The 57,671-nt window shown below is 47.3% G+C and carries 54 protein-coding genes and 1 tRNA gene (1 of these 55 running past the window's edge); 18 read left to right on the forward strand and 37 right to left on the reverse strand.

Going from position 1 to position 57,671, the window contains the following annotated elements:
- Positions 1–391: 391 nt before the first annotated feature.
- The 3 genes from ACYVAD_RS23870 to ACYVAD_RS23880 all read left to right on the forward strand — a co-directional run bounded on the left by ACYVAD_RS23870 (position 392) and on the right by ACYVAD_RS23880 (position 5,835).
- Positions 392–1,618: a metallophosphoesterase family protein gene (locus tag ACYVAD_RS23870; protein ID WP_461142068.1), complete on the forward strand. Its 1,227-nt coding sequence runs from the start codon at positions 392–394 to the stop codon at positions 1,616–1,618.
- Entirely contained in the window at positions 1,615–4,704 is a 3,090-nt protein-coding gene (locus ACYVAD_RS23875) for an AAA family ATPase (protein ID WP_461142069.1), read from the forward strand. The genes ACYVAD_RS23870 and ACYVAD_RS23875 overlap by 4 nt, the downstream gene beginning before the upstream one ends.
- Before the next feature lie 108 nt (positions 4,705–4,812).
- Positions 4,813–5,835, forward strand: coding sequence for an alkaline phosphatase D family protein (locus tag ACYVAD_RS23880; RefSeq protein WP_461142070.1), 1,023 nt, complete (start codon positions 4,813–4,815; stop codon positions 5,833–5,835).
- A gap of 113 nt (positions 5,836–5,948) precedes the next feature.
- On the opposite strand, the gene ACYVAD_RS23885 is transcribed toward ACYVAD_RS23880, so the two are convergent.
- The 3 genes from ACYVAD_RS23885 to ACYVAD_RS23895 form a co-directional block, all read right to left on the reverse strand.
- Positions 5,949–6,764, reverse strand: a complete 816-nt coding sequence (locus tag ACYVAD_RS23885) for an enoyl-ACP reductase FabI (protein ID WP_461142071.1) — start codon at positions 6,762–6,764, stop codon at positions 5,949–5,951.
- 78 nt (positions 6,765–6,842) lie between these two features.
- A complete protein-coding gene (locus ACYVAD_RS23890; protein ID WP_461142072.1) occupies positions 6,843–7,880 on the reverse strand; it encodes an alpha/beta hydrolase in 1,038 nt (345 codons plus the stop codon).
- Positions 7,877–9,253, reverse strand: a complete 1,377-nt coding sequence (locus tag ACYVAD_RS23895) for a methyltransferase RsmF C-terminal domain-like protein (RefSeq protein ID WP_461142073.1) — start codon at positions 9,251–9,253, stop codon at positions 7,877–7,879. The genes ACYVAD_RS23890 and ACYVAD_RS23895 overlap by 4 nt, the downstream gene beginning before the upstream one ends.
- 47 nt (positions 9,254–9,300) lie before the next feature.
- Here ACYVAD_RS23895 and ACYVAD_RS23900 point away from each other — a divergent pair, with 47 nt between their 5' ends.
- Positions 9,301–9,819, forward strand: coding sequence for a KdsC family phosphatase (locus ACYVAD_RS23900; protein ID WP_461142074.1), 519 nt, complete (start codon positions 9,301–9,303; stop codon positions 9,817–9,819).
- A gap of 12 nt (positions 9,820–9,831) precedes the next feature.
- Positions 9,832–10,857, forward strand: coding sequence for an isoaspartyl peptidase/L-asparaginase family protein (locus ACYVAD_RS23905; RefSeq protein WP_461142075.1), 1,026 nt, complete (start codon positions 9,832–9,834; stop codon positions 10,855–10,857).
- A 17-nt stretch (positions 10,858–10,874) separates the two neighbouring features.
- Here ACYVAD_RS23905 and ACYVAD_RS23910 read toward each other — a convergent pair whose 3' ends face one another.
- Positions 10,875–11,543: an AlbA family DNA-binding domain-containing protein gene (locus tag ACYVAD_RS23910; protein ID WP_461142329.1), complete on the reverse strand. Its 669-nt coding sequence runs from the start codon at positions 11,541–11,543 to the stop codon at positions 10,875–10,877.
- A 173-nt stretch (positions 11,544–11,716) separates the two neighbouring features.
- On the opposite strand from ACYVAD_RS23910, the gene ACYVAD_RS23915 reads away from it, so the two are divergent.
- A complete protein-coding gene (locus ACYVAD_RS23915) occupies positions 11,717–12,193 on the forward strand; it encodes a sterol desaturase family protein (RefSeq protein ID WP_461142076.1) in 477 nt (158 codons plus the stop codon).
- A gap of 78 nt (positions 12,194–12,271) precedes the next feature.
- On the opposite strand, the gene ACYVAD_RS23920 is transcribed toward ACYVAD_RS23915, so the two are convergent.
- A complete protein-coding gene (locus ACYVAD_RS23920) occupies positions 12,272–12,493 on the reverse strand; it encodes a DUF2795 domain-containing protein (protein ID WP_009284883.1) in 222 nt (73 codons plus the stop codon).
- A gap of 253 nt (positions 12,494–12,746) precedes the next feature.
- On the opposite strand from ACYVAD_RS23920, the gene ACYVAD_RS23925 reads away from it, so the two are divergent.
- Positions 12,747–13,502, forward strand: coding sequence for a copper homeostasis protein CutC (locus tag ACYVAD_RS23925; RefSeq protein WP_461142077.1), 756 nt, complete (start codon positions 12,747–12,749; stop codon positions 13,500–13,502).
- Here ACYVAD_RS23925 and purU read toward each other — a convergent pair.
- On the reverse strand, positions 13,476–14,315 hold the full coding sequence (gene purU, locus ACYVAD_RS23930) for a formyltetrahydrofolate deformylase (protein WP_461142078.1): 840 nt from the start codon (positions 14,313–14,315) through the stop codon (positions 13,476–13,478). The genes ACYVAD_RS23925 and purU overlap by 27 nt on opposite strands.
- 413 nt (positions 14,316–14,728) lie before the next feature.
- On the opposite strand from purU, the gene ACYVAD_RS23935 reads away from it, so the two are divergent.
- Positions 14,729–16,549 (forward strand): glycosyltransferase family protein, encoded by a 1,821-nt coding sequence (locus tag ACYVAD_RS23935; RefSeq protein ID WP_461142079.1) that lies wholly within the window; start codon positions 14,729–14,731, stop codon positions 16,547–16,549.
- Positions 16,546–17,073: a molybdopterin adenylyltransferase gene (gene mog / locus ACYVAD_RS23940; protein ID WP_461142080.1), complete on the forward strand. Its 528-nt coding sequence runs from the start codon at positions 16,546–16,548 to the stop codon at positions 17,071–17,073. The genes ACYVAD_RS23935 and mog overlap by 4 nt, the downstream gene beginning before the upstream one ends.
- Here mog and ACYVAD_RS23945 read toward each other — a convergent pair.
- A complete protein-coding gene (locus tag ACYVAD_RS23945) occupies positions 17,070–18,263 on the reverse strand; it encodes an anhydro-N-acetylmuramic acid kinase (protein WP_461142081.1) in 1,194 nt (397 codons plus the stop codon). The genes mog and ACYVAD_RS23945 overlap by 4 nt on opposite strands.
- A 115-nt stretch (positions 18,264–18,378) precedes the next feature.
- On the opposite strand from ACYVAD_RS23945, the gene ACYVAD_RS23950 reads away from it, so the two are divergent.
- The 3 genes from ACYVAD_RS23950 (at position 18,379) to ACYVAD_RS23960 (ending at position 21,571) form a co-directional block, all read left to right on the forward strand.
- Positions 18,379–19,260, forward strand: coding sequence for a fructosamine kinase family protein (locus ACYVAD_RS23950; protein WP_461142082.1), 882 nt, complete (start codon positions 18,379–18,381; stop codon positions 19,258–19,260).
- A 31-nt stretch (positions 19,261–19,291) separates the two neighbouring features.
- Positions 19,292–20,692, forward strand: coding sequence for a DEAD/DEAH box helicase (locus ACYVAD_RS23955; RefSeq protein WP_461142083.1), 1,401 nt, complete (start codon positions 19,292–19,294; stop codon positions 20,690–20,692).
- A gap of 75 nt (positions 20,693–20,767) precedes the next feature.
- Positions 20,768–21,571, forward strand: coding sequence for a tetratricopeptide repeat protein (locus ACYVAD_RS23960; protein WP_461142084.1), 804 nt, complete (start codon positions 20,768–20,770; stop codon positions 21,569–21,571).
- A gap of 3 nt (positions 21,572–21,574) precedes the next feature.
- On the opposite strand, the gene ACYVAD_RS23965 is transcribed toward ACYVAD_RS23960, so the two are convergent.
- Positions 21,575–22,402 carry a toxin-antitoxin system YwqK family antitoxin gene (locus tag ACYVAD_RS23965; protein ID WP_461142085.1) on the reverse strand — a complete coding sequence of 276 codons (828 nt, stop codon included), beginning with the start codon at positions 22,400–22,402 and terminating at the stop codon, positions 21,575–21,577.
- Positions 22,403–22,689: 287 nt separating this feature from the next.
- Between ACYVAD_RS23965 and fcl the strand changes: the two genes are divergently transcribed.
- Positions 22,690–23,631: a GDP-L-fucose synthase gene (gene fcl / locus ACYVAD_RS23970; RefSeq protein WP_461142086.1), complete on the forward strand. Its 942-nt coding sequence runs from the start codon at positions 22,690–22,692 to the stop codon at positions 23,629–23,631.
- 57 nt (positions 23,632–23,688) lie between these two features.
- Here the strand turns inward: fcl and ACYVAD_RS23975 are convergent, their stop codons facing one another.
- On the reverse strand, positions 23,689–24,321 hold the full coding sequence (locus tag ACYVAD_RS23975; RefSeq protein ID WP_461142087.1) for an acetyltransferase: 633 nt from the start codon (positions 24,319–24,321) through the stop codon (positions 23,689–23,691).
- 111 nt (positions 24,322–24,432) lie between these two features.
- On the opposite strand from ACYVAD_RS23975, the gene ACYVAD_RS23980 reads away from it, so the two are divergent.
- A complete protein-coding gene (locus ACYVAD_RS23980) occupies positions 24,433–25,230 on the forward strand; it encodes a UDP-2,3-diacylglucosamine diphosphatase (protein ID WP_461142088.1) in 798 nt (265 codons plus the stop codon).
- A gap of 24 nt (positions 25,231–25,254) precedes the next feature.
- Positions 25,255–26,400 (forward strand): glycosyltransferase family protein, encoded by a 1,146-nt coding sequence (locus ACYVAD_RS23985; RefSeq protein WP_461142089.1) that lies wholly within the window; start codon positions 25,255–25,257, stop codon positions 26,398–26,400.
- Here ACYVAD_RS23985 and ACYVAD_RS23990 read toward each other — a convergent pair.
- The 27 genes from ACYVAD_RS23990 to ACYVAD_RS24120 form a co-directional block, all read right to left on the reverse strand.
- Complete coding sequence (locus ACYVAD_RS23990; RefSeq protein ID WP_461142090.1) at positions 26,389–27,288, reverse strand: Rossmann-fold NAD(P)-binding domain-containing protein; 900 nt, start codon at positions 27,286–27,288, stop codon at positions 26,389–26,391. The two genes, ACYVAD_RS23985 and ACYVAD_RS23990, sit on opposite strands and share 12 nt — an antisense overlap.
- Before the next feature lie 12 nt (positions 27,289–27,300).
- Positions 27,301–28,326, reverse strand: coding sequence for an outer membrane beta-barrel protein (locus ACYVAD_RS23995; RefSeq protein ID WP_461142091.1), 1,026 nt, complete (start codon positions 28,324–28,326; stop codon positions 27,301–27,303).
- Complete coding sequence (locus tag ACYVAD_RS24000) at positions 28,323–29,195, reverse strand: hypothetical protein (protein WP_461142092.1); 873 nt, start codon at positions 29,193–29,195, stop codon at positions 28,323–28,325. Before ACYVAD_RS24000 ends, ACYVAD_RS23995 begins: the two co-directional genes overlap by 4 nt.
- The gene (locus ACYVAD_RS24005) at positions 29,164–29,754 is read right to left on the reverse strand and encodes an RNA polymerase sigma factor (protein ID WP_461142093.1); all 591 of its coding nucleotides are present in this window, start codon (positions 29,752–29,754) and stop codon (positions 29,164–29,166) included. Before ACYVAD_RS24005 ends, ACYVAD_RS24000 begins: the two co-directional genes overlap by 32 nt.
- 122 nt (positions 29,755–29,876) lie before the next feature.
- Positions 29,877–30,254 carry a DUF983 domain-containing protein gene (locus ACYVAD_RS24010; RefSeq protein WP_461142094.1) on the reverse strand — a complete coding sequence of 126 codons (378 nt, stop codon included), beginning with the start codon at positions 30,252–30,254 and terminating at the stop codon, positions 29,877–29,879.
- A 230-nt stretch (positions 30,255–30,484) separates the two neighbouring features.
- A complete protein-coding gene (locus ACYVAD_RS24015) occupies positions 30,485–31,033 on the reverse strand; it encodes a DUF420 domain-containing protein (protein WP_461142095.1) in 549 nt (182 codons plus the stop codon).
- 4 nt (positions 31,034–31,037) lie between these two features.
- Positions 31,038–31,751, reverse strand: a complete 714-nt coding sequence (locus ACYVAD_RS24020) for an SCO family protein (RefSeq protein ID WP_461142096.1) — start codon at positions 31,749–31,751, stop codon at positions 31,038–31,040.
- 3 nt (positions 31,752–31,754) lie between these two features.
- Positions 31,755–32,087 carry a cytochrome C oxidase subunit IV family protein gene (locus ACYVAD_RS24025; RefSeq protein WP_461142097.1) on the reverse strand — a complete coding sequence of 111 codons (333 nt, stop codon included), beginning with the start codon at positions 32,085–32,087 and terminating at the stop codon, positions 31,755–31,757.
- 12 nt (positions 32,088–32,099) lie between these two features.
- Entirely contained in the window at positions 32,100–32,891 is a 792-nt protein-coding gene (locus tag ACYVAD_RS24030; protein WP_461142098.1) for a cytochrome c oxidase subunit 3, read from the reverse strand.
- Between the two features lie 15 nt (positions 32,892–32,906).
- Positions 32,907–33,500 (reverse strand): cytochrome c oxidase subunit 3, encoded by a 594-nt coding sequence (locus tag ACYVAD_RS24035; RefSeq protein ID WP_461142330.1) that lies wholly within the window; start codon positions 33,498–33,500, stop codon positions 32,907–32,909.
- 2 nt (positions 33,501–33,502) lie between these two features.
- Entirely contained in the window at positions 33,503–34,381 is an 879-nt protein-coding gene (gene cyoE, locus ACYVAD_RS24040) for a heme o synthase (protein WP_461142099.1), read from the reverse strand.
- A gap of 1 nt (position 34,382) precedes the next feature.
- Positions 34,383–35,399 carry a COX15/CtaA family protein gene (locus ACYVAD_RS24045; RefSeq protein WP_461142100.1) on the reverse strand — a complete coding sequence of 339 codons (1,017 nt, stop codon included), beginning with the start codon at positions 35,397–35,399 and terminating at the stop codon, positions 34,383–34,385.
- Complete coding sequence (locus ACYVAD_RS24050; RefSeq protein ID WP_461142101.1) at positions 35,374–37,257, reverse strand: cytochrome c oxidase subunit I; 1,884 nt, start codon at positions 37,255–37,257, stop codon at positions 35,374–35,376. Before ACYVAD_RS24050 ends, ACYVAD_RS24045 begins: the two co-directional genes overlap by 26 nt.
- Before the next feature lie 26 nt (positions 37,258–37,283).
- Positions 37,284–38,414 carry a cytochrome c oxidase subunit II gene (locus tag ACYVAD_RS24055; protein WP_461142102.1) on the reverse strand — a complete coding sequence of 377 codons (1,131 nt, stop codon included), beginning with the start codon at positions 38,412–38,414 and terminating at the stop codon, positions 37,284–37,286.
- A gap of 19 nt (positions 38,415–38,433) precedes the next feature.
- Entirely contained in the window at positions 38,434–39,744 is a 1,311-nt protein-coding gene (locus ACYVAD_RS24060) for a quinol:cytochrome C oxidoreductase (protein WP_461142103.1), read from the reverse strand.
- Between the two features lie 65 nt (positions 39,745–39,809).
- Entirely contained in the window at positions 39,810–40,415 is a 606-nt protein-coding gene (locus tag ACYVAD_RS24065) for a c-type cytochrome (RefSeq protein ID WP_461142104.1), read from the reverse strand.
- Positions 40,416–40,428: 13 nt separating this feature from the next.
- A complete protein-coding gene (locus ACYVAD_RS24070; protein ID WP_461142105.1) occupies positions 40,429–40,956 on the reverse strand; it encodes a DUF3341 domain-containing protein in 528 nt (175 codons plus the stop codon).
- Positions 40,957–41,018: 62 nt separating this feature from the next.
- Positions 41,019–42,449, reverse strand: a complete 1,431-nt coding sequence (nrfD, locus tag ACYVAD_RS24075) for an NrfD/PsrC family molybdoenzyme membrane anchor subunit (protein WP_461142106.1) — start codon at positions 42,447–42,449, stop codon at positions 41,019–41,021.
- Positions 42,450–42,539: 90 nt separating this feature from the next.
- Complete coding sequence (locus tag ACYVAD_RS24080; RefSeq protein ID WP_461142107.1) at positions 42,540–45,635, reverse strand: TAT-variant-translocated molybdopterin oxidoreductase; 3,096 nt, start codon at positions 45,633–45,635, stop codon at positions 42,540–42,542.
- A 35-nt stretch (positions 45,636–45,670) separates the two neighbouring features.
- On the reverse strand, positions 45,671–47,029 hold the full coding sequence (locus ACYVAD_RS24085) for a c-type cytochrome (protein WP_461142331.1): 1,359 nt from the start codon (positions 47,027–47,029) through the stop codon (positions 45,671–45,673).
- Between the two features lie 251 nt (positions 47,030–47,280).
- Positions 47,281–47,351 (reverse strand) — tRNA-Cys (locus ACYVAD_RS24090).
- A 173-nt stretch (positions 47,352–47,524) separates the two neighbouring features.
- On the reverse strand, positions 47,525–49,312 hold the full coding sequence (gene rpsA, locus ACYVAD_RS24095) for a 30S ribosomal protein S1 (RefSeq protein WP_461142108.1): 1,788 nt from the start codon (positions 49,310–49,312) through the stop codon (positions 47,525–47,527).
- Between the two features lie 236 nt (positions 49,313–49,548).
- Positions 49,549–50,064, reverse strand: a complete 516-nt coding sequence (locus ACYVAD_RS24100) for an HNH endonuclease (protein WP_461142332.1) — start codon at positions 50,062–50,064, stop codon at positions 49,549–49,551.
- Positions 50,065–50,136: 72 nt separating this feature from the next.
- Positions 50,137–50,598, reverse strand: coding sequence for an SsrA-binding protein SmpB (gene smpB / locus ACYVAD_RS24105; RefSeq protein WP_461142109.1), 462 nt, complete (start codon positions 50,596–50,598; stop codon positions 50,137–50,139).
- A gap of 173 nt (positions 50,599–50,771) precedes the next feature.
- On the reverse strand, positions 50,772–51,374 hold the full coding sequence (locus tag ACYVAD_RS24110) for an OmpH/Skp family outer membrane protein (RefSeq protein ID WP_461142110.1): 603 nt from the start codon (positions 51,372–51,374) through the stop codon (positions 50,772–50,774).
- A gap of 54 nt (positions 51,375–51,428) precedes the next feature.
- Positions 51,429–51,791 carry a hypothetical protein gene (locus tag ACYVAD_RS24115; RefSeq protein ID WP_461142111.1) on the reverse strand — a complete coding sequence of 121 codons (363 nt, stop codon included), beginning with the start codon at positions 51,789–51,791 and terminating at the stop codon, positions 51,429–51,431.
- A 12-nt stretch (positions 51,792–51,803) separates the two neighbouring features.
- Positions 51,804–54,245, reverse strand: a complete 2,442-nt coding sequence (locus ACYVAD_RS24120; protein ID WP_461142112.1) for a penicillin acylase family protein — start codon at positions 54,243–54,245, stop codon at positions 51,804–51,806.
- Between the two features lie 214 nt (positions 54,246–54,459).
- Between ACYVAD_RS24120 and ACYVAD_RS24125 the strand changes: the two genes are divergently transcribed.
- Together ACYVAD_RS24125 and ACYVAD_RS24130 are read left to right on the forward strand one after the other, a co-directional pair.
- Entirely contained in the window at positions 54,460–55,311 is an 852-nt protein-coding gene (locus ACYVAD_RS24125; RefSeq protein WP_461142333.1) for a glycerophosphodiester phosphodiesterase family protein, read from the forward strand.
- Positions 55,312–55,380: 69 nt separating this feature from the next.
- Complete coding sequence (locus ACYVAD_RS24130; RefSeq protein WP_461142113.1) at positions 55,381–56,907, forward strand: GH3 auxin-responsive promoter family protein; 1,527 nt, start codon at positions 55,381–55,383, stop codon at positions 56,905–56,907.
- On the opposite strand, the gene ACYVAD_RS24135 is transcribed toward ACYVAD_RS24130, so the two are convergent.
- Entirely contained in the window at positions 56,904–57,383 is a 480-nt protein-coding gene (locus ACYVAD_RS24135; protein ID WP_461142114.1) for a flavin reductase family protein, read from the reverse strand. The genes ACYVAD_RS24130 and ACYVAD_RS24135 overlap by 4 nt on opposite strands.
- Before the next feature lie 113 nt (positions 57,384–57,496).
- Here ACYVAD_RS24135 and ACYVAD_RS24140 point away from each other — a divergent pair, with 113 nt between their 5' ends.
- Positions 57,497–57,671, forward strand: partial view of a 4-hydroxy-3-methylbut-2-enyl diphosphate reductase gene (locus ACYVAD_RS24140; protein ID WP_461142115.1) — the 5' end (the start) only. 1,055 nt of this gene lie beyond the right edge of the window; the window shows 175 of its 1,230 coding nt (coding positions 1–175); the start codon lies at positions 57,497–57,499; the stop codon falls past the right edge of the window.

A 57,671-nucleotide genomic window follows, 5' to 3' on the forward strand; every position in this document is an offset into this window, starting at 1 on the left:
TTTGACTGATCCGGGGATCAGGCGAAAGTGGGGTCAACGGTTGTCAAAGTAAGTGATTGACGGCGAGCGGTTTAGCGCTGGTAGTCGATCACGTTTCCCTCATTTGGGACTGCAAAGGTAGGGGCAAAAGCCCCCCTTTGTCAAGGGCCCGCCAGAAAATAATTAACGAATGAGACAGCGTTCATCAGTAAGTCGCTGACAGACGCTCACTTAGCTTCAATAGTTTTTTAAAACTTTTTTGCGGGTTATTAGATGCGACCTCATTTTTGGCGGTAAAAGGTGTACTTCTTCCCTATAAGATCACTAAATTCACTAGCCTTCGTCGTTCATTGCGCCTGCGATAAAGTATATTGCATACTTCTTTTTGGAAGCACAGTGTTCCAACAACTTTATGAAGATACTTCACACAGCAGATTGGCACTTGGGTAAGCGACTCCTGGATTTTCAGCGATTGCAGGAGCAGCAGACGGTATTAGAGGAAATTGTTGCCATTGCCGATCATGAGCAGGTTGATTTAGTATTAATAGCAGGTGATTTGTTTGATACGTTCAATCCAGACCCAAAAGCCGAAGACTTATTATATAGTACTCTCAAGAATTTAACGGCGGGCGGTAGTCGGCCCGTGGTGGCAATTGCCGGTAATCACGATAATCCAGACCGCATCGAAGCCCAAGATCACTTTGGTCGTGAGTGTGGGATTATTTTTGCGGGTTTCCCAAAAACAGAGGTTCGTTCGTACGAACTAAGCTGCGAAGCCAAGTTACTTCGATCTGCGCCAGGCTTCATTGAATTGAAATTGCCTAAACAAGATGCACCGGTTCGTATTATTCTTACTCCCTACGCCAACGAATCCCGGATGCGATCCTATTTTGGCCAGACGAGTTTTGGTGATGAACTGCGGCAACAGCTCCAGCAGCACTGGGCCACGCTGGCGGACACGTTCATGGATGATAGAGGCATCAATCTGTTGACTGCGCATTTGTTCGTAATGAAACGAGGAGGGGAGCAGCCTGAGGAATCGGATGACGAGCGAAGCATATTACAGGTTGGTGGCGCATCGGTAGTGTATACAGATATGGTTCCTCCGCAGGTGCAGTACACGGCGCTGGGGCATTTGCACCGGTACCAGACGATTGCTGGTGGTCCCAGTCCTGTTGTCTACAGTAGTAGCCCCTTAGCGTATAGTTTTGCGGAAGCCGATCAGCAGAAATACGTCATTTTGGTGGATGCCAAACCGGGAGAAGCGGTTACGGTTACCCCAGTTGCCCTGAAAACAGGCAAACGATTGTTACGTCCTCGATTCAAAAAGGTGACCGAAGCGGTTGACTGGCTGAAGGAAAATCCAAATTGCTACGCTGAGATTACGTTGCAGACAACAACGTATCTGACCAGCGAAGAACGACGTGAACTGCAACAGGCCCATGAATCGCTGGTGACCATTATCCCCGATGTACGGGATGTTGACATTCCTGAACAGGAAGCGACGCAGGCTATCGATCTGACTCAAAGCATGGAGTCGCTGTTTGCCGACTATTTTAAAAGTAAGAACAAAGGACAGGAGCCCAACGATCGGCTTCAGCAGCTGTTCAAAGAGATTTTAGCAACCGAATCTGAATGATACCCATCAAGTTATCCATTCAAGGGCTTTATTCATACCAGGATAAACAGGAAATTGATTTTCAACAACTAATCCAGTCTAGTGTATTTGGTATTTTTGGCAAGGTAGGGAGCGGTAAAACATCGCTGCTGGAGGCCATAAGCTTTGCGTTGTACGGCGAAACCGAACGGCTGAATAGTCGTGATAATCGTCAGTATAATATGATGAATTTGAAGTCGAAGCAGTTGCTTATCGATTTTGAGTTTCAGGCGGGGCCCGAGCAAAACCTGTATAGATTCATCTACGAAGCGAAACGTCACGCCAAAAAGCATCATGAAGTAGGTCCTGGCGAACGTCGAATGTTCATTCATAAAGACGGCACCTGGATGCCAATTGGTAACGAAAAAGAAGACATTGCGCTTTTGTCAAAGGAAATCCTGGGGCTGGATTACGATAACTTCAAGCGAACAATCATTATTCCCCAAAACCAGTTTCGAGAGTTTCTGGAGCTTAGTCCCCGCGAGCGGACAGAGATGATGAATCGCCTGTTTAAGCTTGATCAGTACGATCTGGCGGGTCGGGTCGGGAAGTTGAGTAAGGCTACTGATGAACAGCTCTCTGAGTTACGTGGCTTACTAGCTCCCCTTGATGCAGTAACCCCGGAGGCAATAGAACTAGCCAACGATGATATTACCCGTATATCGGCGGCATTAACCCGGAAAGAAGACGAAATTAAGCAACTGCTTCCCGATGAGCTCCGCCTACTCGATAGCCAGAAGCGACGTAAAACGCTGGCTACAGTTCAACAGGAACTTGGTTTGCTGCTTACGCAGGCTCCCGTTTATCGCCAACTCGACAGCGATCTGGCTATCTACGAAACCTGTTTACTCCTGTTTCAAGCCAATCTAACCAATTTAGATAAACTACAGAATAAGCAATCTTCACTGGCAGACTCAGAACGTAAAGCAACTCAGCATCTTGGTACCATTTCGAAGCAACTGGCCAGCTTACAAGGATTGTACGATGCGGCAAAGCAGGCGTATGAGACACGTAATGAATTGCTACAAAAGATTGACGAACTGGATACAGTTCAGCAAATCAGAACCCTACAACAATCAATCAGTCAGCAGGAACGTAACCGTAACTTGCTTGCGATACAGCTTGAGAAACAGGCCAGCCAGCTTGACCGGCACAAAACAAACCGTGTTACCCAGCAGCACGTACTAGACAGCGCATTTGGTCAGACCTCGAATCTGGAGCGTCTGTACAAAGTAAAAAACTGGTTTACGGCTTACAAGCCTCTTAAGAAACAGGCGGACGATCTACAGACTGCCCTTGACAAATACGATCAGGCCGTTGACCAGATTAAACAACGTAAGGATACAGTGTTGGTCGGATTCCCGCCGGAATGGGCGGAGTTGACGCTGAAACATCTGCCTGATCAGATCGACGAGGCTTTGACTCAACTGAAAAAAATTCGGGAGGAGCGGGAAGTCAAACATCGACAGGTATTGGTTCAGGATGAACTTCGGAAATATGCCGACGCTCTACGAGAAGGAGAACCTTGTCCGCTTTGTGGTTCGGAACATCACCCGGCCCGTCACAGCAGCAATAGCGAAGTCGCTGATGTCGAACGAAGCCATACTGCTTTACAGAAAGTCGTCCAGCGAATTGACGATACGACAACGCTGCAACTAACAATTAAGGAGCTCACCACGCAGTTACGTGGTGAATTGACCAACAGCAAACGTCTAACTCAGGAACGCGGAGCGATTGTTCAGCAGATCACAGCGCACGAAGACGCGTTTATCTGGTCCGAATTCTCAATGGAGGAGGAAGGTAGCGTTACGCAGGCCATCAAGCAGGAAAGCGATAACCAGCAGAAAATTCAGGCTGCGCAAAAAGTGATTCGGGAACTGGATCAACTCATCAGCGAGGCCGAAGTAGAGCATGTTACGTTGGCCCAAAAAGTAGCTGACGCCGATAAGGCAATCTCGGGTCTGAATGGTCAGTTGAAAGGTGAGGTTGAATCGCTGGAACATTTTCGGCTTGACGAGGTAAACGGGTGGGGGCTGGATCAGATCGCTGATCTCCGCGAGTCGCTGGATCGGGTGTATAAGCAGACTAAGCTCGATTTTGACGAGGCTGATACCCGGAAAGGGAATGCCGAAAAGGAATTAGCAGGCACTAAGGCGCAGCTTTACGAACTGGCCAACCAACTAACCGACATTGCGCACGAAATCCAGACGTTAGAAACTACGATCAACAAGAATCTCTCAGATCAGGGACTGGCTCTAGAACAGGTAGAGCGAATTCTGCGGTCTTCGTTGAACGTAGCACAAGAAAAACAGCGAATTCAAGAATACAACGACAAACGAGGTAGTTTGCAGCAACAGGTTGAAACGCTCGAAATCGAACTGGCCAAACAGCCATTCGATCCGGCTGCGTTAGACGCCATTCAGCGTCAGTTGGCAGACCTACAAGCGCAGAAAGATGCGTTCAATAAAGAGCATGGCCGGGCAACAACCATACTGACTACGCTTGAAACACAGTGGCAACAGAAACAGGCCCATCAGAATCGCTATGACGAGCTTGATCTTCGGCGGCAGGATCTAAAGAAAATGGATGAGTTATTTCGGGCTCAGGGTTTTGTCAACTACGTATCGTCGGTTTACCTCAAAAACCTCTGCGAATCAGCCAACGAGCGCTTTTTCAAGCTGACTAACAATCAACTAAAGCTGGAGCTGGATGATAAGAACAGCTTTCAGGTGCGTGACTACCTCAACGGGGGTGAAATACGTAGCGTCAAAACGCTGTCGGGTGGGCAAACGTTTCAGGCTGCGCTGTCACTCGCGCTGGCGCTATCAGACAATATCCAGCACCTGACCAAGGCCAAACAGAATCTGTTTTTCCTTGACGAAGGATTCGGTACGTTGGACAAAGACGCGCTCCAGACTGTGTTCAAAACCTTGAAAGCGTTACGTTCCGAGAACCGGGTAGTAGGTATTATATCGCACGTTGACGAACTCCAGCAGGAAGTTGATACGTTCATTCGGGCCGAAGCCACCGAAAACGGCAGCCGGATTGTTCGAAGCTGGGAAGAATAACTTCTCAATGCTTTTTCAGGGCCGGTCGCATTATTAACAAACCGTGAACTGGGCTCCGCATCGGACTGGCTTCCTTACTTTTACGTGGTAGATAATTCAGGAAATCTAATGAAAACTATTACTACGTTAGGCTTGATCTGCTGTCTTGCAGTGGCTGGATGCCGTACGGAAAAGTCAGCGTTCACGACAGCTGTATCGCAAAAGCCAGTTACCACACTGGCATTCGGCTCCTGTAGTCGGCAAAGTCGGCCTCAGCCACTGTGGGATGACATTGTCGCGCAGAAGCCGGATGTCTGGATTTGGCTTGGCGATAATATTTATGGCGATTCGGAGAATATGGATACGTTGCGGGCCAAGTATGCTATACAGAAATCTAACCCGGCTTATCAGCAATTGCGTCAATCGTCGTCGATTGTGGGTATCTGGGACGACCATGATTATGGCGTTAATGATGGAGGGAAAGAGTACCCGAAACGCCGGGAAAGCCAGCAACTCATGCTCGATTTTTTGGACGAGCCCGCCAACAGCCCATTACGTAAACAGAAAGGAGCATACTCCGCACATACGTATGGCCCGAAGGGGCAACGAGTGAAGGTGATCTTATTGGACGCCCGGTACTTTCGCGATCCGCTGAAAAAAGATGGTAAAGTGAACATACCAGATCCAAGCGGAAAAATTCTGGGCGAAGCACAATGGAAATGGCTAGCGAACGAGCTAACCAACTCCGACGCTGACGTTCATATCATCGGAAGCGGCATTCAAATCCTGCCCGAAGAGCACGTCTACGAAAAGTGGGTGAACTTCCCTACCGAGCGGAAACGACTTCTAGACTTACTAGGTAAGACGAAACCCAAAGGAACATTTTTGATCAGTGGCGACCGGCATATGGCGGAAGTTTCCCGCGTGAGCGTGCCGGGACTGGGCTATGATCTATACGATATTACGAGTAGTGGCCTAACGCACGTCTCGGAGCCACATGAAGAAGCCAATCGGCATCGTGTAGGACCAATAGTGTCCAAATTGAATTACGGTCTCGTAACAATCGACTGGAACGCGAAGCCCGTGACTGCAACCATCCGTATCAACGGCGATAATAGAGAAACCTACCTGACGCAGGAGATCAAGTTTTAGGAAAGGAGGAAGGGAGGAAAGGAGAAGGGGAACATGAATAACGTGGGTTACCGATGGCCCCTTTGTTCATTACTCCTTTTCTCCTTTCCTCCCTTCCTGCTTTCCTCCTTTTTCTATTCCTTATTAACCATCTGCATAATCTCTTCCGAAACGCCGGTCATAGAGAAACCGCCGTCGTGGAACAGATTCTGCATAGTCACCATACGAGTCAGGTCAGAGAATAACGTAACGACGTAGTCAGCGCACTGATCCGCCGAAGCATTGCCCAGGGGAGCCATTTTGTCGGCGTAGTCGTAGAATTTATCAAACCCACCGATGCCACCGCCGGCCGTCGTTGGCGTTGGCGATTGCGACACCGTATTGACCCGCACTTTACGGTATTTACCGTAGTGGTAGCCAAAGCTCCGGGCAATCGATTCCAGAACGGCCTTAGCATCGGCCATATCGGTATAGAATGGAAACGTCCGTTGAGCAGCCATATAGGTCAGCGCGACCACGGAGCCCCACTCATTGATGGCATCCAGCTTGTAGGCGGTCTGCATCATTTTGTGGAACGAAAGCGCCGAGATGTCAATACTTTGCTTGAACCAGTCGTAGTTCAGGTCGCTGTACGGCTTTCCTTTACGAATGTTTGGACTCATACCGATGCTGTGCAGCACGAAGTCAACTTTCCCGCCCAGAATCTCAGTCGACTGAGTAAACAGCTTTTCGAGATCATCTACTGACGTAGCATCGGCTGGAATAATTTCGGCGTTGCAGTGCTGAGCCAGTTCTTTGATCGCTCCCATTCGCATGGCGATTGGTGCGTTAGTCAGCGTAAACGTTGCGCCTTCTTCCTTTGCCTTCAACGCGACTTTCCAGGCGATTGATTTTTCGTCCAAGGCACCCGAAATGATGCCGTGCTTTCCATTTAATAATCCGTATGTCATTCTAAATTAGTTTCGGTCAGTTACTTAGTCTGCTAATAGTTCTGCGGCTCTTATCGCCAACGGTGGGCCAAAGTTAAATTATTTTTTGGGGAGCATAGCCTTTATGGGTGCGGAGTCCGTTTGTAGTGGCATCATCAGCACTTGTTCCATAAACGCCTTCGTTGCCTGATAAACCCCATTTACATCTCCTGATGTCAGGCGCGACGCAATAACATGCTCCCCTGCTTTTGGGAAAGCAACTTTCCGTTTCTGATCTACTGCCGTACCAAGTTGGTCGTACATAGCCAGCATGGCCGGCACAGAAACGACTTTATCCTGATTCGCTTCATCTTTGTAATAGTACCCCAGAAAAACCGGTTGCTTTACTTTCCGAAACTGTTCGGGTGTCATGAACCGCTCCAGCATGGTTTGCAGGGTTATCAACCCGTTTGTGTGGTACGTTTGTAGCCAGTAGCGGGCACGCTCGGGCTTATGCCAGGTAACGGTAACGTGCTCCCCGCCGAAAATCTGGCTCATGAGCTGTTTGCCCCAGGGTTTTGTTACCAGTTGAAGCGCTGAATTGGCCGTAGCAATGCAGGGCGAGTACAAAATCAGACCGTGAATTTCAGGATGATGGGCCGCAAGATAAAGCGACAGCATTCCCCCAGCCGATGTCCCAATGACAACAACTTTTTCGCCCAGCGCCTTACCGATAGTCAGCGCCCGTTCGGCAGAAGCTGCGTACGTAGTGGGCGTCATGTCTTCCAGAGCGTCGGGTGAATTGACGCCATGCCCGGCGGTGCGAGCCAGGTACAAGTTACAGCCAAATGCTTTGGCCAATTGCTTATGTACGGGATCTCCCTCGGCCCAGCTGGCCGTAAAACCGGGCAGGTAAATCAAACTATAGGGCGTTTTTACTTTCTTCGAGCTATCGGCCCAGATGATACGCGCTTCGTTGTCTGGTCGCAGCTTGGCGTTACGTTCTGACTTGGTAATACTTTGCTCTAGTTTAACTAGATCAGGGTCTACCGTAATCGTTTCCTCGTTGATCTGCTCATACTCAGCCGTCGGCCCGGCTAGGTAGCCAACAACTAGAACGGCCAGGATTAGACCAGTAATCAGCAGTATTCGCTTCATACGTATTCTTTAATATCCATCCGAATACGCCAGTCTTTAGGCAGGTAATTATTTACCCGATTGCCCACCCCTTTTACCCAGCCCAGGTTCTGGTCTTCGTACTGCGCCAGTAGCCAGCCTTTCACCGGCTCATCGAAAACCAGATTTTCCTTCTTGAAAAAGCGCAGCGCATTTTCTTTGGTCAATGCGACGGCAGGTAGCTCTTTACTTATAGCGGTACTCAGCGCCAGTGTATGCGATGGAATAAAATCGGTTCCTTTAAACTGTCCCATCTCCAGCCCAAAACCTTTGTTTCGGATAGCGCTATCCAAAAACAGGAACTGCTTTTCTAGTGCTTTGGGCAACGCCATTACGTCACCATTGGGCTTTTCCCAGTACGAAAACTCGTTTGGGTGCTTCAGCCATTTCATAGCGGACGCCGTTTCGCGGGGGCGCAATGCCCGGATGCTGCGAAACGTTCGGGCATCTAGCTTGACCGCAGCAGTAAAGGCCGTCTTTTTGAAGACGCTGACAAAGAAACCTTCGCCCTTGACCTTATGCGGGTAACACTGATAACCAATGGCTTTTTCGGTTTCCTTTTCCATAACGTTCCATTCCTCGGGCAGGTCGAGTGGGCGGCTGCGGAAACCGTTTTCGGTCAGAAACTGTACGTTTTCCCGATTCTCAGCGTCGTTATACGTGCAAGTACTATAGATGAGAATCCCACCTTCGTCCAGCAACGGAGCAGCCGCAGCCAGAATTCGCTTTTGCCGACCGGAGCAAAGCTGGACGTTCGCTTCTGACCATTCGTCCATGGCATCGGGATCTTTCCGAAATAGCCCTTCGCCGGAGCAAGGCGCGTCGACCACTACAACATCGAAGAATCCAGCCAGATTGGTCATGTCTTCGGCGTCGTGGTTACTGACGACTACGTTCGGATAACCCCATTTATCCAGATTTTCCCGAAGCACCGATACCCGGCTTCGGATCACCTCGTTACAGATTAACATGCTGTCTGGCGAGAGCATCGACGCCAGCAACGTACTTTTTCCGCCCGGTGCTGCGCACAAATCCAGCACACGAACTGGCCGGTTGAGATTGACCGTTTGCCGGAGCGCTTCGCTTAACAACATCGACGATGCTTCCTGTACATAGTAGCTCCCAGCCTGGAACAGCGGGTCCAGCGTAAAATTGGGTCGTTCGGGCAAATAAAACCCTTCGGCGCACCAGGGCACCGGTGTCAGGCCAGTCGTATCCAGTTGCGGCTTACGGGGATTGACGCGAATACTGACGGGGGCTTCCTGTTCCAGTGCCTGTTCGAACGCCGGGAAGTCGGCTCCGAGTTGTTGCTGCATCTGCTCCTGAAACGCCGGAGGAAGGGAATGTCTATTCATTGAACAAAAATACGGAACAGTCAGGCGGTTTTCGCTAAACTTGTAACATGACTGATTTGCGGGCGCGATTTGCGCGAATTAAAACTTTTGTATTTGACATCGATGGCGTTTTTACAGACGGCCAGGTGCATCTACTGGCGTCTGGAGAGCGCTACCGGACTTTTGACATCAAAGACACGTATGCCGTCGAGCAGGCAGTGAAAGCTGGTTACAAAGTTGGCATCGTCTCTTCCTCAAACGCGGAGGGCGTCCGCCGATGGTTAGGCGTCATGAACGTTAAGGATATTTTCATGGGTGGCCCACCCGACCAGAAATTAAATGCTTTTCTGGGATACGTAACTAGAGATAGTCTGAACGAAGCCGAGTTGTTATACATGGGTGACGATTTGCCTGATTACCCGATTCTCAAACGTCCGGACGTACTGGCTACTTGTCCCGCCGACGCGGTTAATGAAGTAAAATCCATTTGTTCGTATGTTTCACCAAAATCGGGCGGCCATGGTGCCGTTCGCGACGTAATTGAACAGGTTATGAAAGCCCAGGGTACGTGGGCCACTAACTTATAAGCATTCTTTACTATGAAGATTTTCTTCCTGACGGTTTCTTTATTAGCCACTTCGTTGATCTCAAACGCGCAGAGTAATATTACCCTCGTCATCCACGGCGGGGCGGGTACCATTACGCGAAAGAACATGACCCCTGAAAAGGAAAAGGCGTATCGTGAGGTCTTAAACCAAGCCCTTCAAACAGGCTACGCCATTCTGAAAAAAGGGGGTACCAGCATGGATGCCGTTGAGGCTACGATTCGAGTCATGGAAGATTCCCCTTTGTTTAACGCTGGGAAAGGGGCCGTTTTCACTCACGATGGCAAGAACGAAATGGACGCGGCCGTTATGGATGGAAAAACGCTGAAAGCTGGCTCTATTGCCGGCGTAACGACCATCAAAAACCCTGTCAGCACCGCCCGCAAAGTCATGGACAAATCGGAACATGTGATGATGATCGGCTCAGGTGCTGAAGCATTCGCCAAGAAGCAAAGCATGGAAATTGTCGATCCATCGTATTTCTACACCGAAGCCCGATGGAAAGCGCTACAAAACGCCATTAAGGAAGAGAAGCCATCGCTCGATCATACGGGCGATACAACCGGCTCCCTTATTGATGATAAAATCTTCATCGAAGGTAAAAAGTACGGAACCGTAGGCTGCGTAGCGCTGGATAAGTTTGGCAACCTGGCGGCCGGCACATCGACCGGTGGCATGACTAACAAACGGTACGGCCGCGTGGGCGATGCGCCCATCATTGGCGCTGGTACGTATGCCAACAACACTACCTGTGCCGTGTCAGCCACGGGGCATGGCGAATTCTTTATCCGGTCAGTGGTGGGATACGATATTTCTGCGCTGATGGAATACAAAGGCTACAGCGTGAAAAAAGCCGCTGATGAAGTGGTGATGAAGAAACTGGTCGAACGCGGTGGTGAAGGGGGTGTTATTGCGTTGGATCGAAAAGGCAATTTCGCTATGCCCTTCAATTCCGAAGGCATGTACCGGGGCTACATCAAAGCCGATGGCAGTAGCGAGGTACTGATTTACAAAGATTAATCAAGCTCCATTCCTGGTCAGGCCAGAACCCGGGTGGTGTACTCATCAACAACATCACTCGGGTGGACTTCCAGCACATTAGCCAGAACCAGCAGTACTAGAGTTCGCGAGGCAATTTTGCGGGAAATACCAGCGATAGAAGCAAAGAGGTCGACCGTAATGCTGTTATGCTCCCCTAAGTGCTGCATCAGTTTCCGTTCTTTCTCGCCGTAACTAAACCGAATATTACGGTCGGCCTGACTGCCTTTCAGGATTTCCCGTACTTCACGGCTTGCCTGCACCGACTTGTCGGCCACCCGGACATATACTTTTTTGGTTTCAGGTTCGGCCGGATCAGGCAGAATGTAGTGGGGGCGATCTATGCTGGGGGGAACGCGAATAACCAGAACCTCCCGCTCGTCGGGAAGCTGAACCCGATCAATAGTGTAGGAAATACGCGGAAAACAGAATTTATGAATCGCCCGAACGAGCAGGTACTCGTCTTCGTCGGCATATTTCAACCCGACGATTCGTTTATCATCGCCTACTCCAATTAGCATAATACCGCCGTTGGTATTGGCAAAGGCAACCACGCCCTTGATAATTTTCTCGGGGTGATTTGTTTTCAGCTTGAACTCTAAATTGCTACCCTCTCCCCGTCTCACCAGGTTTTTGAGTGCCTGATAGTCCATAACCGATGGGTTCAGCTGGTTGACTACTGAATTAGGATAAAGATACGGCTTTTCCACAAATTTGCAAGTCTTCAACAAGTATCTCTATTTTGCTATGGAAAGTCAGGGCATGGCGGCCAACTTTTCGTTGTAACGAACCGTTATCAATTCACAGCGTACTAAACTTTCACTAGTCAAATAACACAAAAATGCTGGTAAACGTTGCCCTAGTTATAGGAACCTTCCTGTTTATGGAGGGCGTTGCCTGGTTCACCCACAAATACGTTATGCACGGTTTTTTGTGGAGTTGGCACCGCGACCACCACAACCATCACAAAGGATTTTTTGAGTGGAACGATCTGTTTGCGATCGTCTTTGCGACCGTTGCTATCAGTTTAATCGTAACAGGCGTTGAGGTGGAAAGCCTGCGTTTCCTGGCCTGGATCGGAGCAGGTGTCACGTTATACGGCGTCTTTTATTTCGTCTTCCACGATGTAATAGTACACCGTCGGGTCAAAACGAAAATCGATACCAGCGGACGGTATATGCAGCGCATTATGCGGGCCCATTACGTCCATCACAAGGTTCATACAAAGGAAGGTGCCGAGGCTTTTGGCTTTCTGTACGCCCCAAAGAAGTATGACCGTGCAGTAAAACAGAAACAGACAATCTCCAATAGTAAGTAAGGCTCTCTTGCGGCTAGAAACAAAAAGGCGTAACCCGATCGATGAGGTTACGCCTTTTTGTTTGAGTTCTGCCGGTAGCTAATACTCATCTTCGTTGAAGAAGAAATCGTCTTTGGTTGGGTAATCCGGCCAGATCTCTTCGATACTTTCGTATGGCTGTCCATCGTCTTCCAGTTCCTGAAGATTTTCTACTACTTCTAATGGGGCACCAGAGCGAATCGAATAATCAATCAGTTCGTCTTTGGTAGCAGGCCAAGGGGCATCTTCCAGATAGGATGCTAATTCTAGAGTCCAGTACATAGTGTGTTCCGTATTTAATGACTACTTTTTCAATGAGGGTGCAAAAGTAAAAAAACCGTTAATATCCAAGCTCCTTTCACTAAAAATGTTCACTAACGGAAGTGAGTAGGATTTAGGCCATAACTCGCCGAAGGCTGGTTTGTTTGCTGTTGGCGTAAGAAACCACTTTTTTTGATTTCTCTTTTGGAAAATAAAGATTTTACGGCTCATTTTCACGCTACAGACACGACTTTTCGACGCTTTTCTACTAGTTATGACACTTGAAGTTTGTTCTTTTTCGCTGCAATCCTGTCTGACAGCGCAGGAAGCTGGCGCCAGCCGCATTGAGCTTTGCGGTGGTATGGCTGAAGGCGGTACAACGCCCAGTGCAGGTCTTATCAAACTGGTCCGCCAGCAGCTTTCGATTCCATTTTACGTAATGATTCGCCCGCGGGGTGGCGATTTCCTCTACTCGGATACGGAGCTGGATGTTATGCGGGAGGATATTGAACAGGCTAAATCCCTGGGGGCTGATGGCATTGTCCTTGGAATTCTAAACGCTGACGGTACTGTTGATGAAACTACGACCAAAGCTCTCGTTGATCTAGCGAATCCCTTGCCTGTTACGTTCCACCGAGCCTTTGATATGACGCGCGATCCTGTGGAAGCGCTGGAAGCTGTTATACGTACGGGAGCGGTCCGTATCCTTACTTCCGGCCAGCGACCAACGGCCGAAGCAGGCGCAGACCTTCTAAAAAAACTGGTCGAACAGGCTAATAGACGAATCGAGATTATGGCCGGTGCCGGTGTTTCTGCTACCAATGCATACATGCTTGTTCAAACCGGCGTTGATGCGTTGCATATGAGCGGCAGCCAACGCACTGAAAGCCCAATGGAGCACCGTCACTCCTCCGTATCAATGGCGAGTGCTACGCCCGGCGAATACGAACGTCACGAAGCTAGCGCCGAAAAAATTCGCCGGGTTCTGGAACAAACCGCCTTTTTAGAGAACAACGGCCCGGTTGCCTGAAATAAACACCCGATCATTGAACACAAGCTTGAGTGCCTGCGACAGCACTATCTTCTCAACATCTTTTCCCTCCGCGGCCATATCAGCCGCGGAGTGGCGGTGATTTACTTCTTTTACGTTCTGCGCAATGATCGGTCCTTCGTCCAGATCATTATTAACGAAGTGGGCCGTAGCACCAATGATTTTAACCCCACGCTCATAGGCTTGCCGATACGGATTAGCCCCTACAAAGGCTGGTAAGAAGGAATGGTGGATGTTCACGATTCGATTCGGGAAGTGCCCCACAAAGCCAGGCGTCAGCACCCGCATGTATTTGGCCAGTACTAGATACTCAGGCTCATAGATTGCTAACGTACGCAGAATCGCTTCTTCGTGCTGTTCGCGGCTTTTTCCTTCGTGTGAGACGTAATGGAACGGAATCCCAAACTTACTGACCAGTGGTTGCAGTACATTGTAATTGCTAACCACAGCCAGAATATCGGCGTCCAGTTCATCAAAAGCATACCGAATCAGTAAATCACCCAGACAATGGTGCTCCTTGGTGACCAGCACAACAATATTCTTTTTCTTCTTGGGGTTCAGACGTAACGTAATGCCGTCCGGAAGCTGGTCTTTCAAATCAGCTAGCAAAGCTTCCGCATCAAAAGCTCCTTCGAACTCGGTCCGCATGAAGAACCGGCCCGCTGGACTGACGTATTCGTCGTTGTGTATGATATTCAGGTCATGCTTGTATAATACGTTAGTGACATGATAGATCAGTCCTTTGTTGTCAGGTCCATCCATCAACAGTATATGCTTAGTAATATCGGTCATAAGTCTGTCGGATAATTACAGTACGGTGCTGGTTAGTCGCCGGGGATACCCACTCCTAGTTTTACTGGCCAGACCAAGCGATTTAGATAAACAATTCGATTCAACAGTAGCGAACGAATAGCGTTTATTACTTTACTTTGAGCCGGTGCCCCACTCCGTTTTGGAACGAATATACTAGTCGAATCAGTAGAATTTGGCTAGCTGTCGTTCTTATTTGAAGTAAACACCGCCCATCCCATACCGCATCTGCCTGTGTATCTGAAGGTGACATACATTCTCGCAAAAAAAGTATGCCAAGTTTCAGTTGCAGCCGAACAAGGTATTAGGAGATGGGTTTAATTTAAGTATCATTGCTTGGCATTTTGATTATAAAAAATTGATCAAAAGCAATAACACCAAAACTACGTACTAGCTTGGAATCGGTATTTTCAACATCGAAGCGAAAATTATTGCTTGAGATTGCCTGGGAGGTCTGTAATCAGGTAGGTGGTATATACACAGTTATCCGCTCGAAGGTCCCAGCAATGGTCGAGAAGTGGGATGACAACTATGTAGCTATTGGACCTTATTTTCCACAACGAGCGACCTCCGAGTTCGAGCCAATCGTTGATTCCGACGCTACCGTTATCGGGCAGACCGTCCGGCGGATGCGCGAAATGGGCTTTAACGTTCACTACGGTCATTGGCTGGTCACAGGACGGCCCCGCGTTGTGCTTTTCGATATCGCCAGCGTCAACGCCGATCATCTTAATTACGTCAAAACGCAACTCTGGCAGAACTATCAGCTCTCGACTCTCAACATCGAAGAACTAGTCAATCAAACTATTGCCTTTGGTGAACTAGTCCGTATCTTCATTACGTTGCTGGCGGAGGATCATGCAAACCGGATGGATTTCGTCGCGCACTTCCACGAATGGATGGCCAGCACCGGACTACCCGATTTACGTCGCGACAACGTTCGGGTTGCTACGGTTTTCACCACCCACGCGACAATGCTGGGCCGCTATCTCGCTCAAAACGAAGCTGGATTTTACGGAAAACTACCATTCTTTGACTGGAAACGGGAAGCCATTCACTACGGCATTGATACGCAGGCTACGATCGAACGACTGGCGGCCCAGCAAGCGCATGTTTTCACGACCGTGAGTGACGTAACGGCTCGTGAATGTGAAGTCTTCCTGGGGCGTAATCCGGATCTGATCCTGCCCAATGGACTTAATATCACCCGATTTGCGGCCGTTCACGAATTCCAGAATCTACACGTCAAATACAAGGACAAGATTCACGAGTTCGTAATGGGGCACTTTTTCCAGAATTATTCCTTCGATCTGGAAAAGACACTGTATTTCTTTACGTCCGGTCGTTTTGAGTTTTCGAACAAAGGGTACGATCTGACCCTAGAAGCACTGGCCCGACTGAACCACCGGATGCGGGAAGCCAGTATGGACATGACCGTCGTGATGTTCATGGTGACGAAGCAGCCCTACACCTCGATCAATCCGGATGTGCTTCACTCGCGCGCGTTGCTGGACGAAATTCAGGAAACCTGTGAAAGTATCGAGAAACAAGTGGGTGAGCGATTGTTCCACGCGGCAGCATCGGATCAGTACGATCATACGTTGCCCGATCTCAACAACTTCGTAGACGAATACTGGCGGCTACGTTTGCGCCGGACAGTCCAAAGCTGGAAGACGAAGCACTTACCACCGTTTGTCACGCATAACCTGGTTCAGGAAGATGATATGACGCGGTTTATTCGACAAGCCAATCTTGTCAATAATGAATACGACCGGGTTAAAATCGTTTATCACCCGGATTTTATTGCCTCAACCAACCCATTGTTCGGTCTTGACTATAGTCAGTTCGTGCGGGGTTGCCATCTGGGCGTTTTCCCGAGCTACTACGAACCTTGGGGCTATACGCCGTTAGAATGCGTTGTGCGAGGTATTCCGACCGTAACGAGTGATCAGTCTGGTTTTGGCGATTTCATCATGCAGATTATGCGGGACTACGAAAACCGGGGCATTTACGTCATTAACCGCCGGACTCAAAACTTCGACGAAGCCGCCGACCAGCTCGCCAATGTACTCTTCCGCTTTGTTCGTATGGCGCAACGGGACCGGATTGCTCAGCGTAACCGGGTTGAAAGCATTGCTGAAGTGTTTGACTGGAACAACCTGCGTTCTTACTACGATACTGCGCACGATCTGGCCTTAAAACGAAAAAAACCGTGATCCGAATTGGCATCATCAACGTATCGGACCGGGCCAGCGCTGGTATCTACGAAGATATTCCGGGTAAAGCCGTCGTTAGTCTCCTGACCAACTATCTGAGTTGCGAATGGGAACCTGTTTACCGAGTTATTCCCGATGAACAGGACCAGCTTGAAGCAACTATGATTGAACTGGCTGATGCCGAAGGGTGCTGCCTGATTGTGACGACCGGCGGTACTGGCCCCGCCCCCCGCGACGTAACACCCGAAGCCACCGAAGCCGTTTGTCAGAAAATGCTTCCTGGCTTTGGGGAACTGATGCGGCAGGAAAGTTTGAAATACGTACCGACGGCTATTCTCTCGCGCCAAACGGCTGGTATTCGAAATCAATCGCTGATCCTGAACTTACCTGGCAAGCCAACCGCCATCGGCCAATGTCTGTCGGTCGTGTTCCCCGCGATTCCCTATTGCATCGACCTGATCGGTGGCCCGTTCCTAACGACCAACGAAGAGGTGATGAAAGTTTTCCGCCCTAAAAGCAGCTAGCACGGAAAACTGATTTTTCCCATAAAAGCGGTAGGAACGCCCTGCCGCTCGCCGAAGGAGGTTGTGCTACCCGCCAGAGTTTCGTTGGCCAGTACGGCGAAAAGCACAGCCTCCTTCGCGTCACCGCTCACGCCAATATCATCGGTACGCCCAAATTGGCAATCGGGTAGCAACTGACGAATCGCTGAGATCAATATTGGATTGTGCGCTCCTCCCCCGCTCAAGTAAACATGATACGTCTCTCCAGGACGTAATACACGCACAATGGCTTCAGCGATAGTTTCGGCAGAGAACTGGACTAGAGTCCGCATCAAATCCGCATCAGTCAGCGTTACGCCAGTACGACTCAACACGTCTTCGACGTAGGTTATGTTGAATAGTTCTGGACCGGTTGTCTTTGGAAAGGGAGCGTCAAAGAAATGATTTCCCTTCAGGGCGTTCAGCACAGTTTCGTTCACTTCCCCCTGACTGGCTAGCCCTCCGTCTTTATCATAGGCCGTTCCTAATAGTCGCTGGGCATAAGCATCCAGCAACGTATTACCGGGACCTGTATCGGTTGTAAAAACAGCACTGGCGTCCTGATCGGCGGGCAGGTAAGTGAAGTTACCAATCCCACCAATGTTTACTAATAGACGGTTCTCTCCCACCTTCGAGAACATGAAGTAGTCGCCATAAACAGCCAGAGGGGCTCCTTCTCCTCCCAGGGCGATGTGTTTCTGCCGAAAATCGCTGAGCGTTATAATCCCAGTCGTTACCGCTACGTGGTCACCGTCGCCGATTTGCAACGTAGCGTTGGGGAACTTATCCCGCTGATGCTGGCTTTTTGGGGCATGGTAAACAGTCTGTCCGTGACTGGCAACGATATCAATATCAGTCGGATCGATCTGCCACTGGCGTAAGCAGTCCAATATTATCTGCCCATGCAGGCGTCCGATGTACGGATTGAGCAGACAAAGCTGTTCGAAATCAATTTCCTTTTTGGCGAAGATTGTCCGGATTGCCACTTTGATGGCTTCGTCATAGGCTACAGTTTGAAATTGTTCCAGTTCAACCTGCGTGTCTAGGCCGCTACCCGTAATACGGCAGAGTGCCACATCAAGACCATCGAGCGACGTACCCGACATAAGACCAATAATTTTCCTGGTAGCTTTGCTGGCAATAGTATATAGACGTTCAATCTGCTGGTTCATGCGTCGACCGATAAGTGAACAAAGCTACTTAATTTGACAAGTCCTGGTCTGTTCCTGTTTCTTTTGCGTTACGTAACTCGGTAGAGTCAGTCTTCAATCAGCGACGCAGTTTATTATGAATTTTTGGGGTGACGAGCAATTTTCCTTTTTTGAAAGCATTCTGTATCAAACACTGGGCCAGTCCGTTGAAGTGATCGAAGCTCAGCTCCTGGCTGGTGGCGACATTAATACATCAGCCCAGGTTTTTTCGTCGGAGGGTGTTTTTTTCATCAAGTGGAATCACGCGGATAGGGCTGATATGTTTGACGTAGAAGCCCGTGGCCTGGATTTGCTGCGGCAAACCGATGCATTACGTATTCCGCAAGTTGTCGGCTATGGACGCGAGCTGGATAAAGCTTATCTGATTCTGGAATACGTTGACCCTGGCCCAGCTACGAATGCTTCCTGGGATGCGCTGGGGCATTCTCTAGCCGTTCTTCATTCGCATACGCAGCCTAAATTTGGGTTGCACTTTGACAATTATATAGGCTCATTGCCCCAGTCCAACACGCTACTGGCAAGTGGATTCGATTTCTTTTTTGAGCAACGCTTGTTACCTCAGGCCGGTATGGCCTTGTATAAAGAGTTGCTGTCCAAAAAAGCCTACGACGCTTTATTTCGGCTTCGTGAGCGATTACCTGATTTGTTACCCGCTGATCGCCCAGCTTTATTACATGGCGATCTCTGGTCAGGGAACGTAATGGTAACCGAAGGAGGGCAACCTGTATTAATTGATCCAGCCGTGTATTATGGTTTTCGCGAGGCTGATCTGGCATTTACGAAACTATTCGGCGGGTTTGACCAACGGTTCTACGACGCTTATAACGAAGCTTTTCCGCTGGAGGATGGCTTTGATGATCGGGTGGCGATTTATAATTTATACCCCTTACTAGTTCACGTGAATCTGTTTGGGTCGGGCTACGTTAGTGGCGTAGAGCGAATTCTTAAGCAGTTTTAGTAAATACTGAGCTGCTCAACCGCACTATTTTATGGATATTACTTCTTTCGAGCAATTCGAACTAAATCGACAACTTCTTAATGCCGTTGCCGACGCAGGTTACACCGAGCCTACTCCCATTCAGCAGAAAACCATTCCGCTGAGTTTAGGCAATCACGACGTACTGGGTATTGCGCAGACCGGAACGGGTAAAACCGCTGCTTACCTGTTGCCGATCCTAATGAAAATCAAATATGCGCAGGGTAAAAATCCCCGAGCGCTTATTTTAGCGCCAACCCGTGAGCTGGCTATTCAGATCAACGAATCCGTCAAAGAGTTAGCTAAATACACCGATCTGCGCCACCTGGCCGTTTATGGTGGGCTTGGTCCCAAAACCCAGATTGAAACCTTGCAGAAAGGGGTGGACCTGCTGGTAGCAACGCCCGGTCGGTTTATGGATCTGTACCGCATGGGCGAGCTGGTAACGAAGGATATTCGGACGATGGTGTTGGACGAAGCCGACAAGATGATGGATATGGGTTTCATGCCGCAAATCCGATCTATTCTGGAAGTCATTCCGACGAAGCGTCAAAACCTGCTGTTTTCTGCTACGTTTGGCGCACGGGTTGAGCGACTCTCGTCGGAGTTTCTGGAAGCGCCAATCAAGGTGGAAGTAACCCCCCAGGCATCAACGGCTAAAATGGTCGATCAAATCCTGTACGAAGTACCCAACTTCCGGACGAAGATCAATTTGCTAAATCACCTCATCAATAAGGATACCTTTCAACGGGTTATCATCTTTGCTCGTACTAAGGACCACGCGGAGAATATTTATAAGTTTTTGTCCAGAAAAGTAATTGAGGGAGATAATGTCCGAGTCATTCATGCCAACAAAGGCCAGAACACGCGGATCAACTCGATGGACGCCTTCAAAGAAGGCAACATTAAAGTACTCGTTGCTACCGATGTAGTTGCCCGCGGTATTGATGTAGCACAGGTTAGCCACGTCGTAAATTTTGATGTGCCGCTTATTTATGAAGACTATGTTCACCGTATTGGTCGCACCGGTCGAGCCAATCATACCGGTGAGGCTATTACGTTTATGACACCGGCGGAGAACTATCACATTCAGAAAATCGAAAAGATTATCAAGATGCCGATTCCCCGTCAGCCAATGCCAGACGAGGTCTTTGTTACGGAAACTCCCTTCGACGAACAGCAGGCTATGCTGCGTGAGATTGACGAGCAGCGTCGGAAAGAAAATCCAGAATTCCTGGGGGCTTTCCACGAGAAAAAAGAGAAAAACACAGCTGCTGGTAAAGCAAAAATAAAAGCCAAGACAGCCTCCATTGCCCGCAAGGCGAGTGCACGACCACCGGCCAACACTCGCTCTAAATCTGGTTCAGGCTCTGGGGCATCGAAGCGCTCAGGATCTCGGGGCGGAAGGCGGTAATTTTGCCAGAACGTACTAATTTAGATTCCCCGTTCGTTCTACCGGAACATATACCTGTGGTGTGTAGTAATGACTATGCGTGTTCGAATGAATCTGATGCAGTGGAGCTTAGCGGTTTTGCCCCTTATATCGGCGGCACAAACCAGACCGCTTATTACGTCGGCGCGTTCAGGCGATACTGTCCGTCAATCAAAGCCCGTTCGACCCAGTGACGACGCGTTTACCAATGATGCTGGTACCACGGCTACCGATGCGATCAACGTAACTCAGGAGTCTCTCAACATTCTACCGTTGTTTGGTGAGCGCGCTAAAACAGCCCAACAAATAGACCAGGAAATTCATTTTCTGAATGACTGTGATCGCAATTTTGCGAGTCGTACCGAAGCCAGTTCGTTTTTCTCTACGCGGGGCTGGGATTACATAACCGACGGTCAGCTGGACACGGCCGCTTACCGGTTTAATTTGTCGTGGCTACTCGATGATAAAAATGTAGACGCGTACTGGGGTCTAGGGGTTATCTGTTATCAGAAAGACCAGTTGATCGACGCTATAAGAATACTTAAAAAAGGCCTTGCTGTTGCTGATAATAATCTTGTCTTGCTAACGGATTTGGCAACGGTAGAAATTAAGCATTATCAGCAGAAACAGCAACCATCCATACTAAACGACGCTCAGAATCATCTGAGCCAGGCACTTTCCATCAAGCCCAACGCAACGGTTTATCAGAAACTATCGCTGATCAGCTTTCTGCGCGCTGACTATTCAAAAGCCTGGGAGCATTTTCACCATGCCCGGGAGATCGATCTCTCTCAGCTCGATCTGACTTATCTGAACGATCTATTAGCTAAGCTACCCGACCCACAGGGTGTGTTTAAGTAGCTACTAGTTTTCTGTCTCTTCTGCTTCGACGACCTTTTCCTTGGCATGCTCGTAAATAACTTTGCCTTTCTCGTCCCACTCTGTTATTACGTAGCTCTCAAAATCTTTATCCCATTGGTCACCAGCGTGCTGAGTCAATTTATGGCGCATCCGGCGGCCACTTGGATTGATTGGATAAAACTCCGTCCAGCGGCCTATTTTTACGCCGTTATCGTATTTACCCTCCTCGGCTAGTAAGCCATTCTCGTGAAAAGCCATGTACGTGCCTTTCACCTTTCCAAATTCCATAGGGATGATTTCTTTCACCTTACGATGGCTTGAATCGTAGTAGGTTACTTTCGCTTCGGCGGGTAGCCCCCGATGCCAGAAAGTTTTGTCCAGCAATGAGAATTTTGAGTCATAGCGTTCCCAGCGTCCGTCTTTCATCCCAGCGTAGTAGTATCCTTCTTCGATCAACTCTCCATTCTGGTACCGTTTATAGGGTCCGTGTAACAACAACCCCGTTGATCCATCACGTACAATTGAACTCGTCACCCGGCGATCCTTAGGATAATATCGAAATACCTCCCGCACATAGGTGAGCGGTTTAACAGCATCATTGTCCTTTAGCACGTAAAACTCTTCAACAACGGTCCGGTCACCACTTCCTAGCTTAGTATAAGCTTTGATCATGGCTAGCCCTTCGTAGTCATTCTTTGATATTTTTTTCTTTTTATCTTTTGTCTTCTTAATCTGCTTGATTTTTAGACCCAGATCAGGCATCAGGTTACTGATATAAGCATCCTTTTGCTCCTTTAATTTATCCGGCGAGGGAAGGCCTAGTGTCGTCATGGATGAAGGCAACGACGAGAAAGGAGAAGCAGGTGAACCAGATGGAGCTAGCACTGGTGTCGAAGCTGTTGTCAAAGCCGAAGGTTGAGTTACCTGCGCCCAGCTACTTGATACCCCGACCCCGGTTAATAAAATAAGAAAGAGAGACTGTTTTATGAGAAGATCAAACATAATGGGCCGCTAAATTGGTGCCTGAAGTTTGTTACTTTTGCAACGCTTTACCAATTGCTATTATTATTTAGTCCGTCCGCCGGGTTGTCTGGCGTCTTGTTGGTTGCCAACTATTTATGGAAAAACAGGCTCGAATTTATATTGCTGGACACCGCGGAATGGTTGGTTCAGCGATCGTCCGCAAATTACAAGCAGATGGCTACACTAACCTGATCATGCGCACTTCCTCTGAGCTGGACCTTCGCAATCAGGAAGCTGTCGCAGATTTCTTTGAAGAAGAGAAACCTGAGTACGTCTTCTTGGCAGCAGCAAAAGTGGGCGGCATTCTGGCTAATAACATCTATCGTGCCGAATTCCTGTATGACAACTTGGTCATCGAGGCTAACATTATCCAGAGTTCATACAAAGCTGGAGTAAAAAAACTCCTATTTCTAGGTTCATCTTGTATCTATCCTAAAATGGCGCCCCAGCCACTTAAGGAAGACTACTTGTTGACAGGCCTGCTGGAGTCAACTAATGAACCTTATGCTATTGCTAAAATAGCAGGTATTAAGCTATGTGAAGCGTACCGGAGTCAGTATGGCTGCAACTATATTTCCGCTATGCCAACGAACTTGTATGGTCCAAACGATAATTACGATCTACAAGGTTCACACGTATTACCTGCGCTGATCCGCAAATTTCACGAAGCGAAAATCAATAACCAGCCATCGGTCGAAGTATGGGGTACCGGTTCTCCCCGGCGGGAATTCCTACACGCCGATGATCTAGCTGACGCCTGCGTGTTCCTTATGAATGGGTATAACGATGAGTTGTTCGTAAACGTCGGTACTGGCGAGGACGTAACGATTCGCGAACTGGCTGAAGCCGTGAAAGACGTTGTTGGATTCGAAGGCGAGCTACGTTGGGATACATCAAAACCCGATGGTACCCCTCGCAAACTAATGGACGTATCTCGTATCCACGAACTAGGTTGGAAGCACAAGACCGAACTTCGGGAAGGACTGGAAAAAACCTACCAGGACTTCTTAGCCAATGAAGTCTTGTACGTAGAATAGTCTTTTACTTTTTATTTATAAAAAGTCCCTGCCGATACCGGCAGGGACTTTTAGTTTTTACAGCACTTTGGCGGGATTGCCGAAGACCGTAGCATTTGCGTCAACATCTTCAATTACTACCGAACCTGCCCCAACACGGGCGTTTTTACCGATTGTCACGCCGGACACAATTGTTACGCCTGTCCCTACAAAAGCACCCTCTTCGAGTACTACGTTGCTATTGATAATACTTCCGGCACCCACATGGACATAATCGCCTAGCTTAGCCTGAGTGTCGATCAATACATTGCTCTGCAATAAGCAGTGCTGGCCGATTAAGGCATAAGGGTTCACAACTACGTTAGCCGAGATAAGATTGCCATGACCAAGCGTTGCCAGCGTTGACACTATAGCTTTATCGTGAATTGCGTTAACAGGCTGCACCTTCCGGCGGTCGTTCAGCATTTTCACTAACCGCTTCCGAACACGGGTATCACTGATAGCCACGAAGGCTTCACATTTCTGACCGATCAGTTTCAGAAAGCCATCATCATCGGTTTCGCCGAGAACAGATACATCGCCGAACTCCTTACCGTGTAGCTCCTTCTTATCGTCCAGTAATCCGTAGACAATTACTCCGTTTCGCTGAAACAAGTCTAAGGCCGTTAATCCAACGCTACCTGCCCCAAAAATCAACACTGGATTTTCCATATAGTCTGCTTATTAAGTCAATGTAAACTAACCTCTTACTAGAGGCATAATAATACCAATTTGGTAACATTTCAGTAACGACCAGTTCATCGACGGTTGGTAGTTTCGTCTATGAAATCAAGTACGCAATTCCGAACGATTGTGCTTTCTGACATCCACCTCGGCACTACCGGGTCGAAAGCCAAGGAGGCTACCGATTTTTTACGCAATTACTCCTGCCAGAAACTTATTCTCAATGGTGACATCATTGATGGCTGGCAGTTGAAGCAGTATGGCACCTGGAAAAAGAAACACACCGCATTTTTTAAAACGGTTTTAAAGCAAATCGTTCACTACGACACAAAAGTAGTGTACCTGCGCGGTAACCATGACGATTTCCTGGATCAGGTGATGCCGCTCAAAGTCGGTAAGAACTTTTCGATCCGGAAAGACTACACGCTTTCCTCTGGAACAAAACGATTCTATATTACTCACGGAGATGTTTTCGACTCGATTACGTCGCAGATGAAGTGGCTGGCTTATCTAGGCGACCTAGGCTATACGTTCCTGCTATGGACTAACAAATTTTACAATCAGTACCGGTCCTGGCGCGGGCTGCCCTACTATTCGTTATCGCAACGAATCAAGAGCCGCATTAAGCAGGCCGTAAACTACATCTCCGACTACGAGCAGAAGCTTACCGAACTAGCTAAAGCCCGGCACTGCGACGGTGTTATCTGCGGGCATATTCACCAGCCGGCCATTCATGAGTTTGATGGTATCATTTACATGAACTCCGGGGACTGGGTCGAATCATTAAGCGCATTGGTCGAAGATCATGAAGGTAACTGGAGCCTTTTTTACTACACCTCTGACTTGTCGGAGGACGATGAAGAGACTCCTTTTAAGTCAACCGCCAGAGCAGCATAAACCTTTCTTAAACTCACTTTACACATGCGTGTTCTTTTTTTGGTTCAGGGAGAAGGCCGTGGTCATCTGACCCAAGCGCTGTCGATGCTACAAATTCTTAAAACGGCGGGCCACGCTGTAGTAGGCGCTATAGTGGGTGTTACCCCTCAGCGCGACGTTCCAGCATTTTTCAAAGAAGCTTTTCCTGCGCCTATTACGCCGATATTCAGCCCAGGTCTGGTGTATAATACGGGCACCAATGCGCTTGAACCAACTAAGACGACGATTCATGCTATCCGTTCGTTACGTCCGTTCTGGAAGAGTTTGAAACAAGTTCGAGACATTATTGAAGACAAACGGCCGGACATTGTCATCAATTTCTACGAGATGCTGGGCGGAATGACGTATGCACTTCTCAAGCCGTCAGTTCCAATGATTTGTATTGCTCATCAATATCTGGCTTTTCATCCTAATTTTCAATGTCCCAAAGGGCAATGGATGTATCGGCAGGCGTTTAAGCTCAATACACTGCTGACCTGCTTTGGGGCCACAGAGTTATTAGCACTCTCATTCGACAAACAGCCTGACGCTCCCCAACGCCGTCTTCGAGTAGTCCCCCCCCTGCTACGGCGGGAAGTCGCGGATCTGAAGCCTGTAGACGAGGACTTTATTCTGGCTTACGTAACGCAACCCGGTCTACGCTCTGAGTTAGAAAAAGCTCACCAGGAGCGGCCGGACTTAACCATGAACGCTTTCCACGCTGGTGCCAGCGGCCCGGATCAGGTTATTGATGAAACATTGACGTATCACGCTATCGACGGCAAGCGTTTCCTTGACTTTATGAGCCGCTGCAAAGCAATTGTTACAACGGCTGGCTTTGAATCAGTTTGTGAAGCCGCTTATCTAGGTAAACCTGCCCTGATGATTCCGCAGCCCAACCACTACGAGCAGGCCTGCAACGCTATCGACGGCCAACGAGTGGGTGTTGGTTTAGCAGCTACGCATTTCGATCTTGATCAGTTCATGGATTATTTACCTCAACACGACCCATCCGTCAGTGAACGATTCCGCGCCTGGCAACAGCAGGGGTACTTTATGTTTCTTAACGCCATAAACCGAGCTACCACTTCGGGGAGTCAGCGTTCCGACGGTTTTCTTCTGCCCCGTTTGCGGCAACTATTACGCTCCTAATCGGTAGAAGAACTGTAGAGGGTCAGCGTAACGAAATGAATAGGCAGTCGCCTTCTTCAGCTTTTCTGCGCTTATTACTTTGTAATGGACTGGGATTTCTGGTTCAACGAACGTTGGTTGTTCATAACCAAATTCGGTGCAGCTTTTCTGATAGATGTCTTTTCGAAGAGGATGTTCTGGCGCAACGGCATTAAAGACGCCAGTACTCTTTTCCTTTAAAATCGTTAGAAGAACGCCCACGGCATCGTCCTGATGAATGTAATTGACGGGAACGGCTCCTGTATCTACTGTTCGACCGGCTATATACTTGCCTGGAATACGATCATACCCTAGAAGACCGCCGAAACGTACAACCGTTACGTCCCAGTTTGGCTGAAGAGCCAAGATGGCCTTCTCTGCTTGGACGATAGCCGGTGCCGCCGATTGAGATGGTTCTACAACATCCTCTTCGACGGCAACTTGATTATTTTCTGGATAAACAGAAGTAGAGCTAACTAAAACGACCTGCTTAATCGATATTTTCTCAATTTCTTGTGCAAGCTGTTTGATTTCTTCCGGATAAAAATCGTCACCCATTTTTCCAGCTCTGGGCGGTATAAGGATAACGATCGCATCCGTATCCAATAGGGCAGAAAGATCCCCGACAGGTTTAGGATCAAATTTAAGGATGTATGGCTGTATCCCTTTATCTTTCATTACAGCAAGTTTATCCTGTGTAGTCGTGCTGCCTTTGATTATGTAGTTTTCTGAGATCAACCGCTCGGCCAGTGGCATTCCCAGCCAACCACATCCAATTATCGAAACACGTTGTATAGACATATAGAAAAACAATGGCCAGATTAATGACTCTGCAAACGTAGCAAAGACATCAATCCGGCCAAGCGCCAATTTGTTCCTGGTTTATAAACTCAGGCCAAAGCTGATTGCTCGCACATCTGGTCCCTGACCTACTTTAAATAGTGGACTTAGGTCATACTTAACGAAGAAACCAGTACGTCGAATACCAATATGCGCAATTAAGCCATAGCGCAAATCGTTGAGCCCGAAATCAGAGTGACGACGGTCTTTGCCTCCGTCTTCCTCTTTGATTTTCCGGTAACTGTCTAAGCGGTAGTTTCCATACATACCCAGCCCAAAGTGCCCTATCTTCCGACCATTATCATTATAGAAAGTTAGTCGGGGAACTACAGGGATACCCAATGTACAAACCGTAAGTTTAGACTTATCCAGCGTTCGCCCTGCTGGCGTAAAGGCAATTCCAGTCGGTGTTTTCTCAGCGATCACGTCTTCTTCAAACATGAAATTGTTCCAGGCTACTTCCAGCCCATAATACAATTTCAGTGATACGTGTTTACCCTCAACGATGGTCGGCATACTACCGAATGCCAGCGCGATATAGCGAGAGCCAATGGGACGTAATTTGTAACTTTCTTCAGGATAAGCCGGAAGGCTCGACTGCTGGATAAAATTCGTCAGGCCAATGCCAAGGCCTTCGAAGCTGATTTTCTGTCGGTCAGACTGTCTTCTTCTTCGACGCTCTGAGGTTGCTGTTTTGTAGTCGTTTTCGTGCTTATCTGAGGTCGTCTCTGTTTGTTCCGAATTACGAATCACAACGCTTATATCGCCCTTCCTACGAGTTACCACCAGAACGGTATCTTTGATATATTTCTCGCCTTCCTGTTCGTTGACCGAAACGGCGGTCTTTCCGTCAGGTAGCGTATCCAGTTTCATGCCCATATCTCGTACGATTTTATTCAAATCGTAGGCAGACAAAGCTTTGATCCCGTTTTTGTCAGGCGCATAAATTACCATTCGAGTCCGATTCGCGAATTGAATAACTAAGGAGTCCGCGCTCGGTCGAGCCTGAGTGAGAATGGATGTTACACTTAGTAAGGCGAATAGTATCAGGCTAAAAGTTCGTTTCATTGTCTGGCGGGTTTATTCTTTTGAAAGCTATGTTTCAGTTGGCCATAAGCACGGTCCAAAAGGCCTTTTTCATCGTCTTCGACAGAGGTTCCAGCGACAGCAGTTTCACCTGTTCTTATCCGTTGAATTTTCCGCCAGAGTTTACCTGCCCCCGTTTCGTTCGTGTTTTTATTGACAGCTACTACTTTTTGGTCAGCCTCCTGCGCCGTTTGCTTGGCTGCTACCAGTACGTCGGGCTCAGCGATCGTCACTACCAACGTTCGTGGCGCACTCGCAGCTGGCGTAGGCGTTACGTTGTCTTTTACGGGTGCTGAAGTTATAGACGCTACTTGCTCTTCGCTGTTGCGTTCTATTACTCGAGGCCCTGAAACGTTCTTTTCTCTCGTCGATCCAGCCTGCGTTTTACGGTTTTTGGGCTTGGTCATTGCCACTGCTCCGACGGTTTGTTCTTCAGAGATTAGAGGTTCAGCAACCTCTGGGTTTGATTTAGGAATAGGATTCGCAAAATGCACATTAGGCCCAGTTTGTCGCACGATTGCTTCTGAAGCTTCTTTCTTTATTTGTTCTACAGGACGTACTGGTTGGGTATGCCTAGCGATCGTTTTTTGCGTATTGACGGCAGCAAGTTTTTCCTGATTTGTAGACTGAGCATACCAACCCAACGTAGCTACCAACACAATGCAGGCCGCTGCGGCAATAGACCGCTGGAACGTAGGCGTCCGCCAGAGAACAACTTTCTCAGGTTGCTTCTGCTGGGTCATGCGTGCCTGTAAACGAGCAAATCCTCGCTCGTCTGGTTGTATTGACAGATTAGTCAGCTTTCGGGCAAAAAGCTCGTCAACTGGCTGTTTTTTGATAGGTTCGTTCATTGTGTTGTTGCTGTTCTAATTTTTTCAGGCTGGCTTGTAGTAAAGTACGAGCCCGGCTTAATTGAGACTTTGATGTCCCTTCCGATATACCAAGCAATTCGGCTATCTCCGCATGGGTATATCCCTCAATAGCATATAGGTTGAAAATGCTACGGTAGCCTTCGGGCAGTTGCCCAATAAGCCGAAGTAGGTCGTTTTCATTTAGTGCTGCATCTGCCCAATCATAATCAGGTTCGACTAACGTATCATCAAGAGCTACTTCTTGGCGTAACTGCTTATTCTTACGCAAAAACATGAGCGACTCTGTCACCATAATCCGCCGAATCCACCCCTCAAAGCTGCCATCTTCCCGAAACTGGCTTATCTTTTCAAACACCCGCATGAAACCGTCTAACATGACCTCTTCAGCGTCATCTCGATTGGTACAATAACGGGTACAGACAGCCAGCATTTTCCCGGAGAAGCGTTCATACACTAGCTTATGCGCACGGCTTTCCCCCCGTTTCAACGCAGCAATCAATTGCGTTTCCGTCGTGAAAAAAGGTATAATTCGTAGCATATCGATCCGAGTTCAACAGCAAGATGCAAAGAGTGGGTCGCTGGGTTGCATGAGGATCAAATTATTTTAAATACTTTTTTAGATTTCTCTTTTCCTCACCAACAGAGCACAAAAAAAGGGCTTTACAGCCCTTCTTCGTACTTGATTCCTGCTACGTAGTATAGCCAGATGATTCGTGAGATTCTAAAATTAATGGGAGCAATCAGCACCATAACAAGAGCTACTGAAGCAGCGTAAACCCATCCGTCAGGATCTCCACCAAAATAAAACAGCATGAATCCCATAACCAGCGCTACTCCACCCGATATGGCGTAACTAATATACATAGCGCCAATAAAGTATCCTGGCTCAATTTCGTAGCGCAGTCCGCAGTGCGGACAATGCTCATACATTTCGTCAAACCGCTTTAGGTTGTAAAACGGTTTAACGAAAACTTTCCCCTGATGGCATCTAGGACAAAGCCCTTTTGACGCGGCTAGTAATTTCGAGTCGCTTTCCATATTCGCTTTTACTATTTCGATACCATAAGTAACCGATTGACATAACCAGCAGGTATGGTACTACCAATAGGTAAAGAATACCTAGATTCAATTGCGATGCGACTACACTACGTCCATTGCTCACAGTGCTTTCGACTGTTCCGCGGCACATGGCACATTGCGCCATCAAATCAGGCGTCAAAATCAGAAAGAAAAAAAGAGCAAACCACACAAATCGATTTCTCATAGCTCTATATCGAATGTAAATAGTACGGTTTAATCAATAAGTACACGATCACTCCGGTTATGCTTACGTACAACCAAATAGGAAAGGTCCATTTGACCGTTTGTTTGTGCTTTATTATCTGATTAGTTAACGCAAAGTATACCGCTCGCAGCACAAACCATACAACAACAACTGATAAGACAATGTGCGAGATCAGTAAGAAGTAGTATACTGGTCTGATCCAGCCCTGCCCACCGAACGGAGTTGAGTCGTGCGTTAGATGATACAACACGTAACTAACCAGGAAAACAGAACCTAACCCGAACGCAATCAACATAGTGACTTTGTGGGCTGCTACGTTTTTCTGCTTAATAAAATAGAAACCAACTAACAGCATGATAGCAGTCAGTGAGTTTATAACTCCGTTAATATGAGGTAAAAAATCCGTCCACGATCCTAAATCCACTTTTTGACGAATGCCTAGAAGCAGTGCGACAACAATCGGAATGGCTAGTGACAGAACGTTAATTACCCGATTAGCTTTTTGCTCTTGAACGGGCTGTATTGTTTCCATAGACTTACTGCTCTTTGCTATAGATATCTAGAAGAATTCTGATTTCCAGAATCAACCGATCTACATCTTCCTTGTCGGTACCGTCATAGAAACCCCTGACAATACCTGACTTATCTACTAAAACCAACTTTTCGCTGTGAATAAAAGTTTCGTCCGGCTTACCATCCTTTACACCAGCATCGACAACGGGCAAATAGAAGCCATGCAATCCCAGATCATATATTTCAGCTTTACTTCCAGTTAGAAAATACCATTTGCCAGGAATCGCTTCGTATTTGTTAGCGTATTCTTTTAGCTGCTCTGGCTGGTCGTGTTCTGGATCGATACTAAACGACAAAAAGCGAATGTCATCTTTTGATCGGAATACATCCTGAACCCGGGTTAACTGCGACGCAATTTTAGGACAAATGGTGCCGCAACGCGTAAAGAAGAAGTCCGCTACATATATTTTATCCTTCACAATCGACTGATCGACAATGTTACTGTCCTGATCAATCAGTTTAAAGGGTGGTATATGATTATAAATCGTGTCTTCTACTTCACGCCCGTCCGGAAGCTTGACCATACCTATTAAAGGCTCACCTCTTGTCGAATCTATCTTTGGTAGATAACGGGGAAGGGAAAAATGATTTTGCGTACCGTATCGAAGGAATAGATACAGCAAAGCCGGGACCAGCAGTACAACTAGCAGGATCCCGGCTTTCTTGGTATTACTCATAAGCTACCTCAATTCAAAAATCGACTCGCCTTCTGTCATTAATGCAATAAGTAACCAGATAACAAAGATGACGGGAATCGTAATGGCCCATATGAGGCTTTTGACTTCATGCTTCAAGTGCATGAATTCACCAACAATATAGAACGCTTTGACCAGCGTCATTCCTACGAAGATAGAGGTACGTAACGTACCAGCCGGCATAACGTAAGCTAACGTAAATTCGAATGCAGTAATAACTGACAGAATAATGAATGTCCGCCAGATCATCCCTGTTTCTGCTGGAGCCACTTCGGTACCAGCGTGATCGTCGTGATCGTGATGTGCGTGATCAGCCATGATTGTATAAACTTAAACCAGGTAGAAAAAGGTGAAAACGAATACCCAAACCAGATCGACAAAGTGCCAGTAAAGACCTACTTTTTCAACCATTTCATAGTGTCCACGGCGTGCGTACAAACCCGTTGCTGCCCGATAAAAAATCAGGATATTCAAGATAACACCACTGAGAACGTGAGTACCGTGGAAACCGGTGATAAAGAAAAACAGATCAGCAAAGGCTGGTGGTCCATACTGATTTTCGACTAGATTAGCTCCGAAGATGGTACGCTTTACTGTCTCTCCATTAATCAGTTCAGTGATCACAGTACCTTGTTCGGTTCCATGAATAAAGTGACTCCATTCCCATGCTTGGCTGCCTAAGAACGTAAAACCACCCAGGATGGTCCACAGCATATACTTCTCAACATCTTTGCGGTCCATCCGGTGACCAGCTTCTACAGCCAGTACCATCGTTACGCTACTAAAGATGAGAATAAACGTCATGATACCGACGAAAATCAGCGGGAGATGAACGCCGTGTACAAACGGTACTGCGTTATACACCATTTCAGGAATAGGCCAATACAAGTTCGAGAACTTGAAGACTTCTCCATAAATTGCCGGATCCCAGGCAGGATAACTGTAACGAATCAGCCCGTACGTCACCAGCAATGCTGAGAAGGTGAACGTATCTGAGATCAGGAAGAACCACATCATCAACTTGCCATAACTGGCATTCATTGGTTCGACACCACCCATCCAGGTTTTCTTGTCGAACGTTGAATCAGTTGCTACAGTGTGTGTTGTCGCAGTAGCCGCCATGCGTCTAAAAAATTATCAATGAAAGTAGACTAAAAAGAAAAACAAATACAACCACAAAATGTCTAAAAAATGCCAGTACGCAGTCGCTATCTCAATCTGATTCAGGTTTTTAGCATGAATCCGAACCCTAAAAGCTGCTACTAATGCAAAAATCAGAACAATCAATCCAGAAATCAGGTGAAACCCATGTAATCCAGTAAAGATGTACATGAACGAACCTGCGGGATTACCAACAAAGAAAACATTTTGGTTAACTAGCTCTACCCAACCTTGAAATTGCATGTAGAGGAAAGCCATGCCGAGTGCAAAAGTAACAGATATCGCTATCTTCAAACTGCCGAAGTTATCTTTTTTTGCCGCTAGGTAGGCCCAATGCATCGTGATACTGCTTAATACCAGTACAACAGAGCTGTATGTGAATACCGCTGGAATATCATATTCCAACCAGTTACCTTCTGCCCGACGCACCAAATAGGCACTCGTCATAGCAGCGAAAAGCATAATAATACTAACAATGAATAACCACAAGATGAACTTGCGGGGATTCATTGACAAAGTTTCTTCTGGCTCTTCTACAAAAGAAACGGGGTCAGCGATTTGGTTTGCCATCATCAAATTTTATCTAACAAGTAAGCAACCTGAACGACGGGCAGATATAACAATGATCCAAACATCATCTGTAAAGCTGCTTTGTCTGTGCAGGTCTTCATTAGATGGAACGTCTGGGCTAAAAACAAGATTCCCCCAACGGTAGCTACTATTGCTGAAACAACTCCTGTAATTCCTAATAAAAAAGGCAACCAGCAAATTGGGATTAGAAAGACAGTATAAACCATCATTCGAAAAGCAGTTTTGCGGTTTTTCGCCTTACCAGGCATCATCTGCATTCCTGCTCTCTGGTAATCATCAAAGGCCAACCAACCGATAGCCCAAAAGTGAGGAAACTGCCACAGGAATTGAATAGCGAATAGGATGCCAGGCTCCCAACCATAATGGTTTGTTGCTGCAACCCAACCTATCATTGGCGGGAAAGCACCTGGCAGCGCACCAACGTAGACAGCAATTTGTCCTTTTGACTTTAAAGGCGTGTAAACAAACCCGTATAGAAGGAATGACAGAACAGCTATAGCTGCGGCTCGAACGTTAAAAGCTTCGGCAAAAATGTACGTTGCTATGCTAAATAACAGAAAGGCAAACGTTGATGCTTCTCGCGGAGTTAGCCTCCCTGTCGGTAGCGGCCGCCCCGCAGTTCGTTTCATCAGCTTGTCTGACTCTCGTTCGAAAATCTGATTAACAGTGTTAGCGGCTCCTGTTATCGCTAAAGAAGCAATTACAAATAGAACTATTTTGATCCAACTAACCTCATTAGTTGCTAAGCAATAGCCGAATACTCCCGAAAAGACAACCGCTAATGTGAGCTTAAGCTTAATTAATTCAACGTACGCTTTAAATTTTACCCCAACTTCACTTACCTCAAATATTCTCTGCATACTATAAACGTTGGAAAGAAACAGTTTCTGGCTGGCTCTCAATGCGTTTGCTTTGGGGATCAACACGTAACCAAGCCATGTATTGTAGACCGACCATAATCACAGCCAGCAACAAATGAACTGGCTGCATGGCAGCTGGAACACCACCATAAGCCATGATAACTCCTGATGCTATCTCAATGATGACAATCGCCATCATTGCAATACAAAGGCTGCGTATGACTATGTTTTGAGTTGCCTTTCGCAACCGATAAATCACAATTACGTGCAACGCTAGGACTAGTATTGAAAAAGAACGGTGTACGTAAAAATGCCAGTCTAAATTATCAATCCAGCTCATCCGCTGGTCGTATCCAAGCTGCCTAACTACTTGGTCCAAGGTTGTCCGTACTTGTGTGCCCAATATTACTTGACTAATTGAAACTGCCAACGTGACTAGTAACAGGCGGCTTAGTACCGCATACTGCTGCTTTGGCAATTCTGTATTAGCGGCAGAGTCAGCGCGAACAAAAACATATAGAAGTGCAAAAACAACGACGATGGCCAGCAAAAAATGAATTGTAACCATGTACTGAGCCAATTCCGTCGAAACAACTTTGGCACCTAACCATCCATTCAGTCCAATCAGAATAAAAGCTATAAAGCTTCCTACAACAATCGACTTATCACTTTTCAGAAATGAAAATGAAGCTATTAGAGTCACAAAAACAATAAAGCCTGAAAAGGCTCCAATTAGTCGATTGATATACTCAATCCATGTTTTTGTGGCATTAAATTCAACTTCTCCTTTTAGCTTCGCACCATAAATCTCCTGATAGTCAATTGGTAGCTGAGATATATGCGTTGGAGGTATCCAACGGCCAAAGCATTTTGGCCAGTCTGGACAGCCCATTCCGGACCCTGTTCCTCTGACAACACCACCAGCCAGAACGACTAGATAAATGCATAGTACTGTCAGAAGAGCCAGAGTCCGGAATCTCCGTCTTTTAGAATTAGTGAGGTTGTTTGAATTGGTCATTCAGATTTTGAGCCTCAATTTCCTTTTCCAGCCCAATCATCTCCATCTCATGAGGCAGATTCGATTCAGGGGTTTGGGAATAAGGCACATTTTGAGGAATGAAATCTTCGACAGCACCGGGTTTACTATAGTCATAAGGCCAACGGTACACAGCTGGAATTTCACCAGGCCAGTTACCATGTCCTGGTTGTACAGGTGCCGTCCATTCCAACGTGTTCGATTTCCATGGATTCTGCGTAGCTCGCTTCCCTTTAAAAATACTATAGAAGAAGTTTACTAGGAAGATGAACTGAGCTCCAAATGTGAAGATGGCCGCCAAGCTGATGAAAGCATTCATATCAGCGAAGATGTTCTTTGTGAAATCATAGCTGGTGAATGCATAGTATCGACGAGGGAAACCAGCAATACCAATGTAATGCATCGGGAAAAACACCAGGTAGATACCAATGAATGTTAACCAGAAATGGACATAGCCTAGTTTTTCATTCATCATCCGTCCAAACATTTTGGGGAACCAATGATAAACACCTGCTAAAAGACCAAAAGCCGAAGCGGCTCCCATCACCAAGTGAAAGTGAGCAACTACAAAATACGTATCGTGTAACTGAATATCGAGTGCCGCATTACCCAGAATGATACCAGTCAGACCACCCGAGATAAAGAACGATACTAAACCAATTGAGAACAGCATTGCCGGCGTAAACCGAATATTACCACGCCATAGAGTCGTAATATAATTGAACGCTTTCACTGCCGAAGGAACAGCAATAATCAGCGTTAAGAACATGAATACTGATCCCAAGAAAGGATTCATACCCGTCACAAACATGTGGTGAGCCCACACAATGAACGCCAAGAATGCAATACCAATCATTGACGCAATCATAGCACGGTAGCCGAAGATTGGTTTCCGTGAGTTTGTAGCAATGATTTCAGATGTCAACCCTAGAGCAGGCAACAATACAATATAAACCTCTGGATGCCCTAGGAACCAGAATAAGTGCTGGAACAAAATTGGCGAACCACCTACGTTTGGCAGCGCTTCTCCTTTGATATAAATCTCAGACAGATAAAAACTCGTGCCAAAGCTTCTGTCAAAAATCAGAAGTAGCGCTGCTGACAAAAGAACCGGAAATGATATCAACCCCAAGATTGCTGTCAGGAAAAAAGCCCATATGGTAAGAGGCAATTTACTGAATGACATCCCCCGTGTTCGCAGATTGATAACAGTAGTAATATAGTTTATACCACCCAATAACTGCGATACGATGAACAGGGCCATGCTACTCAGCCACAAAGTCATACCTAGCTCTGAACCTTTATGTGCTTGTGGCAATGCGCTTAACGGCGGATAAACCACCCAACCTCCAGCAGCGGGTCCAGTCTCAATAAATAGCGAAGCGAACATAACCACACCGGCAATGAAGAAGAACCAGTAAGATAACATGTTCAAGAAACCAGATGCCATGTCACGAGCTCCTACCTGTAAAGGAATCAGGAAGTTAGAGAACGTACCACTTAAACCAGCCGTCAACACGAAAAATACCATGATGGTACCATGCATAGTGACTAACGCTAGATAAAAATCAGGATCTATCTTATCGTTAGTATCGATCCAACCACCCAAGATTGGCCGTAGGAACCCTAGCTTCATGTTTGGGAAGCCCAATTGAAGGCGGAACATCACAGATAAACTGATACCAATAACTGCCCAGAAGATACCCGTGATCAGGTACTGCTTCGCAATCATTTTGTGGTCTTCAGAGAAAACGTATGTACGCCAAAAACTCTGCGGCTCATGGTGGTCGTGCTCAATATGATGAGCTACGGTCGCCGAATTACCTGTTACAGTCGCCATAGTATTTGGTTGATAGTAGTTAAAATTTACCGAATTGTTGCTGTTGCCAATGAAACACCACCAGTTGGCTGTACACGTGCCGTTGTACTATCTGCCGGAGCTGGAGCAGGCTCTGCTCCTTCTGCTGGTAAATATTTAGCGGCTTTAGCTTTCAATGAAGCTGGAATGCGATCTGCCAGTTCCGGTGTCGTATTCAACAATGGCTTCTGTTCTTTACACCATGCTTGCCAAGATGCTTCATCTTCTACAACAACGTTAATCTTCATTGAAAAGTGACCACGTCCGCAAACTTCGGTACAAGCAATCTCATATTTGAAATTAGCATTGCCCGTAATATTTCGCATTTCATCCGTGGTTTTATCTGCGATGAACCAGAAACGCGTTGGCATTCCAGGAACTGCATCCATCTTCACGCGCAGGTGAGGAATGAATACGCTGTGCAGTACATCACGAGCACGGATTTTGAGCAGCACAGGTTTATTAACAGGAATGTGCAGTTCAGACGTCGATGTAAAGTCATCGAAAGAAGCTTCGTCCGTATAGTCGATTCCTACATCATTGTTATTATTGATCAACTTGTAATTATACGCTCCCAGCTTATTATCGTCAACTCCTGGGTAACGAACAATCCAGTTAAACTGCTTACCAACGATCTCGACAACTTGTGCATCAGCAGGGGCTTCAGACATAATGTCTCGCCAAGCCCGCCATCCTGAAAACACCAGTACTGCCATGACAACAGCCGGAATAACTGTCCAGATTAATTCTAACTTGTGGTTCTCAGGATAATAAGCCGCTCTGTGTCCCTTCTTATACTGATACTTCCATGCAAACGTGAATAGAAGCGTGTTCGTGACAACAAAAGCAACCGTAATGATTCCCATTGTTAGCCAAAACAGGAAATCTGTACGACGACCGTGTGCAGTTGAAGCCTCTGGTAGGAAGTACTGAGACGAGTGTAAGTAAGACCACGTAGCACCAACGATACCAAGCACCAGAAACACCATAAATAATGCTCCATTGATCTTGTTGCTCATGCCAATATGGTCATCTTCAACAGGGCCACTTGCATTTTTAACTACCGCAGCCATCCGAGATACGACCATAGCAGCCAACCCCAGGAAGATTACCGATAATATAGCGATTATATAAACCATGCTATAAGCGAATTATAAATTAGATATCGTGATGTAATGTTTCCTCCAGCATGGGGTGATTCTTGGGAATCAAATTGGCTTTGCTTAGCTGAGATGAAAGCGTCCAGATAAAACCACATGCAAATATTAAAATCGTACCGAATTCTACGGGACCAAAGCCACCATGAGCACCCACAGTTCCAGGCATGATATTGGTGTAGAAATCAAAGTAGTGCCCAACAATGATACCCCAAGCAGCTAGCTTCAGGAAAACGTAAGTCCGCTTTGCGTCCCTTGTCATCAGAACAAGAAATGGAAAGACAAAGTTTAGGAACAGGCTAATGAAAAAAGGTGCTTTGTAGAAACCACCATAACCGCTAAAACGCTCACGGTAATAGACAGTTTCTTCCGCCAAGTTGGCGTAATAAATCAGCATGAACTGAGCGAACCATACATAGGTCCAGAAGATACTAAAGGCAAACATGAACTTGCCCAAATCATGCAGATGGCTTTCGTTCACTATCTTTAAATAACCGCGTTCTTTCAGACTAACGACAGTCAGCGTAATAATAGCCAAACCTGTTACGTGCCAACTTGCTAATGTATACCAACCAAACATGGTACTGAACCAGTGGGTATCAATCGACATGACGAAGTCCCACGCAGAAGTCGATGACGTAACAGCAAAGACAACCAGGAATGCGGTTCCGTATTTGATACTTTTCTCATAGTACTCTGTTCCTCCTTCTAGATCTTCTTTCAGGGAAAAATCACGGATTTTCATCCACAGGAAGTACCAAGACCCAACGTACACGACCAATCGGATCAGGTAGAAAGGCGTATTTAAAAAACCAGCCTTGCCAGCAATGATATGGTCATACTCTGGATTGGTTGGATCATACAAGGCCGGATTCTTCCAGTGAAATAGATCTTGACCTGCAATGAAAAACACAGCAAGAAGAACAACACCCATTATTGGAACGTAAGCAGGCATTGCTTCCGGTACGCGCTTAAATGCAGATGACCAACCGGCTTGCGCCAGATAGTTATATGAGATAAAAAACATCCCAGTAACTGCAGCACCTATAAAGTAGACGGCATTGAGCCATAAGTTAGCCCAAATACGGGTTGTCCATTTGTATGCATGAGCCCCCTCGTGTCCGCCATGGGCTTCTGCACCATGAGCAGCGTGAGCGGCTGCGTCATGACCACCGGCTCCCGACGCTAACAGAAAAGCGCCAAGTGCAACCAAAGCAACACCAGCGCCTATTCCAATAAAAAGCCGACGCTTGGATTGGTCAGTAAATTCAAATTGTTCGTCTAGTGACGGTAATGCGTGAGCCGATGCCATTCTCTGGTTTATTGTTCCCAGTTTAACTTGTAACTCCTGTCAAAATGGGATTTATAAGATACTAATTATCCTTGCTGTAACTTATGTACGTATTGTACAATCTTCCACCGGTCATCGGGCGTAATTTGCGAACCGTGTGGCCACATACGTCCTTTGCCATTGGTAATTACGTGGAAAACGTGTCCATCATTCATTGTCTTGTAAGCATCAGCGGAGTAACTAGGAACCCCTTTATACTCTTTACCTACAGGACCGTCTCCTTTGCCAGTTTCACCATGGCAGTGTGAGCAATAACGTGTGTAGAGTACTTTACCATCAGCCAGATTCTTTTCGTTCTCTGGGATTGGATTAGTTAACACTCGCTCAGCAATCTCGATACTATCCTTCGGGATATTGTAGAGCATCAAATCCGTCTTAGCACTATCGCCCGAACCAAACTTAGTTGTGTAGTTTGGCCGTGCTACTGTACCCGGAGCGGGCAGACGCATGTTCAGCCCTTGTGGGTTAATTGAGTTTTCTCTAACCTGACGGTATGGCTCGTAACCAATGGCGTCATACATCTGTGGTGCGTACTCAAGCCCCGTATCATCGTGGCCCCGCTTACAGGCAACTCCTGTAAAAAGTAACCCGACAATGGCCAGTGTCGCTACACCTTTATAGTTCGTGATCATGCCCTTTGGAAAATTAGAACTGCTTAATGTTTACTTCCGCAGCTCCTGAAGTTTTTAAAATCTGCTCGATGTCTGCCTCAGGAATGTCATTCTTGCTCAGATCAATGGCCATGGCAAACTTGTTATCAGTTGTCCGCAGATCGTACATTAATGGTTTGGTCGTTGGCCCAAGTCCATTTGAAATCAAAAACGTACCAACCATTCCCAGAGCGCTAAACAGAACTGTTAGCTCAAAAATAACTGGAACATAAATTACTGGCGAGTACGAATCTTTACCACCTACAATCATTGGCCAGTCAAAGCTTTCTGTGTAGGCAGTCAGTAATAAGGCTGTTGTCGTTCCTGTCAGTCCGAATAGAAAGGCTGCAATACCCAGCCGGGAACGTGGGTGCCCGAGAGCAACGTCTAATCCGTGAATAGGGAAAGGCGAATACACTTCCTGGATACGAACGCCCGCCTTCTTTACTTTTTTAACGGCTTCGAGCACTACGTCGTCATCATCGTAGATACCGACTAAGAATTTACCGTTTGCGTCTGACATGTTCAGTACTTATTCAGTTTTTAAGATGTAAGCCTGGAACCTTTCAGCCCCAGGCTTATTGGTTATTCTGCGTCCTTGTTGAAAGTTGGGTTCGTAACACGTTCCCCTTTTGCAACACCCGACACTGAAGCTGGCAGTTTTTCGGATGAAGATTTAATGACAGTCTTAACTTCAGCCATGTTTACAACTGGCAGAAACTTCGAGAAGGCCAGAAACAACGTAAAGAACAGACCGAATGAGAAAATGTAGTCACTGATGTCAAACAGCGTTGGGTGAAACATTGCCCAGCTCGATGGCAGATAATCACGGTGGAGTGATGATACGATGATTACAAAGCGTTCGAACCACATACCAATGTTTACGACCACAGAGAGCACGAACGTCCACACAATACTCCGGCGAATAGTACGCGACCAGAATAGCTGCGGTGAAATTACGTTACAGGTCATCATTGCCCAGTAGGCCCACCAGTAAGGACCGGTAGCCCGGTTGATGAATGTGTATGACTCGAATTCGTTACCTGAATACCAGGCAATGAAGAACTCTGTCAGGTAAGCTACCCCCACGATTGATCCAGTCAGGGTAATGACTTTGTTCATCGATTCGATGTGCTCAAGCGTAATGTAATCTTCCAGACGGAATACAACCCGGATGATCAACATCAGGTTTTGCACCATGGCAAAGCCGGAGAAGATAGCACCAGCAACGAAGTAAGGAGGGAAAATAGTGGTGTGCCAGCCAGGAATTACCGACGTAGCAAAGTCCATACTCACAATCGTGTGTACCGAAAGTACAAGTGGTGTCGATAAACCAGCCAGGATCAAGCTAATGTACTCATAGCGAGCCCAGGTTTTGGCTGAACCGTTCCAACCTAGTGAGAAGGCACCGTAGATATAACGTGAGACTTTGCTACGGGCACGGTCACGAATCGTCGCCAAATCAGGCAGCAAACCCATGTACCAGAACACAAGAGAAACGGTAAAATACGTGCTAATCGCAAATACGTCCCATACCAGTGGCGATTTGAAGTTCACCCATAACGAACCAAACGTATTTGGTAATGGAAGCGCCCAATAAGCCAGCCAAGGACGGCCCATGTGCATTAGAATGAACGTAGCTGCACAAATAACGGCGAAGATTGTCATAGCTTCAGCCGCCCGGTTTACAGCCGTCCGCCATTTCTGGCGGAATAGAAGGAGAATAGCAGAGATCAGCGTTCCGGCGTGACCAATACCTACCCACCATACGAAGTTGGTAATGTCCCAGGCCCAACCCACAGTTTTGTTAAGTCCCCAAACGCCTAGTCCTTCCCACCAGGTCCAGAAGACGCAGGCAGTACCATAAATAAGCACAACAACAGCAATAGAGAAAGCAATCGTCCACTCACGAGTGGGGCTTCCTTCCACCTGCTTACTAATATCCTCCGTCACGTCGGCGTAGGTCTTACCGCCGGTGACAAGGGGAGTTCTTACAGCTGATGTTACATGCGACATATTCTTACTTTAGTTTTATTCGATTCACGTTACACGATCAAAGCGATTACGATTTACAGAGCGTAACGCGTTTGTCACATTCTATTGATTTTATGCGTGTGATTCCTGACGAGTTTCCTGCTTCGGCATTTCGTCCTTATTGCGGACTTTTGTCAGGTACGAGATTTGTGGTCTCACGTTAATTTCTTCCAGTACGTGGAACGCACGACCTTCCATCTCTTCCTCAAGCATTTTAGAAATGGTGCTTTCAGGGTTATTCATATCACCAAATACAATCGCATTCGTTGGGCAGCCCTGCGAGCAGGCGGTCTGCACTTCGTCAGGCATTAACCGGCGCCGTTCTTTTTTCGCAGTCAGTTTACCTTCCTGGATACGTTGTACGCAGAATGAGCATTTCTCAATAACACCACGTGACCGAACAGTTACGTCTGGGTTGATCTGCATCTTACCCAGATCGTTATTGAAGTTATAGTCGAAATTTTCGTTGTCTGGATATTTAAACCAGTTGAAGCGACGCACTTTATACGGGCAGTTGTTTGCACAATAGCGAGTTCCTACGCAACGGTTATAGGTCATCTGGTTCAGACCTTCCGTGCTGTGAGTCGTTGCTAATACTGGACAAACCGTTTCGCAAGGTGCGTTACTGCAATGCTGACATAGCATTGGCTGGAACGTGACTTCTGGGTTAGCCGAAGCCACTTCCAGACCTTTTACGTCTTCCGCATCCGCATCGCTGCTATAGTAACGGTCAATACGTAACCAGTGCATTTCCCGACGGTTCAACACTTCCTGACGACCAACGACAGCGATGTTGTTTTCCGCCTGACAAGCGATAACGCAGGAACCACAACCGAAACAAGAGTTCAGGTCAATGACCATACCCCATGAATGGTTGGGTTTGCCATAACCGTTCCAAAGCGAAATCTCGTCAGCTTGTTTTTCTCCTTCCGAAGTGTGAACAACAGGCTCATAACGACCTGCCTTTGGGTTTTTCTTGTAATCAGCCAGCTTAGCTTCTTGCAATACAGCTCGACGTCCCATTACAGTATCGTGCGTTTGGGTCTGCGCAATCTCACGGGTACCGCTTGCTTTTTCAACTTTCGCACTAACTGATGCCAGACTCAGGTATCCGTTTACAAATGAAGCAAAAGGATACATGTTCTTGCCAACACCATTAGCCGCTTTGCCAGCTTTCTCACGTCCATAGCCAATGGCTACCGATACGGTATTATCAGCTTGGCCTGGTTGGATAAGAACGGGCAGTTCAGCCGACTTGTTACCAACCGTAACCGTAACCAAGTCGTTTTGTGCCAGCCCCATGTCATTGGCTGTTTTTTGCGAAATGGATGCGTAGTTATCCCAGCAGGCTTTCGACACTGGATCTGGCATCTCTTGAAGCCACGGATTATTAGCCATGAAGCCCGTGCCCATCACTGATTTCTCGTACAGCGACAGTTCCATACCGGTTGATGGCTTGTAACTTTGTGCAATAGCTGACGCGGCTGCTGCCGTGTTACCAGCGTACGTTACACCACCAGCAGCAGGTGCTGCGGCAGGCTCAAATACACCATCATGCAATGACTTAACCCAGAACTCATCGAAAGAGCCAAAACCAGTTGCTTTCGGATAGTAGTTTGAACGCCAGAAATTTTTCAGATATATCTGAAAATCACTTGGCTGTCCGGCCCACTTTAACAAACTCGATTGGAATTGACGAGTCTTGAAAATGTTGGTGATAGCAGGCTGCGCCAAGCTATAGAAGCCTTGTTTAGGCTCGGCATCATTCCAGCACTCTAGATAATGAGGGGCTGGAGCAATGTATTTTGCTAACGAAGCTGTTTCATCAGCGCGATCAGCAAACGAAACAGATAGTTTTGCTTTAGGAAGCGCTTCGGCTAGCTCGGCACCACGTGGGTGGTCATAAACTGGGTTCGACTCAAAGAAGAAAACTGCGCCTACCCGTCCAGCTTTTGCTTCATCGATGAACGCGTTCATCTGCGCATCATTACCCTGTGCATAGTTGACGGGTGCGTTCAGATTTATAATTGAATCGTAAGCACCTAATAGCGAGTTCAAGGCATTGACCAGTACTTGAACGTTAGGATCATTAGACCCTGACATTACCACCGCACGACCCCGCGAACGAGCTAAATCGTTTGCCGCCTTATCTAAATTATCAACCGCAATGCTTGGAGCGCTTACAGAAGTACCACCTAATTTGGCAGCAACTTTATTATACAGAGCTGCTACAACCAGTCCCTCTTGAGAAGGCTTGATTGCCGTTCTATAATCAGCATTAGCTCCTGTTAGCGACAGCCCCGTTTCAAACTGATAATGCCGTGACATATCAGTCTTGGTTTTACTAACCCGGCGGGTTGCTGCGTAATCAATTGCGTTTTCGTTCGAAGCAATTCCTGACCCTAAAAAGTCAGAGCAAATCCCTACGATCGTTTGTACCCGGCTTAGATTGTAGGATGGGATAACCGCTTTACCAAACGATAGTTGGTTAGCTTGTACAATTCCGGCAGCCGAGTTCGCATCATACATAATATGACGCGTGGTTGGGTATTTGGTCGTGAAAGCTGTGATAACCGCTTTTGTGGCAGGACTCAGAATTGTTGACGTAACAATCCGAATAGCACCACCTTGCGCGGCTACCGAGCTAAGTTGGCTTAAGATTTCCCGGTCAATCGTTGCCCAGTCAACATCGGTTTCACCCCGTTTTGGGCCTTTCAGTTTATCGTTATCATAAAGCGACAGAACTGAAGCCTGAACCCGGGCACCTGTACCACCTTTACTAACCTTCGACTGTGGATTGCCTTCGATTTTGATAGGCCGCCCTTCGCGGGTTTCTACTAGAATACTCGCATAATCTCCACCATAAGAATAGCTAGAAGCGTAGTAATCGGAAATAGAAGGGAATGTAAGTTCAGGTTTTTTAATATATGGAATTGCTTTATGAACAGGTGTTTCGCAGGCAGCCAATGATACAGCAGCCATACCGAAACCCATCACCTTCAGGAAGTCACGGCGTTGGGTATTACCACCACCAAGCAAACCACCATCCAAATCCGAACCCGAGGAAAGCTCCGGATCAGCAAACTCACTATTGGCATTTTTTACGAAAGTAGCGTCGTTACGTAGCTCTTCGACCCCTTTCCAATACCGTTTGGTTGTATTTTCCATGCGTATTTATTGCGGTAAGTGTTGGTTGGTCGATGTTAGTAGTGACACTTAGAACATTCCAAACCACCAATGTTGGCCACTTTAAGCGGTTCTTTGCTTTGCTTCTGGTGTAATGCAACCAGCTTATCGTAATAAGCATTGTCCTTTGCATTCACCTCCGTCTTGCGGTGGCAATCAATACACCAGCCCATTGTCAATGATGACCGCTGCTCAACAACTTCCATTTTTTCGATTTCACCGTGGCAAGTCTGGCATTGTACGTTACCAACGTTCACGTGCTGAGCGTGGTTGAAGTAAGCCAGATCAGGTAGATTGTGAACGCGAACCCATTCGATTGGGCGATTCTGCTCGATAGCAGCGTAGATCTTCTGAATCTCAGGCGACTCTTTTTTGATTACGCCGTGGCAGTTCATACAGATGTTAGCCGCTGGAATGGTAGCACTTTTTCCTTTGTTAACACCGGTGTGGCAGTAATTACAATCAATTTTGTACTGACCAGCGTGCAGCTTGTGTGAGTAAGCGATCGGCTGCTTAGGGGCGTAGCCTTGTTGAATACCGATGCTGTAAGCTCCATCTATAGTTTCTTTTGCTGCCACCAAAAGGAACAACCAAATCACAATCGAACGAAGCGTTGAGTTATGAAAAGCGTTCGACATGCCCATGCGAAGACGCTGATTCAGCGACGTAGCAGGAACAGCTTCACCCTCGGCTGTAGGCGCTACAGCTTTTGACAGAATAGTTACGATCGCCAGCAGGACTGCCAGCACGAGCACCATTACAATCAATAAGGCGACTAGAACAACAGTGAACAGTTCCGATGGGCCAGAGGCTGCTGTAGTAGCACCGCCACTACCGGCATTTCCAGCAGCAGTTTGCTGTGCATCTCCTCCGCCACCTGCTGCTGCAGCTGGGGCACTTGCCTGATCGATGTAAGCCAGGATACCATCGATATCTTCGTTCGACAAGCTAGGGAAACTTGTCATCTGAATTTGCCCGTACTTGTTAAATACCTGGTTGGCATAGGCATCACCACTCGCAATAACTGCCGACGAGTTTTTGATCCATTTGTACAACCACTCTTTTCCTGGCGTCCGTTGCTGAACGTTTTTCAGGCCAGGACCCACGATTACTTCATCTCCTACTGAGTGGCACTGAGCGCAGTTGTTATCAAACAGTGTTTTTCCTTTCCCAGCGTCACCACCACCTCCAGCAGGGGCGGCAGCTGCTCCACCACCTTGGGCAGGTGCAGCAGCAGCTCCATCGGCTGGCGCAGCAGCGTCCTGAGCTTGTAACTGATGCCCACCGAATAACATGGTTAACGATAAAGCAACAACTCCGTAAAGCTTGGATAAGCGACTCATTCTATGAACTATATTTATTGAGTTGTTCAACATGACCACAACTGACTTTTCATTGGTCCACAAAAGTAGCACACGAATGCTGTATAGGCAAAAGGTGCTATTCAGATATTTTGAATCTGAATTTTTATTTATATCGTTTCTAATTAAGCGCTGAATAAAAGTGCTTAAATGGCTTAAAAACGCCGAATAAATTAAAGAAGGCAAAAAAAATGCTCCTAGACCAGCCCTGATTTATGACTGATTTAGGAGCAGACTTTCGCAGAAACATCTGTTCTGATTTTGTGAGGTTCCGAGCGGATTCGAACCGCTGTACGAGGTTTTGCAGACCTCTGCCTAGCCACTCGGCCACGGAACCAATTACCTCTTACATGACAGATCATGCATTCGGGAGTGCAAACATACTATTTTCTTCTTGAGAAACTACCAACTCAGTCTAATTTTTCTCGCGTTTCTGTTACCTGCTATAAACAAAAACTCCCCCAACATCTTACGACATTGGAGGAGTCTATGGCAATTAAAGTAACCGGATTAGTTACGGCCTTCCATCTGTTCTTTCAGGGCAGCCAGTGCATCCAGATCACCTAACGTTGCACCACGATCCGACTGGTTCGAAGTCGAAGTCGTTTTAGCTGGAGCAGCTTTGGGCTGTTTCGGCTCTTTAACGGGCTCGTTCTTCTCCTGCCACGTTTTCGTGTGCGACAGCATGATGCGTTTTTCTTCTTTCGAGAACTCCGTCACTTTGAAGTCCAGCGTTTCGCCAACTTCAGCGAACGTACCGTCTTCTTTCGAGAGGTTTTTCAGCGATGAGAAACCTTCGATACCGTAAGGTAGCTCAAGGGTAGCCATCTTGTCATTTTTGCTGATGATGGTGCAACGGTGAATTGTACCAACGGCAAATACAGACTCAAACGTATCCCATGGGTTCTCTTCGAGTTGTTTGTGACCTAGAGCCAGACGACGGTTTTCGATATCCAGTTCCAGAACAACTACGTCAAGGTTTTCACCAACTTTGATGAAATCCGATGGGTGTTTGATTTTCTTGGTCCAGGACAGATCCGATACGTGTACCAGACCATCGATACCTTCTTCCAGTTCCAAGAACAGACCGAAGTTCGTCAGGTTACGAACGACACCCGTGTGCTTCGTACCAACGGCGTATTTCGTACGCAGTTCCGGACGAGTCCATGGATCTTCAGTCAATTGTTTGATGCCCAGCGACATTTTCCGTTCGTTGCGGTCCAGTGTCAGCACTACTGCTTCAACTTCGTCACCAACCTTCAGGAACTCCTGTGGGTTACGCAGGTGCTGTGACCACGACATTTCTGAAACGTGGATCAGCCCTTCAACACCTGGCATTATTTCCAAGAAGGCGCCGTAATCGGCAACATTGACGATTTTGCCTTTTACTTTCGAACCAACCTGAACTTCTTCTGGCAGTGCATCCCATGGGTGCGCCTGCAGTTGCTTCATACCCAGTGAAATCCGCTTCTTGTCTTCATCGAAGTCAAGAACAACCACGTTAACTTTCTGGTCGAGGTGCAGAACTTCAGATGGGTGGCTGATACGACCCCACGAAATATCCGTGATGTGCAGCAGACCATCAACACCACCAAGATCGATGAACACACCGAAGTTGGTCATGTTTTTGATAACGCCTTCCAGGACCTGACCTTTTTCGAGGTTGTTCAGGATCTGAGCGCGTTGTGCTTCGAGGTCTTTTTCGATCAGGACTTTGTGCGAAACGACTACGTTGTCGTTAGCATAGTTGATCTTAACGACCTTAACTTCCATTTTCTTACCAACGAATACGTCGAAGTCGCGGATTGGCTTAACGTCAATCTGCGAACCTGGTAAGAACGCTTCGATACCAAAAATATCAACGATCAGACCACCTTTCGTCCGGCGTTTTACGAAACCATCGATAACGAGGTCCTCGTCCAGCGCTTTCTGAATTTTCTGCCAAGCCGTGATCACTTTCGCTTTCTTACGCGACAGCACCAGCTGACCATTGGGGTCTTCCTGATTTTCTACGTAAACTTCAACTTCATCGCCCATTTTCAATTCCGGCATATCGCGGAATTCTGAAGCAGGAACAAGTCCGTCCGATTTGAAACCAATGTTGAGCAGCACCTCACGGTCTGTAATGCCCACTACGGTTCCCATCACAACTTCTTTCTCTTTTACTTCCGACAGGGTATTGTCGTACATCTCCAGCATCCGGTCACGCTCGGTGTCCGAATAGCCGCTCCCAAAACCTTTGTTGTCTGCCCGGTCCCAATCAAATGCCGGTAGTTCGCGCTGTTGCGTTTTGCTCATAAAAAATGGTTTCCTGACCCACTCAGTACATCAGTCCGTGGGTCAATGGCGGACTGACTTTTGGTTGAAAAATTTTTGCGTTCGCAAAAGGATTGCAAAGATAGCAAATGTGCTATCAAAAAAGTTTCTCCGTTCTCAAAACTCTTTGAAATAGAAGGAAAAAGAAGGCCGTAGAGAAGAAAGAACGTAAATGGCTCTCGTCTTCTCTACGGCCTTCGCCTTGTAGTTTTATCTGTTTATCGAAAAGCTTTCTCTTTTTTACTTAAAAACGGCATCCAGCTTTGTTCCAGAGAGCCCGAAAACTCTCGCAGGAAAACCAGAAACGTTGGTTTGAATGGTTTTTGCCGAAGTTTCATATTTGCTTCTTCTGGCGTATAATCCCCTTTGCGGGAATTGCAGCGTTTACAGGCAGTGGAAAGATTGTCCCAGCTGGTTTTTCCTCCCCGGGATTTAGGCATTACGTGATCAAGGGTTAATTCGTCGGCAGTACCGCAGTACTGACATCTATGCCCGTCGCGTTTAAATATATTCTGGCGGGTAAGCATCACGCCTTTATAAGGTAGGCTTACGTAGCGGTGGAGACGAATGACGGAAGGCATCGGAAACTCGGCCGACACAGTTCGAAGCATGAACTGATCTGATTCGGCAACGAGTTCTGCTTTGTCTAAAAAAACCAGCAAGAATGCTTTTGGAACGGAGCAGATGCTGAGTGCACTGTAATCTTGATTTAAGACTAATACTTTCCTGCCCATATAGCGTTTAAATGCCTCTGTACGGTAGCAAGTTACAGAGTTATCCACATACCAGCAAGGATTGTGGAAAATTTAGTAGCGCTCCCGTTGCAGGTCGCGTGTGACGTCCCGCTCTTTGATACTGTCGCGCTTATCGTACAATTTTTTCCCTTTCGCCAAGGCAATTTCAACCTTAGCAAAACCACGCTCATTTGTAAACATTCGGATAGGTACGATAGTCAACCCCTGGTCTTTTAGCTTTTCGTTCAGCTTTTTGATTTCGCGCTTCGTTAGCAGCAGTTTTCGATCACGTAAGGGTTCGTGATTGTAATGTGTTCCTTCATTGTATAGCGATATATTCATCTGCCGAATGAACAGTTCATCATTCAATATCAGACAGTATGCATCCTGTAAATTAACTTTCCCCTGACGCGCCGATTTTATCTCCGTTCCGGTCAGCACGATACCTGCTGTGTATTTCTCCAGAAACGAATACTCGAACGAAGCGCGTCGGTTCCGGATATCAACTTGTTTAACAATCGTAGCAGAAGCCATAGTAATTTATCAAAGGCCACAAACGTAGCCAAGTAAGAGCACAAACGCCGGAAGATCGGCAGAGGTTTTACTAGCCTCAAAAAAACAACGCTTTTCCAGACTGGCTAAAAAAGTTATTCCCCAAACAACACGTAGCGAGCTGCCTAGGGAATAACTACTGAAAAGTATCTTTCTTATTTCTTCTTATTAGCCTGTTTGGCTTGATATTCCTTATTCAAACCCGCCAGGATTGGACTTGTCCGATCAGCAGCCGGATCAGCAAAGAGGATACCTCCTCCTTTTGTATACCCCAGAACAAACTCGTACTTGTTCTGCGCGTTGATCTTTTTTAGGTAGTCGTAAATCTGGTCGTACAACTCCTTGTTTTTGTTCTGCTCTTCCACGGCAAGGTTCTGAGCAGCGCGCTCGCGGTACGCCAGAATTTCCTGCTGTTCCTTCTGTAATGATGCTTCGGTAGCGCGACCTTGTTCCTGGGTCATGGTAGCAGCCCGCTGCTGGAAAAAGGCAACTTTATTCTCCAGATTACGTCCTTTAGTAGCCAAATCGTTTTCTAATTGAAAACGCTTGCTTTCCAGCACTTTCTGGGTGTCTTTGAAGTAGTCGTATTTAGTCAGTAAGGAGTCAACATTCACGTAAACAATCGCCCGACCTTTTGCTTCAACGGGTGCTGCGATGGGAGTTTCTTCCGAGGTTGGATGAGCTTTAAAATGCAGATAGTACAGTACGGCTACGGCGATGGTCAGAATTACATTCAGAACTAAAGAGGCATTCTTCACGGGAAACAGATTAATTGGTTATGATCTATTTGACAAAGGTAACCGAATTAATTCTTATGACTGGTGTGCTGATGCCTGATTTCCTGAAGCTTGCCAAACCAGATATCCGGACATTCCTGCCATTCCTCCCACCAAACCTCCGAAAAACGCCGTTACAACTACCGGTAGAACCGCCCCGTTCGTTTTAAACAGCAGCAGCCCCATACGACTCGTGAAAATGCCATCAGTACTAACGTGAATGAACAATACATAAACAAGCCATGTGAGAGCGACGCCCGCAAATCCGTGTATGAACGCCCGGCCAGCGCCACTACTGCGCCAAAAGCAAACACCGAAAGCCACGATAGCCAGACTCCACCAGGGCAGAAAAAGTTGAGCCAGCAAGCTTAGGATAGCAATCGCAATTATCTGGATCATCGAATTACGTGGTTAGTTTAGGGTCATTGTCCGAACAAGACGTGCGTGTTTATCCTGAGCAGACTGTAAATAAAGTAACTCGTTGAGCTGCCCGGTACGCCAGGTTTCAATCATGTTCTGATAGTAGGGGCTACCTGGATTACCTGACTGTCCACCAGGGTAAATACCGTATGCTTTAGGCTGCGATCCGACGGCAACGATCATACGCCAGGAAGGCCCCCAACGCTCTGACGTAGCGTTTACGATACCACTCCCGCCCCCTATTTCCAGGTTGAGAACGCTGAATGCATCCAGTCCTGGAATCAGGTGTCGAATACCCGTCGCTTTGTAAGACCCCCACGCCCACTTAGGCCCGACTGCTCCCTTGTTTTTTGTTAACGTATCACTGGCCGCTTTAAAACTTTGGGTGACCACATCGGCCAGTTGTTCTTTCACGGGTGTTTTGGTATTATCGAACCAGCGAGCGTCGGGAGTTTTCTTGACAAGCTCTAGCGTTCTGTCGAAGGTGGGATACCGCATCAATTGGGGGGCCTTGTCTTCGAAGTCGTCTTTCCAGATCATACTCATGAACTCATTCATCCAGTTCTGAAAAATGGTCGGTCCCACCTCGGCTACGTCATTGTTATACTGCCAGACTTTTATTCTTTTCAGTACGTTCCGCTGGGCTTCAGTTAACGCTTTTTCATCTACCAAAGGCAACAGGACTGGCAATGCATCGGCCGCCCGGAGATTATAGTTATCGTTTTGTAACGATCGCATGCTATCAATCGTTGCCTGCTTCATCCCAGTTAATCGCTGGTTGATACGTCGGCCTCGTTCAGAAGGCGCAAATTCCCAGTTGATATAATACGGGTAGCTCGGATCAGTAGACGACTGGTTGGCCGAACTGACAAACCCACGCTCGGGATTGCTTACGAACGGATTTTGATTAGCCGGTATGTACCCCTGCCAGTCATTGGCTGGCTTAGTCCCGTCGAGTAGAAACTTACCTTGATCTTTCCATTTCAGGGGAAAACGACCATTAGGAGAAATAGCAATATCGTTCTGGTTGCTGGCAAAAATGAAGTTCTGCGCCGGGGCTACGTAATGCGATAAAGCCTCCCGGTAGTCAGCCATGTTCTGAGCTCGATTAAGCCGATAGAAGCAGGCCGTTTCGTCCGATGGCTCATGCGCAATCCAGCGGGCCGCGTAACCCACCGGAATGTTTTTCCGAAACGATTCCATACCCATTGTATAAACGACGGGACCATGGTGAGTATAGTAAACGGTATCGATGATGGCCGGCTTACCTTTTACGCTGATCGTTTCGATGCGAGTGCTCACGGGCTTCCACTGGTTGTTGTGCCGGTACGTTTTTCGTGACTTGTCCTGAAACTGAATGCTGTAAAAATCCAGCACGTCGGCCCCAACATTCGTAACTCCCCAGGCCACGTTCTTATTGAATCCAATAATTACGTGGGGAGCGCCAGGCAACGTAGCTCCATACACGTTAACTGTTGGAGACACTAATTGCATCTGATACCAGATCGATGGTAAACTCAGCCCCAGATGAGGATCGTTCGACAAAATTGGATGGCCTGTCGCAGATTTTTGCGCGCCAACGGCCCAGTTATTCGAACCAATCTCCGGATGAGGGCGATTTACACCCATTGTCGGCACGGCCATCGCCATTGCCTCGCTGATACCCTTGTTAGCGGGTGCAACCGGTACCGGCACAGGCGTAAAATCCAGTTTTGTCCCAACAGGAATAATGGGTGATTCCTGAGCCGGATAGTCCGGAAACAGATCTGCGGTAGTGGCTGCACCATACTTCTGGAAGATGTTGGTCATCAGTAAATCGTCGGCTCCGCTGGCCAGCGTGCTGGTGAGCTGTTTGAGCAACAAGGCGCATTTAAGGGGCGTCCAGGCTTCTGGCGCATAACCCAGCAGTTTGTATTCAATTGGATAATCGGCGGGTTTCAACTGGTTGATCCAGGCATTTACCCCTGCGGTGTATGCATCCAATACCTGGCGAGACGTAGGATCAGCCTGCATCTTTTTCAGGGTTTGCTCAGCCCCGTATCCCATCCCTAGTCGACGATTGAACCGGTCCAGCTCAACTGCCCGTTCGCCAACGACTTCGGCAATCCGCCCGGCAGCTGCGTGTGTTTGAAATTCCATTTGCCAAAGCCGGTCCCGGGCGGTCAGATAGCCCTGAGCGAAGTATAGATCGTATTCATTCTGGGCGAAAACATGCGGAATAGCCAGATCATCGAAGACAACTGTAACCGGCGCTTTGGTGCCGCCTAACGTAACACGTTCGTCTTGCCGGGAGATCGTCTCCGCATTTTGCCAGAAGCCCGTAAACGGGCTCAGCAACGGACCAAAGGCGGGAATAGAACCCCACGGGCGGTTAGCGGCCCAGATCAGTAACAGGGTAATTATCAGTGATAGAGTAGCCTTTACGTAGTTCACAGGAACGACAGAAACGTGGTCCTGCAAATTGCACGTTACAGGCTCAGAAACAAAACTTTTGTCATAAACAGTCGCACGAAGCAGTATAGAACAAGGGCTTGCTTCTTCACACAACGGTAATTTGGCCGTTGGGGCGTGTGTGACTTACCTTCGGCTATAGATCCGATCTGTTATGTTGCTACTTCGTTCGGCCGTTTGTTGGTTATCGCTGGCTATGTTTACGCTCCCTATTGTTCCGTCCTTTGATACACAGGGCCATCGGGGCTGTCGGGGACTGATGCCCGAAAATACTATTCCTGCCTTTATACGCGCGCTGGACGAGGGCGTAACAACGCTGGAAATGGACGTAGTGATTTCGAAAGACAAACAAGTCGTCGTCTCACACGATCCGTACATGAACGCTGACTTCTGTACTGATCCCGCAGGCAAACCTGTCGACAAGAAAGCACAGAAAGAGTTGATTCTTTACCGAATGGATTACGCTGACATCAAACGTTATGATGTGGGCGGGCGGGGCAACAGCGCCTTTCCAGAACAGCAAAAGATTATTACGTATAAACCCCTCTTGAGCGAAGTCATTACAGCTGTCGAAGACTACCGTAAAAACAAAAAGCTGCCGCCGGTGTCGTACAATATTGAGCTGAAAAGCGAGCCTTCGGAATACAGTAGAAGTCAACCCACACCTGAGCCGTTTTGTAATCTGGTACAACAGGTAATCCGGGAGCGTCTACCTGCTGAGCGCGTTACTATACAAAGCTTCGATTTTGCGATCCTGGCACATTGGAAAAAGCAGATAGACAATGGTCAGTACCCGGCTGTCCAACTGTCGGCGCTGGTATCTAATGTGCGGGGGCCAGAGAAGAATCTGGCAGAACTTGGTTTTACGCCCAATATCTATAGTCCGTACCATAAATTACTGACGAAAAAACAGATTACGCGTTTACACGAGCAACATATTCGGGTTATCCCCTGGACGGTCAATCAGCGTGATGATATGGAACGCTTGAAGCGTTGGGGCGTGGATGGTCTAATTACAGACTACCCGGACCGGGCGAGGGATTTATAAACCAAGCCTTACCTTTACCCGTTTTTACATTAAATCGGTTCTATGTCGGTTTATCTATAAATTGCCAGTATGACTTTCCTCAACACCACGCTGAAGTGGCTCCTAGAACGGCGTTTGCCGCGTATTGAGCGCATGACGACCCAACCCGGCGCGGTGCAGCAGCAGGTTTTTTCGCGACTTATTCGAGCTGGCAGAAACACCATATGGGGCCAGCAGTACGGCTATAAGTCGATCAAAACCGTTCAGGAATTTCAACAGCGTGTCCCTGTTTCTGGCTACGAGGAGCTATTTCCGTACATTGAGCGGGTCATGAAAGGCGAGAATAAAGTACTCTGGCCATCACCCGTTCGCTGGTTTTCCAAGTCATCGGGCACAACCAACGCACGCAGTAAATTCATTCCCGTAACAACCGAATCGCTGGACGAAAGTCATTTTAAAGGCGGTAAGGATATGATGGCGATGTACATTGCCAACAATCCGGAAAGCCGAACTTTTGAAGGAAAAGGGCTCTCGATTGGTGGTAGTCTGCACGGCAATCCATACAGCGCCAATAGTGCAGCTGGCGACGTATCAGCCGTTGTGATGAAAAATCTACCCAGCTGGGCGCAGTACATCCGAACCCCTTCGATTGAGGTTGCGCTCATGGATGAGTGGGAGGCAAAGCTTGATCGCATGGCCGATGTTACAATGCACGAGAACGTAACGAGCATGCTGGGCACCCCCACCTGGGGCCTGGTTTTAATCGATAAAATTCTGGCAAAGACGGGCCGGTCAAACATTCTGGAGGTATGGCCCAATTTTGAACTGATGGTCCACGGCGCGGTCAACTTCCAGCCGTATCGTAATCTGTTTCAACAACAGGTGTTTCCATCAAAACAGGTTCATTATCAAGAGGTGTATAATGCTTCGGAGGGATTCTTTGCCATTCAGGATGACTTGAGCCGCATTGGAGAAATGCTGTTGATGTTGGATTACGGCATTTTTTATGAGTTTGTTCCGCTTCATGAAGCCGATCAGCCGTTCCCCAAAGCCTTGACAATTGACGAAGTAGAACTCGATAAGAATTACGCGCTCGTTGTCTCAACCAATGGTGGCCTCTGGCGATATAAAATCGGCGATACAGTTCGTTTTACTTCCTTGTATCCCCACCGGCTTAAAGTCAGCGGTCGAACCAAGCATTTCATTAATGCTTTCGGTGAAGAACTGATCGTTGAAAATGCGGAACAGGCGATTACCCGGGCTTGTGAACAAACTGGCGCTCGTATTTCAGATTATACCGCCGGGCCGGTTTACATGGGTAATGGCGCGAATGGCTGCCATGAGTGGGTGATCGAATTTGCGCAGGAGCCTTATAGTCAACAAAAATTCGATAAAGTTCTGGACGAAACGTTACGTCAGATCAATTCGGATTATGACGCCAAGCGCTACCGGGACATGGTACTCAAGCAACCGCTCATCCATATAGTACCCAGGGGTACATTTTACGCCTGGATGAAACAGCGTGGTAAATTGGGTGGTCAGCACAAAGTGCCCCGGTTAGCTAACACAAGGGAGTACTTAGACGATATTCTGGGCAGCTCGCTGTTAACTCGCTAGCCGCGAATCAATTTCTTTTCTCGCAGTAAAGCCAGCGTCATTACGTCCTTTTCGGGATGGATTACTACTTGTCTGATCACTTCACAGACAAACAGTTCGTGATCGCCCGCGTCAACGCTGTGCACCACCTGACACTGCGTATACCCGATTGCCTCGGTTAGATACGGGCAGCCACGATTATCAAGTTGATAGGGCAAATTCTTAAACTTGTCTCGTTCCCGCCCGGACTGTTGTCCCAGTTTTCGAATCAATCTTGTCTGATCGGTGGCTAGTAGATTTACGTTCAAGACTTTACTATCACGAACCAGCTCAATGGTGTAGTCTGTTTTGTACAACGCTACGGCTAATACCTTTCCACCCATGTCCGTCTGCGTCAGCCAGGTTACAATGTTCGCGTTGTAGCGAGCTGGGTCACCTGCCATAGTTGTGACGCTATGAACGTCATAGTTTTTGTACTTCAAAAGTCGTTTTCCCATTTCAACTGCTCTTTCTGTTCCCCGATCACAATGCTTACTTTTGTATCGAACGAAGCACCGGTTATCAACGTTTTAATTAAGTAACTCCAATCGTCCGGGTTAGGTCTTGTCTCATGAAATCTTTCGACATCCCAGCGCATTATCGAAGTAATATCATTACCCCCCTGAAGGAATTCAGACGGAAACGCGACAAGTTAAAACGGGATTTTACGCCTACCCTGCTCGATTTTGGACCAATTCGCTTTTACATAGCCCGGCACTTCGGTTTCTGCTACGGCGTCGAAAACG

It is taken from the genome of Spirosoma pomorum, from assembly GCF_054776615.1.

What these genes read in the sequence shown, in the direction of transcription:
- ACYVAD_RS23880 (WP_461142070.1), top strand. Translation starts at nt 4,813, where the DNA reads ATGAAAACTATTACTACGTTAGGCTTGATCTGCTGTCTTGCAGTGGCT.
- ACYVAD_RS24010 (WP_461142094.1), bottom strand. Translation starts at nt 30,254, where the DNA reads ATGGAAAGCGACTCGAAATTACTAGCCGCGTCAAAAGGGCTTTGTCCT.
- ACYVAD_RS24055 (WP_461142102.1), bottom strand. Translation starts at nt 38,414, where the DNA reads ATGGTTTATATAATCGCTATATTATCGGTAATCTTCCTGGGGTTGGCT.
- ACYVAD_RS23890 (WP_461142072.1), bottom strand. Translation starts at nt 7,880, where the DNA reads ATGAAGCGAATACTGCTGATTACTGGTCTAATCCTGGCCGTTCTAGTT.
- ACYVAD_RS23995 (WP_461142091.1), bottom strand. Translation starts at nt 28,326, where the DNA reads ATGAAACGAACTTTTAGCCTGATACTATTCGCCTTACTAAGTGTAACA.
- ACYVAD_RS23900 (WP_461142074.1), top strand. Translation starts at nt 9,301, where the DNA reads ATGACTGATTTGCGGGCGCGATTTGCGCGAATTAAAACTTTTGTATTT.
- ACYVAD_RS24060 (WP_461142103.1), bottom strand. Translation starts at nt 39,744, where the DNA reads ATGGCATCGGCTCACGCATTACCGTCACTAGACGAACAATTTGAATTT.
- ACYVAD_RS24045 (WP_461142100.1), bottom strand. Translation starts at nt 35,399, where the DNA reads ATGACCAATTCAAACAACCTCACTAATTCTAAAAGACGGAGATTCCGG.
- ACYVAD_RS24025 (WP_461142097.1), bottom strand. Translation starts at nt 32,087, where the DNA reads ATGGCTGATCACGCACATCACGATCACGACGATCACGCTGGTACCGAA.
- ACYVAD_RS24135 (WP_461142114.1), bottom strand. Translation starts at nt 57,383, where the DNA reads ATGGGAAAACGACTTTTGAAGTACAAAAACTATGACGTTCATAGCGTC.
- ACYVAD_RS23945 (WP_461142081.1), bottom strand. Translation starts at nt 18,263, where the DNA reads ATGAACCAGCAGATTGAACGTCTATATACTATTGCCAGCAAAGCTACC.
- ACYVAD_RS24035 (WP_461142330.1), bottom strand. Translation starts at nt 33,500, where the DNA reads ATGGCAAACCAAATCGCTGACCCCGTTTCTTTTGTAGAAGAGCCAGAA.
- smpB (WP_461142109.1), bottom strand. Translation starts at nt 50,598, where the DNA reads ATGGCTTCTGCTACGATTGTTAAACAAGTTGATATCCGGAACCGACGC.
- ACYVAD_RS24005 (WP_461142093.1), bottom strand. Translation starts at nt 29,754, where the DNA reads ATGCTACGAATTATACCTTTTTTCACGACGGAAACGCAATTGATTGCT.
- ACYVAD_RS23980 (WP_461142088.1), top strand. Translation starts at nt 24,433, where the DNA reads ATGAAATCAAGTACGCAATTCCGAACGATTGTGCTTTCTGACATCCAC.
- ACYVAD_RS24070 (WP_461142105.1), bottom strand. Translation starts at nt 40,956, where the DNA reads ATGTCAGACGCAAACGGTAAATTCTTAGTCGGTATCTACGATGATGAC.
- ACYVAD_RS24050 (WP_461142101.1), bottom strand. Translation starts at nt 37,257, where the DNA reads ATGGCGACTGTAACAGGTAATTCGGCGACCGTAGCTCATCATATTGAG.
- ACYVAD_RS23965 (WP_461142085.1), bottom strand. Translation starts at nt 22,402, where the DNA reads ATGACGACACTAGGCCTTCCCTCGCCGGATAAATTAAAGGAGCAAAAG.
- fcl (WP_461142086.1), top strand. Translation starts at nt 22,690, where the DNA reads ATGGAAAAACAGGCTCGAATTTATATTGCTGGACACCGCGGAATGGTT.
- nrfD (WP_461142106.1), bottom strand. Translation starts at nt 42,449, where the DNA reads ATGTCGCATGTAACATCAGCTGTAAGAACTCCCCTTGTCACCGGCGGT.
- ACYVAD_RS23895 (WP_461142073.1), bottom strand. Translation starts at nt 9,253, where the DNA reads ATGAATAGACATTCCCTTCCTCCGGCGTTTCAGGAGCAGATGCAGCAA.
- ACYVAD_RS24080 (WP_461142107.1), bottom strand. Translation starts at nt 45,635, where the DNA reads ATGGAAAATACAACCAAACGGTATTGGAAAGGGGTCGAAGAGCTACGT.
- ACYVAD_RS23960 (WP_461142084.1), top strand. Translation starts at nt 20,768, where the DNA reads ATGCGTGTTCGAATGAATCTGATGCAGTGGAGCTTAGCGGTTTTGCCC.
- rpsA (WP_461142108.1), bottom strand. Translation starts at nt 49,312, where the DNA reads ATGAGCAAAACGCAACAGCGCGAACTACCGGCATTTGATTGGGACCGG.
- ACYVAD_RS24065 (WP_461142104.1), bottom strand. Translation starts at nt 40,415, where the DNA reads ATGATCACGAACTATAAAGGTGTAGCGACACTGGCCATTGTCGGGTTA.
- ACYVAD_RS23885 (WP_461142071.1), bottom strand. Translation starts at nt 6,764, where the DNA reads ATGACATACGGATTATTAAATGGAAAGCACGGCATCATTTCGGGTGCC.
- ACYVAD_RS23985 (WP_461142089.1), top strand. Translation starts at nt 25,255, where the DNA reads ATGCGTGTTCTTTTTTTGGTTCAGGGAGAAGGCCGTGGTCATCTGACC.
- ACYVAD_RS24015 (WP_461142095.1), bottom strand. Translation starts at nt 31,033, where the DNA reads ATGGAAACAATACAGCCCGTTCAAGAGCAAAAAGCTAATCGGGTAATT.
- ACYVAD_RS24125 (WP_461142333.1), top strand. Translation starts at nt 54,460, where the DNA reads ATGTTTACGCTCCCTATTGTTCCGTCCTTTGATACACAGGGCCATCGG.
- ACYVAD_RS23870 (WP_461142068.1), top strand. Translation starts at nt 392, where the DNA reads ATGAAGATACTTCACACAGCAGATTGGCACTTGGGTAAGCGACTCCTG.
- ACYVAD_RS23875 (WP_461142069.1), top strand. Translation starts at nt 1,615, where the DNA reads ATGATACCCATCAAGTTATCCATTCAAGGGCTTTATTCATACCAGGAT.
- ACYVAD_RS24000 (WP_461142092.1), bottom strand. Translation starts at nt 29,195, where the DNA reads ATGAACGAACCTATCAAAAAACAGCCAGTTGACGAGCTTTTTGCCCGA.
- ACYVAD_RS24115 (WP_461142111.1), bottom strand. Translation starts at nt 51,791, where the DNA reads ATGATCCAGATAATTGCGATTGCTATCCTAAGCTTGCTGGCTCAACTT.
- ACYVAD_RS23915 (WP_461142076.1), top strand. Translation starts at nt 11,717, where the DNA reads ATGCTGGTAAACGTTGCCCTAGTTATAGGAACCTTCCTGTTTATGGAG.
- purU (WP_461142078.1), bottom strand. Translation starts at nt 14,315, where the DNA reads ATGACCGATATTACTAAGCATATACTGTTGATGGATGGACCTGACAAC.
- ACYVAD_RS24100 (WP_461142332.1), bottom strand. Translation starts at nt 50,064, where the DNA reads ATGGGCAGGAAAGTATTAGTCTTAAATCAAGATTACAGTGCACTCAGC.
- ACYVAD_RS23955 (WP_461142083.1), top strand. Translation starts at nt 19,292, where the DNA reads ATGGATATTACTTCTTTCGAGCAATTCGAACTAAATCGACAACTTCTT.
- ACYVAD_RS24020 (WP_461142096.1), bottom strand. Translation starts at nt 31,751, where the DNA reads ATGAGTAATACCAAGAAAGCCGGGATCCTGCTAGTTGTACTGCTGGTC.
- ACYVAD_RS23920 (WP_009284883.1), bottom strand. Translation starts at nt 12,493, where the DNA reads ATGTACTGGACTCTAGAATTAGCATCCTATCTGGAAGATGCCCCTTGG.
- ACYVAD_RS24130 (WP_461142113.1), top strand. Translation starts at nt 55,381, where the DNA reads ATGACTTTCCTCAACACCACGCTGAAGTGGCTCCTAGAACGGCGTTTG.
- ACYVAD_RS23925 (WP_461142077.1), top strand. Translation starts at nt 12,747, where the DNA reads ATGACACTTGAAGTTTGTTCTTTTTCGCTGCAATCCTGTCTGACAGCG.
- ACYVAD_RS24030 (WP_461142098.1), bottom strand. Translation starts at nt 32,891, where the DNA reads ATGGCGGCTACTGCGACAACACACACTGTAGCAACTGATTCAACGTTC.
- cyoE (WP_461142099.1), bottom strand. Translation starts at nt 34,381, where the DNA reads ATGCAGAGAATATTTGAGGTAAGTGAAGTTGGGGTAAAATTTAAAGCG.
- ACYVAD_RS23950 (WP_461142082.1), top strand. Translation starts at nt 18,379, where the DNA reads ATGAATTTTTGGGGTGACGAGCAATTTTCCTTTTTTGAAAGCATTCTG.
- ACYVAD_RS24085 (WP_461142331.1), bottom strand. Translation starts at nt 47,029, where the DNA reads ATGTTGAACAACTCAATAAATATAGTTCATAGAATGAGTCGCTTATCC.
- ACYVAD_RS23975 (WP_461142087.1), bottom strand. Translation starts at nt 24,321, where the DNA reads ATGGAAAATCCAGTGTTGATTTTTGGGGCAGGTAGCGTTGGATTAACG.
- ACYVAD_RS23905 (WP_461142075.1), top strand. Translation starts at nt 9,832, where the DNA reads ATGAAGATTTTCTTCCTGACGGTTTCTTTATTAGCCACTTCGTTGATC.